Origin of the sequence: Halobacillus faecis (assembly GCF_007991335.1) — a bacterium.
Taxonomy (GTDB): Bacteria; Bacillota; Bacilli; order Bacillales; family Halobacillaceae; genus Halobacillus; species Halobacillus faecis.
This window is the reverse complement of the sequence record NZ_BJYD01000009.1, coordinates 1-56458: the sequence shown is the minus strand read 5'-3', so window position 1 is coordinate 56458 and position 56458 is coordinate 1. Positions and strand designations below refer to the sequence as shown.

The window sequence follows — 56458 nt, the reverse complement described above, 5'->3', positions numbered from 1 at the left end:
TTCCGAGAAAGGAATTGATCGTTATGCACCGACAATTTGGTTTTCCTTTCGGGCAGATTTTCGGATTTCCGACCCCAAATCAAGGGGGGCAATTCGGCCCGGGCCAACCACCTCCTGGACCTCCCCCAGGTGGACCACCTTTTGGAGGCGGGCAAGGACAGCCGCCATTTGGCGGAGGACCTGGAGGACCCGGAGGACCGGGTGGGCCCGGTGGTCCTGGCATCCAGCTTCCACCCCCACCGGATCAGCCGCCTAGTTCACAAGGGGCTTCCCTGTTTGCTGTAGACCCAGGCTCATTATATGGCTGCCTCTATCGATACACATGGATCACTCTCGTTAACGGTCGCTCGTTTTGGTTCTACCCGACATTCATCGGCCGCACTTCTGTAGCCGGATACCGTTGGCAGCGTCGCCGCCGACAGTGGGTTTATACTGGCTTCGATACACGACAAATTTCTAGTTTCCAATGTAGATAAACCGCAAATAAAAGGTGATGCCACCCTTGGCATCATCTTTTTGTTACAATAGAAAGTAATTAGAGGAAGAAGGGACGATCCATATGCCTGAAGTAAGAGCTGCCCGCTTTGAGGATGCTGAAACGATCGCTGAAATTCATGTGAAGAGTTGGAAATCAACCTATAAAGATCTAATCGATGAGAGGGATTTAAGCAATACAACGGTTGAACATCGGATTGCGCTTTGGGAAACGGTTCTCAGAACTCCTGTAAATGGTCAAATTGCCTATGTGATTGAAAATGATCATGGGGAAGTCGTCGGCTTTGTTTCTGGTGGAAAAGAAAGGACAAAGAACTATGGCTATGACGGGGAAATCTATGCGATCTACTTGCTGGATGAGTATCAGGGGAAGGGGTATGGCAAAGAAATGCTCCGGGTATTTTCAAATGGGATGCTTGAAGCTGGGTACCAGTCCCTTCTTGTATGGGTCCTGACCAATAACCCTTCCAGTCAATTTTACATAAAGTATGGAGCAGATCCTGTAGAGGCCGAAAGAGTCACAATCGGCCAGGGAACCTATGAAGAGACGGCTTATGGTTGGAGTGAGTTGAAAAGCTTGACCGACCGTCTAGCATAAACGGGATGATATCTGACAAAAAAGCCTGCCATCACCGGCAGGCTTTTTACGTCTCTTCTTCTTCATAGGGTTCGATATGGATGTGGGCGTAACCGATATTTTTTTCTTTTTCTAATCGTTCTTCTACTTCATCGGTGATTTCGTGACCTTCCTGGACAGTAATATCAGGGTTGACGTGAATTGTAGCTTCGACAAGTGTTTTATTTCCCTGCATCCGTGCTTTGACATCTTTAACGGCCCAAACGTCGGGATGATCGGATATGCTCTCCCGAATGTGTTCAATTCCTTCTTCATCATAACCATCCGTCAGGCTGTGGGTGGCGTCGACAAAAATGTCCCAAGCTGTTTTGCAAATAATGAGGCCAACAACCAAACCGGCAAGAGGATCCAACCAGAAAATGCCGAACTGAGAACCGAAGATCCCGATGCTTGCTCCGACACTTACTAAAGCATCTGACCGATTATCCTGAGCAGCCGCATATAACGCATTGCTATCCACTTTCTTCGATAGATTCAAGTTGTACCGATAAACACCATACATAATAAAGGCCGCCACTAAAGCCGTCCATGCCGTGAGCATCGAAGGCTCACTGGCTTTTTGTTGGATAATATCCTGAACCGTACCGATGATCACTTCTATTCCGACAGTCATCATAATAAAGGCTGCGATGAGAGAAGCAATCGTTTCCGCACGGAAATGTCCGTAATGATGGTCCTCATCCGGTGGCTTCCTAGAAATTTTAAGCCCGATCAAAACAGCCACGGATGCAATGACGTCAGTCGTATTGTTTAACCCATCTGCTCTGAGCGCTTCAGAGTTTCCTATGGAGGCGATGATCAATTTTGTTGTTGCAAGGACAAGATATGCAATAATACTTACCCAGGCCCCACGTTCCCCTTTTTTCAAATTTGCATAGTCATTCATGGACTTTTACCTCCAGATCGATCAATTAGGCTTGATATAGCTTACCAAATAGAAGTTCAGTGGGTCTAGAGAAAAAAAGCTTTCCATGTTCATGTTAATTGCCTATACGCAAAAAAGCTTAATATATGGAGACATTGTAAAGGTTTTATAAAATATCTCGAATTTAAGAGTCTTGAGTTTGAGTTTTAGTTAAGGCGGGTATATACTATCTGTGAATCCTGATCGTATCTTAGGAAACAATAAACAGGCATTCTTGGATTCCAATAGTATGCAAAAGGAGAGATTTTAGTGGCAAACGTAAAATTAGCGATCATTTACTACAGTTCTACAGGTACGAACTACAAAATGGCGCAATGGGCGGAAGATGCAGCTAAACAAGAAGGGGCAGAAGTAAAACTGGTACGTGTCCCAGAGTTAGCTCCTATGGAAGCAATTGAACAGAATCCTGCATGGAAAGAGCATTACTTAGCAACAAAAGATGTCGTTCCAGAAGCTAAAATTGACGACCTTGATTGGGCGGACGCTGTAATTTTCAGTGTACCTACCCGCTTTGGTAACGTTCCAGGACAAGTGAAACAATTTATGGATCAGGCGGGCGGACTATGGTTCCAAGGAAAACTTGTGAACAAGGTAGTCAGTGCGATGACATCTGCACAAAACGTACACGGTGGTCAAGAAGCGACGCTCTTGAACTTTTACACTACAATGTTCCATTGGGGTGCCATCATTGCTGCTCCAGGTTACACGGATGATGCCGTGTTCGCGTCTGGAGGAAACCCATACGGTACGAGTGTAAGCGTAGATGGAGAAGGGAATATGAAGGAAGAAGTAGAAGACGGCGTACGTCATCAAGTTAAACGTACTATAGATGTTGCAAGTAAATTCATTAACTAAATAAAGAGTGAAGAGTATGGAACCTTTTGAGTTTCATACTCTTTTTTTATAAAGAGCTTAGCAGTTGATCGGCGTATTATATAGGAAGTTTGTGGAATGGGAGGATTTGGGGGAGTATTATGGTGAAAAGCCTATCATGGCTATTCTTTCTTCTAAATGTGACATCGATAAGTGAGTGAATCTTATATTTTTCGAGAATATAGAAGTTCTCACAGAAATCTTTTAGGGATTTAGTAACTATTTTGCGAAAGTAAATCATGACGAATCCCTCTGGCAATAGGGCTGAGAGGTTTAAAATTTTTAAATATGGGAAACATAATACTAAATATTCAGAAAACTTGTTGCGAAATTCTATTATATCCTGCATAATGAAAAAAAGCATGAAGGGGGTAGTCTCATGAGAAAGCAAAAGATTGATTATGTTATCCGTCGCCACCCCGAGTACAAAGGGAAAGAGATTACGGCAAAGAGAGAGTTGTCCTTTGGAATACAGTTAGCCTCACGTCTGCTTTTAGACCAACTAAGTTATCAGTTTAATAAGGAACGGCTGGATAAGGAAATTAACCAGGCCATTGATAACGATGACCGCGATGAATTTGAACGTTTAAGTTTTCAATATCAACCCTTTACATGGGAATAAGATAGAACCGTTGCTGATGCAGCGGTTTTTTTTGCGAAGTTTTAGGTTATAAATGAAGGAGGGAAATGTGGATAAGGAAAGCTCTCCTATGCCCAGAAAGAACTCGTCAAGGAACTTTCTGCTACAAATTAAGAGTAAATGACTGAGTTTTAGGAAAACAGGTTTATGACAGGGATCAGATATACAACATCTTCCTGTGAATGTTATAGTAAGGGTACCATCATAGACTAGGAAGGTAATACAATTGAAAAAAGTATGGATTTTAACATTATTAAGTCTCAGCTTGACTGCTTGTTCTCTCGCATCATCGGGGGACGAACAAGAGGCGAAAGAAGATGCTCCCGCTTCTTCCCAAAAAGAAGCGGAACAAACCGCTTCTGATAAGGAAGATCAATCCTCTTCCGGTGAAGGAACAGAGCAGGCACCTGCGGACGAGAAGAAAGATTCATCCTCTGCTAAAACCGAAAAAGATAAAGTTTTGGCGGACGGAACAGTCGAAGTAGGAGACCCCGAGAGTTTACAAGTGGTCGTCAACAAAAATAGGAAGTTGCCGGGTGATTATGTACCCGAAGATTTGACTGTCCCAAATGTACCTTTTTATTTCCAAGAAGACCACCCGAAAAAACAGATGAGAGAAGAAGCAGCTCGTGCTTTAGAAGAACTTTTCGAAGCTGCTGAAGGGGATGGAATTGAGTTAGTAGCTGCTTCAGGCTACCGTTCCTATGAGCGTCAAAAAAGGATTTATGAAAGAAATGTAGAAGTTTATGGCAAAGAGGAAACAGATACATTTTCAGCACAGCCTGGTACGAGCGAACATCAAACAGGTCTTGCTATGGATGTTACTTCAGCTCAGGTAGCCTTTAAACTGGAGCAATCCTTCGGTGAAACAACGGAGGGAGAATGGCTTGCCGATCATGCCCATGAATACGGATTTATCATCCGTTATAGAGAAGGTGCCAAAGATATCACAGGTTACATGTATGAACCCTGGCATTTGAGGTACGTAGGGAAAGAGGTCTCTTCAGATGTCCATGAACAGGCCGTAACGTTAGAGGAGTTTTTTGGTCTTTACCCATCGGCTGAATGAAAAAAAAGCCATTTCTCCACGAAGAGAGAAATGGCTTTTTTTTTAATAACAGATTCCAACGCGGTGAGCTAAGAATTCTTTCTTTTTTAATTCTTCATAAGCAAAAAATGCTGTATCTGCCACGGTAATCTTCTTGCCGTCTTCTGGGAGTAAATCACGCTCAAATCGGATATTGCCGTGTCGTTCTCCATCAGGCAAATAAGTCGGACAGATGATGGTCCAGTCCAGCCGACTGTGCTGTAAAGCTTCATATACTTTAACATGTTCTTCTGCTGCAAATGTTTTCTTTCGTTTGGATTCATTGGTCTGGTAGCGATATTTCCCTTTTTCGAACCTGCTGTTTAGAATGCCTGCCGTTCCGATTGTGACGATACGCTTGATCCCTTCTTCTTTCATCGCTTTAACGATTAAGAGGGAACTCTTCGATAGTGTGTCTGTTTTATCTGTGTTCAAGGCACTGATCACCGCATCACAAGTGGCAATGGTCTTTTTGACGTCCTCTTCATTTTTCGCATCACCAATCACGAACTCCACTCCAGGAATAACTTCCATCGCCCGTTTTTCATCACGAACAAGGGCTTTTACTTCCAACCCATCACCTAATGCTAATCGTACAATTTCAGATCCGACTCTTCCTGTGCCACCGAATACTGCCAGTTTCATTAAACCACCTCAAAGAATTGTAAAGTTTGATTTTGATTACGTAAAATTTGAAAATCTTTTGCTATGCTTGTCTAAAAAAGAGTATTGATGGGGGTTATGACCATGAAAAGGAAACCCGTTTGGAGCTGGATGCTCTATGATTTTGCTAATTCAGCTTTTGCAACGACCATCATGGCTGCTGTGCTACCTGTATTCTATTATGATGTAGCAGCTAAAGGTGTTCAAGAATCTTTAGCAGCAAGCTATTGGGGATATTCCCAATCCATTGCTGTCTTAATCGTGGCAATCCTAGCTCCAATTCTAGGGGCGATCAGTGATTATTCCGCAGCGAAGAAAAGTTTTTTGATGTTCTTTGCCTATATGGGCATGATTGCCAGCGTCTTGCTTGCCTTTGTCGGAGAGGGGGATTACATTTTTGCCTCGATATTATTAATCGTGGGGACGATCGGTTTTTCAGGTGCGAATGTGTTTTATGATGCTTTTTTACCTGAAGTGGCTAAAGAGGAAGATATAGATCGTGTTTCTGCAGCTGGATTCACGTTAGGATATGTCGGCGGAGGGGTTCTGCTTGCCATCAACCTTCTCATGATTATGAAGTATGAGTGGTTCGGGCTTCCGAATACCTTGATTGGTACGAAGCTTGCTTTTGTATCCGTTGGTCTTTGGTGGTTTATTTTTTCCATTCCTCTCATGAAAAACGTTGTAGAGGAAAAGAAGACCCGGCAAGAAAGAGAACACTCTTATGTGTCCATCGGCTTTCAGCGGCTTGGTCGGACATGGAAAGAATTGAGACAGTTTAAGCAGCTTCTCATTTTTTTATTGGCGTTTTGGCTTTATAACGATGGGATTTCGACAATTATAAAAATGGCCACGATTTATGGAAGGGATATTGGAATTGACAGCACTTCTCTGATTACAGCGTTACTCATCACTCAATTCGTTGGGATCCCATGTACATTCTTCTTCGGTTGGCTGGCAGGAAAAATAACGCCTAAGCGTGCGCTCATGATATCGTTATCTATCTATTTGGTCATCGTAGCACTTGGGTATTTTATGACATCGGCCCTTCATTTTTACATCCTGGCTGTGTGCGTAGGTTTCGTGCAAGGGGGAGCTCAGGCTTTAAGCCGTTCCATTTTTGGAAGAATGGTTCCAGGAGACCGTCATGCGGAGTTTTTCGGTTTTTACGGAATCTCCTCAAAATTCGCTGCCATTTTTGGACCGTTTGCCTTCGCACTTGTCGGACAATTAACAGGATCGAGCCGTCTTGGAATTCTATCGCTCGTGTTCTTCTTTATCGTTGGTATGATCCTATTATATATGCTTGATGTAGATAAAGGGGTAGAGCAGGCAGAGTCCTACACCCGCTCTGAGGAAGAACCCGTCATTCGTTCATAGGTTACACAATCGGATGACTGTACTGGTTCACCATCCTTTTCTCAAGGGGCTCTCCCGTATCATACGAAATGTTTCCAATGATTTTTTTAATGTGATCCCAAACCTCCGGGGAACCTGTTTCCCAATACTCGAAAATATACTGAAATAGAGTGGTACCTTCGTTCTTCGCCTGTTCATATAAATCCAAAAAAGATTCGGTGCGCTTTTCTTTTGTTGCCGGATGGTACCACTCCATATGGCTCTCATTCAAAAAATCTTTCTTTTCACGGATGGGCTGATGGGAGAACGAGGAAACGAGTGTGCCAAACCATCGATTCTTCCATTTCCAAGGGTCATATAACACCCTTTGAGCCGCCTGAATATGGGAAAAAGATTCTTGAATTACTTTCTTCTTGTGATTTGTCGTTGTTTCAGGATAATGATCGGAAAGCAGAGAATGCATAAAGGAAGAAATGGGACGGATTTGCTTTCCGATTTTTATTTTCTTATGGACAGGGTTTTTCCACGTTTCTAGATTCCTCTCACGTGCGAGCATGACTGTATCTAAGAGTACTTCAAGTTCCTGGTGTTTATTTTCTTCATAGCCTGCGTGATAGTGAATGTAAGGATGAGTATGGCGGTCAAGGATATGATGGCTCACAAAGCCAAGGATAAAGGCTTGAAGTAAGTTTTTCTCTGACTTTCCTCTTTCAATCATATCGATCAAAAGGGGTCCGCATTTTTCCGTATGAAGCAGCATCCCGATTTCCGCTACCTCTTTGTCTGGTAAAAAAGGCAGGAAATTATGATAAAAAAACGGATCAGGACCCTGGGCTCCCATATGTAAAGGGGCTGAAGAAGTTTCTAAAAGGTCTTTCCTTTCAAGCTCCTCGCATAACTGGTCCACAAACAGTATATGTGTCCATATATTAGGCATCTTCATTCTCCATTCTTTATAAAAAATTTGTTCCGCTAACTGGCAGGTTTGTGTAAGACCCAGTTTCGAGACATTTATGGGAGCGCGGTAAACCGCGCTCCCGCGGAAAGCGAGCTATTCCCCGCAGCCCCATCCACTCAACAAAAGTCTCGAAACTGAGTCTCCAAGTAAAGGGACCATTAATGAAATTATGGATTCAAAAAAAAGAGCCTTTCTGCAAAGGCTCTTTTTTACCACTTTTTACCCACTTGAGAGATCAAGCAAGGAAGGACGATATGTACCTTTGCTTGATGGGTTCATTATACATAAATATCTGAAAAATGTAAATAATCAGACTTGTAACTTGAAGAAAATTGTCAAAAAGAGAGAGCTTCTGGTGATTGTTCAAAAGATTCTTGATACAATGAAAGGGCATGCAATGATTTGATCAAAGGGAGGATATTCATGGATTATCGCATTGAAAAAGATACCATAGGAGAAATCAAAGTACCGAGCGAAAAGTTTTGGGGAGCTCAAACACAGAGAAGTAAACAAAACTTCCCAATTGGCGATGAAAAAATGCCGAAAGAAGTTGTCGAGGGCTTTGCGATCCTTAAAAAAAGCGCGGCCAAAGCAAATGCAGCACTTGGGTTGCTTGAAGAGGAAAAAGCAGAAGCTATTGCTTATGCGGCCGATCTCATTATTGCCGGAGAACTTGACGAGCATTTCCCTCTTGTGGTTTGGCAGACGGGAAGCGGTACGCAGTCGAACATGAATGTGAATGAAGTTATCGCTTACGTTGGTTCGCAATGGCTGGAGGAGAAAGGTAGTGAAACACGTCTCCACCCGAATGATGATGTAAATAAATCTCAAAGTTCGAATGATACTTATCCGACAGCGATGCATATTGCATCTGTCAGAAAAATCGAGGATGTCGTTCTTCCAGCCTTGATCCAATTCAAACATACATTACAAGAAAAAATGGAAGCGTTTAACGATATCGTTAAAATTGGCCGTACCCACTTACAGGATGCCACTCCATTGACGCTAGGTCAGGAAATTAGTGGTTGGCACCGCATGCTTGAAAAAACAGAAAAAATGCTTATTGAAAGCACGGAATACGTAAAAGAGCTTGCCATCGGTGGGACCGCAGTGGGTACAGGGTTGAATGCCCATGAAGATTTTTCTGAGCAGGTAGTGGCTCAAATTAACGAGGCAACAGGAAAAGGCTTTATTTCTGCACCGAATAAATTCCATGCGCTCACTTCCCATGACGAACTCGTCCACACGCATGGCGCTTTGAAAGCCTTAGCCGCTGATCTTATGAAAATAGCTAATGATGTGAGGTGGCTTGCGAGTGGACCGCGTTGCGGCATTGGTGAAATTACGATTCCAGCCAATGAACCGGGGAGTTCCATTATGCCTGGTAAAGTGAACCCTACACAAAGCGAAGCCGTCACGATGGTTGTGGCTCAGGTTATGGGGAATGATGCTACGATTGGTTTTGCAGCGAGTCAGGGGAACTTTGAACTGAACGTATTTAAACCAGTGATCGCTTATAATTTCTTGCAGTCTGCCCAACTTCTTGCAGACAGTATCGTTTCTTTCGACGAACGTTGTGTGGGCGGACTGGAGCCGAATCATGAACAAATTGAAAAGAATCTTCGTGATTCCTTAATGCTAGTCACAGCTCTTAATCCTCATATCGGATATGAAAATGCAGCCGAAATCGCAAAAACAGCTTTTGAAAAAGATCAGACATTAAAGGAAACGGCCGTTGAGCTTGGTATTCTTACAGAAGATCAATTTGATGAATATGTGGATCCTAAAGCGATGACGAAGCCGAACGCGAAATAAATCTTTTGTTGTTAGCCATGTTTATTAGCCTAATATAATTTCTCCAGTAATTACCACCTGTTTTTTTAACATAAAAACAACCAGACCGACCCATACTACGATTACACAAGACAGGAGGTGAGACACATGGCTAACAACAACAGTTCAAATGAGTTGGTTGTACCTGGTGTACAACAAGCTCTAGACCAAATGAAATACGAAATCGCACAAGAATTTGGCGTACAACTTGGTGCTGACTCTACAGCTCGTGCTAACGGTTCTGTAGGTGGTGAGATCACTAAGCGTCTTGTCCAAATGGCTGAGCAACAATTCGGCGGACAACAATACAAATAAATACTTGTGACGAAGGAGGAAGGGTGCGCCCTTCCTCTTTATTTTTTGAATGTCTTTCATATTCATACGAAACATGTAGGTGGAGTTCCAGATCGTTTTGAAAGAAGTGGCGAGCAATGCAAGAGTGTGGTGTATGCAACGGGTGGGCAGCTTCTGAAAGACCCTGCCCTAAATGCGAAGGAACAATGCGAGATCAGGGACGCGTCACAGATTTCTTGGATGATTATAGTCCTTATCTTGATCAGAAGTATACAGATCTCGTTGATGGGGACATGGATTCATCCATCACTGAGGAATGCGTCCATCTATTTGTTTGTGAAGATTGTGGTTTGAATGATATTCAAGCCACATAAAAAACGCAGCCAACAAGGCTGCGTTTTTTATCTTTTTAGCGGATACGTAATTCAGAGTCTTTATCAAAGAAGTGAACTTTGTTCATATCGATCGCCAATGTAATCTGATCTCCACCATTAATATCAGAACGGGAATCGACACGAGCGATGAAGTCCTGGTCATTCAGTTTGGAATATAGGTAGGACTCAGATCCCATTAATTCTGCTACTTCAATGTCTGCTGTGATTTTCTTGTCCTGGTTTGCATCAATAAACACAGGTTCATCATGCATGTCTTCTGGTCTTACACCAAGAATGACTTCTTTTCCGATATAGTTTTGTTCGCGAAGAGGTTTCATTTTTCCTTCAGGAACTGCTATTTTGACCTCTCCCAGTTCGATGTGTCCATCCGCAAGTTTTCCATTTAGGAAGTTCATGGCTGGTGAACCGATAAAGCCGCCGACAAAAACATTTTCAGGTTTGTCATACACATCCTTTGGTGCCCCCACTTGTTGAATAACCCCGTCCTTCATAACAACAAGTCGTGTAGCCATCGTCATCGCCTCTGTCTGGTCGTGCGTGACGTAGATGGTTGTTGTTTGAAGACGTTGGTGCAGCTTCTGGATTTCAGCACGCATCTGTACACGAAGCTTAGCATCAAGGTTGGAAAGAGGCTCGTCCATCAAGAATACTTTCGCATCTCGGACAATCGCACGGCCAAGAGCAACACGCTGTCTTTGACCACCAGATAGCGCTTTGGGTTTACGGTCAAGTAAAGCTTCAAGGCCAAGGATCTGAGCCGCGTTATTTACACGTTTCTCAATTTCACTTTTATCCATCTTACGGAGTTTTAAACCGAAAGCCATGTTATCATATACGTTCATGTGTGGGTACAAAGCGTAGTTCTGGAAAACCATCGCGATGTCTCGGTCTTTCGGAGCTACATCGTTCATGCGTTTTTCATCAATCATGAAATCTCCGTTTGTAATTTCTTCAAGACCTGCAATCATACGAAGTGTCGTAGATTTACCGCAACCGGACGGACCAACGAATACGATAAACTCTTTATCCTTGATGTGTAAGTTGAAATCATCTACCGCTTTAACACTTTTATCATAAACTTTATCGATATTGTTCAGTTTTATTTCTGCCATTTTTATATCCCCCTAGTGAAATTGAAATCGCTTTCTTGATTGATTACAGTGTATCGAAGTTTCTGAAAACGGTAAATGGACAAAGTGCACAAACATGGGAGAGGGTTGTTTGTGCACTTTGTCGATTGTCAGTATTCCATGTGTAATAATGCGAGATACGTAATGACCGCGCCTTCAAATTGTTTAATGTCAAGGCCCGTTTTTTCAGTGAATTTGTCCACTCGATATTGCAAGCTGTTTCTGTGCATGTACAGTTTTTTAGCAGCTAGAGACGTATTCGAACCCGATTCCAGGAAAATCCGGATGGTCTGTAATAATTCCTTGTCCTTTTCGATGTCCTTAAAGATGGATCTGCGGATATGTTCCCATTCTTCATCTGGAAGTGCGTCTATATATAAGTAGGGGATAATATCCTTATAGGTAATCATGGATCCTAGTTTATGTTCTTTAGCAATTCCCGCCCCGTGCTGGGCCCATTTCAAAATTTTTGAGGCATCCTCCGGAGAAGAAGTGAATTCACTAATAAAGAAATGGATATCTGTGTAAAAATCACTGCTTAATACATCTGCCATGCCTTCGAATACCATAATTTCCTGATCTTTAGAAGAAACTTCTTCTATGATGATCCCCTCACGGTCCGATGTCCATAAGAGAGGCATTTCTTGAGGAAATAGGGATTGAAGTGCTTCCTTTACAATAGCTTTCTCTGCTTCCACATCTTCGATGGAAAAGAGGACAAAACGAAAGGATACCGGCCACACCATTTCCTGCGTCCCATCTTCTTTATAAAGGAATGATGACCATTGTTTCTCCCTTTCTGTCATGGTGGATTCTTCTGAGCTTAAAGGTTTGAGAAAGATCGAGAGCAATTCAGAAGATTGGTGGTCAAGTTCATTTTTTTTAATGCCTACAATTTCATCATCTTCGGTTTGGAACCATTTGTATTCCGTATGGTTGTCAAATCCTAGTTTATTTATAGTGATTGAAGGGTATAATCGTTTAAGTTGGTCTACAACTGACATGAATCTCTTCCTTTTTGGTTGGATATTTACTATTATAGTAATACAATGGACAAAATCCGCAAAGCGTTGAAGGTATATAATTTCGTACCTGAAGAGAGGAGGAGAAGGAATTGGATCAAGTGAAGGATAAAAGTATTTACGGTCCTGAAACGAAAAACCGTTTAAAAAGGATTGAAGGTCAAGTTCGTGGTGTCCTCAAGATGATGGATGAAGATAAAGATTGTAAAGATGTCATCACCCAGTTGTCAGCCGCACGTTCTGCGATGGACCGTGCGATTGGATATATCGTTGCCAAAAACTTAGAAGGCTGTATTCGTGATGCTCATGAGGAAGGCGAATCAGCGGAAGAGTTAATTAATGAAGCTGTGCAGATGATTGTAAAAAGCCGCTAATGAAGAAAGCTGTCTCCTGTTTCGTCAGATAAAAGGCAAACAGGAGACAGCTTTTTCTTTTCATTTTTCCTCTTTTTGCTCAGGAATTTCGTGAGCTTCTCCGATTTGCTCATGCCCGTAAACAGGTTTAATCGTGCCACCTGCCATCCCTTCGTTGATCATCCGATCGACGTCAAGTTCGAATTTATCCTTTCCTTCGGGTGCTGCTTGTTTATGGTGCTTATCCATATGTTCACCTCCTTCTTTCATTTTGCCCGGAATCTTAAATTCAATGATCCGGCAAGGAGAATAACCTTGTCCTTTTCCTTCATATTCTAATAGCAAGGGAGGGGTTCAAATGCAAAACCAACAGGAGTCCTTTATTCAACGGCTGCAAAGGTCAATTGAAGAAGAGTGGAAAGACCATGACTTTTACAACCGTTTGAAAGGTGATACGAGCAACCGGTTGTTCAGGGACTATATAAAGCATGCGGAAGATGATGAATGGAAACATTATCAAATGTTCCAGCACCTCCACCTCCAGTTGACGGGGAAATATCATCATTTTGAACCCGAAACAATCAGCTATCGATCCTTTGAAAGTGGTGTAGTCAGGGCCCAACAAGATGAATTTAAAGCGGGCGAAATGTATAGGGAAATGCTGTTTATGATTCCTACACCTCTCGCTTATCATGTGTTATTTACAGCCATGACTGATGAGATGGAGCATGCGACAAGGTTCGGTACTATATATGGGAGACTGAAATAATACCTGTTGAAGGCCATGTTTATACAAGGCCTTTTTTGCTTGGTGTTTTACCGTTGGCACTTGGCTTTTATTTGGATTATACTGGTTACACCATGTGTAGAAAGAGGTTGGAACATGAACTCTGCTTTATTAATTTTAATGATGATCGGAATCGGGGCCTTGATTGGAGGACTCACGAATTCATTAGCCATAAAAATGTTATTCCGTCCCTATCGACCCATTCATATCGGTAACTACCGACTTCCTTTTACCCCAGGACTCATTCCTAAACGACAAAAGGAATTAGCTCAGCAATTGGGTAAGATGGTTGTGAACCATTTATTAACGCCAGAAGGCATCCGTCGAAAGCTTACACATCCAAGTTTTAAGGCGCAGATGACTACATGGGCCAAAGATGAAGTTCAAACGATGTTAAAAAAAGAAGATACGTTAAAAGAAGTACTTGAGAAATTTCATATTGAAGTGACAACATCATCCATTCAACGTCATGTTTCTCAGTGGGTGGAACATCGCTACGAATCACTCATGGACGAATATCGTGAACAAACGATCGAGGAGTTGTTAACACCATCGTTGCGAGAAAGGACAAACCGTGGAGTAGACCAAGCGGCTGCTCATATTCAAGCGAGTATAGAAACTTATTTCCGAAGTTCCGAAGGGAAAGAGAAAGTGGCCGCCTTAATTGATAACTACTTGGATAATCAAGGGTTTCTCGGTAATATGATTTCATCTTTTATGGGACCAGACGGGCTTACAGAGCGTATTTATCCACTCATCCTTAAATATGTATCTGACCGGGAAATGAAGGATTGGCTGGAAACGATGTTGCATACAGAAAAAGATAAACTTTTAACCAATCGAGTCGCGTGGTTTGAAAACCAAATCGGTCGTGAAGCAGTTGGCACAAAGCTTGGAGAGCTCGTGGCAGAGGCATTACCTGTGGATGAGTGGATGGAAAAAACCGTGGAGGAATGGACAAGCCCTTATGAAGAAAAGATTCTTGAAACCTTCGTTCCAGCTGCTGTTGATCAAATCATTGATTTATTATCGGCGAAAGTAGAGAGCATGATGGCGCAGATGAGATTATCTGAAATTGTTCAGGAGGAAGTCGAAGCTTTCCAAGTCGAACGTCTTGAAGAAATGGTCCTCGGAATATCCAGAAGGGAATTTAAAATGATTACCTACCTCGGTGCTTTGCTAGGAGGAATGATTGGCTTACTCCAAGCCATTATTGTGCTATTTTTCGGATAATAGTGTATTCCTATACAGACGTATAGGAGTTTGTTATAGTGGGGGAGGAGTGTCAGAACGAAAACTTAGGAGGTTCTTATTTTTATGGCAAACCTATATGATTACGCGTATGATCTAGAAAAAGCAATCCGTAACAGTGAGGAATTCAACGGATTGAAAGAAGCATATGAAGCAGTAATGAACGACGAAGCTGCTAAAAAAATGTTCGACGATTTCCGTCAAACTCAAATTACGCTTCAACAAAAGCAGATGCAAGGAGAAGAAATTTCTGAGGAGGAAGTAGAACAGGCTCGTAAAGTTGTTGAGCTTGTACAACAACACCCTCAAATCTCCAAGCTTATGGAAGAAGAACAGCGCTTAAACACAGTCATCAACGACATCAGCCGTATCATTACGAAGCCTCTTGAAGAGCTTTACGGCAACCCTGAAGAACCACAACAATAAATAGTAACACAAAGGAGCTGGTGATCCAGCTCCTTTTTTTTAGGTTATTTCGGAAAGTCTGTATTCAGCGAGCAGTCTTTAAGCCTTCTATGTTTCATGTTTACGAAAGCTCTTTCATGGATTGGATTTTTTGTCGTCTCCTGCAGGAAAGTGGGTGATCCGTGACGAAAAACTAAACCAAGAAGAATTTTTCCATATATAGGAGGAAAATCATAATTATGAAGCACTTCATTGTAGAGGAAAAGGGAAATGTGGTTCATTTGAAGATTGCCCGAGGAGAGAAATACAATGCATTGAATGCAGAACTATTAGCAGAGTTCGCTGAAGCCGCTCGTGAAGTGAGGCGGTCAGAGGCACAAATTGTACTTTTATATGGGGATGGAGAAGGATTCTGCGCAGGTGGAGATTTGAGCATGATGAAAGAGGTGTCTGACAGGGATACCTATGATGAAGTCATGGATGATATCGAAACGATTGTGAAAACCTTCTACTCCATGCAGAAAATTGTTATATCCGCATTGCATGGGCCTGTCGTAGGACTAGGGTTGAGCATTGCATTGTCGGCTGATTATGTCATAGCAGAACCAGATGCCAACTTATCCATGAATTTCATAGGAATTGGATTAGCTCCGGATGGTGGAGGTCATTTTTGGCTGCAGGAACGTTTAGGAACACACCAGGCTAAACATTTTGCTTGGGAAGGACAGCAAATGAGAGCCAAAGAAGCCTATGATCATAAACTTGTGGATATCGTGGTCAATGGCCCTGTCCAAGAAGAAGCAGCACGGCTCGCTGAAGAATGGAGCGGCCGTCCATTGAAATCCATGATTGCCACAAAAGAATTGTATCACCAACATGGGATGGAACGTTTATCACACTACTTGGAAAAAGAACGTGAAAACCAATGGCGGTTACTTCAAACCGCTGATCATAGAGAAGGGGTTGAAGCCTTCTTGAATAAAAGAAAGCCGGAATTTCAAGGTAAATAATAAAAAGTCGCGCATAAAGCGCGACTTTTTATAGTTTAAAATTGTTTTTGGTGTTATCTGTGGAACAGAACTAAGTGCCCTTCAGGTGCAGCGCAGCGATGGGTATGATTGCTGTACCCTTTCTCTTCCAGTTTCTCCGCCCCTATTTTTTTTGCCTCGTCATCATTCTCTGCTTGAAAATTTTCATCGAGGACATTGGTGCCGTCTTTCTCGAATACGGTTAAGTAGTATGTCTTCATTGTTGTGCCTCCTTGAATGAATAGGTATTCATTATTTACTTTAGTCATACACCGTGGATATTCCTGCTTAATCAGCAAATTTCCCATAAAAAATTTCCCCATTACATTCTTTGGCATAAGCTAAAGAGTTGCGGAAGACTCAGCTTCGAGAAAACCTGGGTTCGTTTACCTTATTGGTGTCAGGGGTGGAGGGCAAGAATCCTGCCATATTCTTTAATAACAGTTTTTAATGACAGTTAAGGATTGTTGAAACCATTGAGTTAGAAGTTACGTATATAAGGTGAAAAGGGGGAGAAATGATGACGTTACGTTTGGAGAAAGTGACGAAAAAGTTTGGTTCGTTTACTGCCGTTGATGATTTATCGTTAGAAATTCCAGAAAAGCAGATCTTTGGTTTTCTTGGTGCCAACGGAGCGGGTAAAACCACAACCTTTCGTATGGTTCTCGGTTTGCTGGATCAAACGAAAGGTGAAATATCATGGAACGGTGGAGATGTCGGCTACGACCAGAGTCACTTAATCGGGTACTTACCGGAAGAAAGAGGACTCTATCCGAAGCTTAAGGTCCAGGAGCAGTTGGTCTATTTGGCAAAGTTAAGAGGAATGAAGAAAGCGGAGGCCGTCCAACAGATTGAACGCTGGCTTGAGCGGTTTAAAGTGCCAGAATATAAAAACAAAAAAGTTGAAGAATTATCGAAAGGAAATCAGCAAAAGATTCAGTTCATCTCGGCAGTATTACATAAACCGAAATTGTTGATATTGGATGAGCCTTTTTCAGGTCTTGATCCTGTTAATGTTGAGATGCTGAAAAAAGCAGTCATCGATTTGAAAGAAGCCGGCACATCGATTGTGTTTTCCTCCCACCGTATGGAGCATGTAGAGGAATTGTGTGAAAGTCTGTGTATTCTCCATCACGGTTCTCCTGTGGTGCATGGGAAATTGAACGAAATAAAAAAAACATTCGGGAAAAAGAATGTGAGAGTCATGGCAGATTTCGACCTTGCATTTTTGGGAAGTATTCCTGGGGTAAGAAAGTATAAGCCATTGGGAGATGGCTGTGAACTACAGATTGAGAGTGAGGATATAGCTCAGCGTATTTTTGAAGAACTGCAAGGGAAAGGGTTTGTACGCAAATTCGACCTGGAAGAACCGACTTTGAATGACATATTTATTGAGAAGGTGGGTGCTTCTTATGAATAAGTTCTTGATCATGGTTGCCCAGACTTATAAAAACCGTGTGAAATCAAAATCTTTCCTAATTACCACAATTGTTACTGTCGCACTCATTTTTGCTTTATCGAATTTGCAATCCATCATTGAGACTTTCAGCGATGTGGATGAAGAGAAGAAAGTAGCGGTTGTGACGGATAATGAGGGCTGGTTTCAATCGTTAGATCAGGTTGTGTCGATGAATGACAACCTTACACTCGAGAAATACGATGGAAGTCTTGAAGAAGCTCAAACTGCGGTAGAAGAAGGAGACTTTCAATCAGTCGTTGAAGTGGAGCAAGGAGAAGAAGGGCTCCCCGAAGCGACTTATTATGCGAACAAAATTGCCAATACAGGGGAAAGTGACCCTGTCAGGCAGGCGCTTCAACAAGTGAAGGTACAGTATGTAACTGAGCAGGCTAATGTGGACCCTGCGATTATACAACAAATGAATACTCCTGTTACCTTTGAGTTGGTAGCTCTTGAAGAGAGTGCAAAAACGGCAGAAGAACTCAACCAGACGCGGGGCCTTGTTTATGTGATGCTCTTTTTCTTGTACTTTTCTGTCATTATGTATGGGCAGATGATTTCTACGGAGGTAGCAACAGAGAAATCGAGTCGGGTCATGGAAATTTTAGTTTCCAGCGTATCCCCTGTTTCCCAAATGTTTGCGAAGATTTTTGGCATAGCTTTGTTAGGATTGACGCAATTCGCTATCCTTATTTTGGCTGGTTACTTGGGTATTCAACAAAGCAAGACCCTCGGAGATGGCTCGATGTTGGAGTTTTTTGGTTTTAATGACATCAACCCCGGCACAATCATCTATGCCGTTGTTTTCTTCATTCTTGGTTACTTGCTTTATGCTACCTTAGCGGCCACCTTGGGCTCGCTTGTGAGTCGTTTGGAGGATGCTCAGCAGCTTTTGGCACCTATGATTATGCTGATTGTAGCTGGTTTTCTCATTGCTATGTTCGGCCTTGGAGTACCTGATTCAACCTTTATTACGGTTAGTTCTTATTTCCCGTTCTTCACACCATTGATTATGTTTTTGCGAGTAGGAATGTTGGAAATACCAATCTGGGAAGTTGCTTTATCTATCGGTATTCTGATTGGGTCCATTCTTTTGCTTGCGCTGATTGGCGCCCGGGTCTATCGTGGCGGTGTACTGATGTATGGGAAATCTACTTCCTTAAAAGATTTGAAAACGGCCTTGCAACTATCTAAAAAAGAAAAATAAAGAAACAGTTAAAACCCCTATTTTAAGGGGTTTTTCTTTTTCTGGAAGTGATATAAATGACCTTGTAAAGTGTGCTGCTTTGTTTTTTATCCTGGTTCCATGAGAACGTGCATTCGGTTTTGGGCTCTGTTAAAATGAAGGAAATAGCAGAAAAGGAGGCTGATCATGGTGGCATCATCCATTCGATTCATACATAGCGCAGATTTACATATCGACAGCCTTTTTAAAACGAAGGGCAACTTTCCTGGGGAATTGTTAGAAAGGTTGCGAAAAAGCACGTTCGAAGCGTTCGATCGGTTAATCGACGCTTGTATAAACCACAAGGTGGATTTCCTTTTGATTACTGGTGATTTATATAATGAGGAAATTCGGAGTATAAAAGCACAAGTCCATCTGAGGCGTGGATTCGAACGCCTTCAAGAGCAAGGGATTCATGTTTACATCAGTTATGGTAACCACGATTATTTAGAGGGGAAAACACTCCCCATTGAAATGCCCGGCAATGTACATATTTTTGATAGTCAGAATGTTGAACATTTCCCTTTTGAAAAGGAAGGGGAGGTACAAGCTCATATTTATGGGTTCAGCTATGAAACAAGAGAAGTACGGGATCGCAAAGTCCAGGACTTTAACAAGGTAGAAGGGGCTGACTACCATATCGGAATGCTTCATGGCAGTCTCGATACAAATACAGATCATGATGTCTACGCACCTTTTTCTCTAGAGGAGTTAAAAGGGAAAGGAATGGACTATTGGGCATTAGGTCACATCCACAAACGTTCGGTTCTATCGACAGACCCGCCTGTCCTCTACCCAGGGAATATTCAGGGGAGATCACGAAAGGAAGCAGGGGAGAAAGGATGTTACCTTGTCGAGCACACGCGTGGAGAATGGAAGTATCACTTCGTTCCGTTGCAAAGCATCACCTACGTCTCAACAAGTGTAAGTGATCTTGAAACGACAACATTTGAAGAGCTGGAAAAGATTTTGGAGAATGCGAAAGACAAAGTAGCTGTTGGTTCTCCTGTCATGTTGACAATTACGATGGTGGGATATGCAGGATCTATAGAGGATATTCAAGAATGGGTGGAAGTCATTAATGAAAATGAAGATTTTCATTCCGATGATTGGATTTGGATTGAGGAAATCAAGGTCGAAAGACACACCACCTGGGATGAAGAGGAGTTAATGAGAGGGTCTCACTTCACAGGTGAACTATTACGGACGATTTCTGATGTACACGATGAAGAAGTAAACCAATGGCTTTCCCCTTTGTTTTCTCATCGAAAAGTTTCCAAGTATATTCAGCCGATAAAGGGGGAAGAAACGACAGATATCGTAGAGCAAGCAAAATACCTACTATTAGATAGGATGATCAACCATGAAAGGGGGAGGACATTGTGAAAATCATCCAAATATATATTTACGGATTTTGCAAATGGAAGGATTACTCTTTGGATTTAACTGATCCTTCTCCTCATCTTTTCATAGGAGAAAATGAAGCAGGAAAATCAACCATTTACGAATTTATCTTGTTTATGTTATTTGGGCTGCCTCCAAAACATAGGTTGTCTTTCATACCAAAAACTGGAGGGAGCATGGGCGGACGCCTTACTCTTCTAACGAGAGAGCATGGCAGAGTCACGATTGAAAGAACGCACGAACATGATAACGGAAAAGCGGTCTGCCGACTGGAGACAGGGGAGGAAAAGGATGAATCCTGGCTCCGTGATTTATTGGACGGAATGGAACGAAGGGTTTTTGAATCCTCCTATAGCTTTAATGCGGATGACTTGATGGAACTAAAGAATCTGTCAGGGCATGAGCTTGGTGAAGTTCTTTTGAATATCGGGTTAACGGGATCCGATCAAATTTATCAAACAGAAAAATGGCTCCAAAAACAAATGGACGAATTTTTCAAGCCAAAAGGAAAAAAGCCACTCATTAATGCACAGCTTCAATTGGTTGAAGAGTTGCAGCAGAAGAAAAAGACTCTGGAAGAAGAAGAGAAAGATTATATAAGACTTCAAGAAGCAAAAAGAACTTTGAACGGACGCATACACACCTTGGAAGAAGAATGGCAGAAGACCATTAACCAAATCTACATAACCGAACAAGTCTTGAAAGTGAGAGCTATTATCGTCGATTATCACTTAATAATGGCTGAAGTAGAAAATGAAAGTGACGTATCCTTTCCAGAAGCGGGGGTGGAGCGTTATCAGCAAGTGAAAGAAGTCCTTTTGCCTCTTCAATCGGAACAAAAGCTACTGAAAGCAAATAGAGAAGAACTTGAAGCTGCTGTGCGAGGCTGGAATGATGGATATCATCCATCTCAAAAAGAAACAGCAGAAAAGCTCATAGAAGCCGGATACCCCAAGTATGAGCAAGCCGCTTATGAGCTTGAACGCCTTTCACAACAGATCAGCCGGCTTGATGAACAGATGGAGGAAGAAAAAAATCATATTGATGTCCCCTTGGATATCGATGAGCTCGAGGAATATCCCCTGCCCTTTTACATTGAAGAAACATGGCGGGCTTTGAAGAAAGAAAAAGAAGAAGTGGAACGTGAGGAAGCGTTCGTAAAGGAACAATCAGGCGATATCGACCGTGAGTTTCAAAAGATAGAGGAACGGAAACATGCGATAGAAGCCGAGAGGATTAGTAAGGAAACAGCTAAAGAATATGAAGAAAAGCTGCAGCGGAGTTATCAAATGGCCGCAACATCTGAGAAAGACATAACGGGATTAAAGAATGGGCGTTTGCTAGGGGGCGCATTAGCCGTTCTAGCACTGACTGTTGGAGGCCTCCTTGAAGGAATGGTGCTATTTATTTCTTGTTTGGTCATAGCCGGGGGTCTTGCCCTGTACAGTTACAGATGTCACAAAAAAATTGTAAATTCATCCGGGAAAAATGTGACGTTATCCACTCCTGTTGAAGAAATAGAGCAAGCGAGGAAACAACTGCAAAAATATGATGCCCAAAACAATGAGTACCATTATCTGCGTGAGCAGTGGAAGCAGTTAAACCAGGAAGAGATTCGGCTGCAAGAGAAGAGCCACCATCTTGAACAACGAAAAAGAAGGTTGGAAAGCAGCCTTGATGAACAACGCAATCTCTATCCTTTCCTAGCATCCCTACATGTTGAACATTGGGAAAAGCTCTATCATCTTCTAACACAATTAAAAGAAAAAAAGCGTACACTTAAACGACTCCATCAGGAAAAAGAAAAGCAGTATTCCTCGATGAACCATATTAAAAGAAATCTGGAAGCGTTTTACAAGAAGGAAAAGTGGGAATTCTACGAAGAGAATATGGAGAATCACTGGAAGCGTTTGAAAGAATGGGTCCAAGAGCAGAGTTACAGAAAGCAGAAAATTACCCAAGCAGAAGAACAATTGAAATCCATGAATAAGCGTGCAAAAGAAAATGAAGTGAAGCTTTCCACCTATGTGGAGCAGCAACAAGAGCTTTTCAAAGAAGCCGGTGTGGAGAAGGAAGAAGACTTTTATGCAAAGGCGAAACAAAAGGGAAAACAAGGAGAGCAACAAAAAAAGCTCCAAGATTTAGAACGGCAATTGCAGCGAATGCTGTCAGAAAAAGAGCAGCAGGATTATCTTGTGTGGACGGAAGTTCCTGAAGAAGCTGCACTTTCGGCCCGCCTTGAACGACTCAGAAGTGAAAAGCAACGGATTGAAAACGAACAAAAAAAGAATCAGCAGGCCATGGCTGATCACGATAGCGTCATTCGACAGCTTGAGCATTCAGACGAACGTTCAAGCATTACTCACAAATTACACAAAGAAAAAGCCGAACTTCAAAAACAGTCGGAAGAATGGGCGGCTTATCAACTGGCATGGAAGGCTTTGGAGAAGACGAAGCATGCGTATAAAGAAAAATATTTGCCACGCATCCTACGGAAAGCTGCGGATTATTTTCACAGACTGACGAATGGAAATTATGTGGATGTGAAAATTTCTCCAGATGATGATTGCATTCAGGTCATTAGTAAACAGGGATTCACCTTTTTACCAATGGAACTTTCCCGGGGCACCAAGGATCAATTGTATGTTTCTTTCCGTCTCGCTCTAGGCGAAACGATGGCAGATGATTTATCATTGCCGTTTCTCGTTGATGATGCCTTTGTTCATTTTGACCAGGAAAGATTAAACTTGATGGTTGACCTTTTTGAGCACCTATCTGAAAACCATCAAGTTATTCTCTTTACGTGGCGGGAGGATTTGGAAGGAGCGTTTCAATCTCCTCAAGTTCTGCGATTGAGTTAAAATGGATAATAAGGTCGCAATGTAAGGACATTAATGATAAAATGTTTTAAGATTACTGAGGAATAAGCAAATGGAGGGTTTCCATTGCCAGAAACGAACAATAAAGAATGGAACAAATACGAAGAAACGATTGAACAATTTATTCAAGTCATAGCTAAGAATATGAGCCTTTATGGGGTAACCCCGTCCATTGGTCGCTTGTATGGAGTGCTGTACTTCTCACAGGAACCCATGACCCTGGATGACATGCGGGAAGCTTTGGAAATGAGTAAGACGAGTATGTCCACAGGCGTCCGTGCTTTATCAGATATGAAGATGGTAGAACCTTCGTTTAAAAAAGGAGTCCGTAAAGATTTATACAAGTCCGAAGAAGATTGGTATAAATCTTTCACTTCCTTGTTCGGAAGCCGTTGGAGGCATCATACGGAGACGAATATTGAAGAAGCAGATGAAGCTATTCAGGAACTTCTGGAGCTGAAGGAGAAGACCACGGACGAAGATCTTCAGGCAAAAATAACAGAAGACATTGATCGACTGGAATATGCCCAAAATTACTATCGGTGGCTGATGAGATTCATTCATGTGGTAGAATCCGGGGAGATCTTCCAATACGTCCCCAAAATTGATCAAAAAGATAAAAAGTAAAAAATCCGATGTGGATAGCTTGTTAGCTGTGCACATCGGATTTTTTTGTTGGCCTTTATGAACAACACGCGGGAGCTTGTATCATATTTGTTTGCGGTCTCTCATAGACTAGAGACAAAAGGAGCAGGGAGGATGAATTTATGTTATTCGGTCTTCCGATTTGGGTCTTTCTGTGCATTGTCTTTATTTTCATAAGCGGATATATGGCCATCCGCGCCATGAGAGCGGAGCACAATCTCGAACAAGAGTATATCGAAAGGGAAGGTCAAGTGTATTTGAAGCGGATTGAGAAAGAGAAAGAGCGGCGGGGTAAAAGAGATGCCATGATGTCAGAATAAAAGCCAGGTGAATGATTCACCTGGCTTTTGGTCTTTATTATTCTTCTTCAGAAGAACCTTCTTCTGAGTTATTTCCCTCTGGATTTGTACCTTCTTCTACTGGAGCTTCCTCTTTATCAAAGAGACCTTCAAACTCATCGATTTTTACGTCAATTTCAGAGTTCTGCATAAGCTCATCCATTTTCTTCTGAAGCTCAGCCTGATCGACTTTCTGGCTCGTCAACGTGCGCTTAATTTCATCTTTCATATCTTCATAAGATTCAACGTCTTCTTTATCACGCTTGTCTGTCACTTTGATGACGTGGTACCCAAATTGAGATTGAACAGGTTCACTTACTTCACCTGGCTCTAGTTCATAGGCTTTATCTTCAAATTCAGCAACCATTTCTCCAGGTCCAAACCAGCCAAGCTTACCGCCTTGCTGTGCAGAACCGTCAGAAGAATATTCAGCAGCCAGCTCTCCGAAATCTTCTCCATTATCGATTTTTTCTTTCACTTCTTTCGCTGTTTCTTCATCAGAGACTAGGATGTGGCTCGCTTGAACTTCTGTCTTCATGCGGTCATAATAATTTTTCATTTCTTCTTCTGATATTTCGATTCCTTCAGAAGCCGCTTTTTCCTGCAATAGGCTCATACGGATGGTTTCTTTGAAAGCTTCTTCATCAGCAAAGCCATTTTGCTGAAGAATGTTTTCAAAATTATCGCCGTATTGTTCTTTGATTGTTTCTAGTTCCTTGTTTACTTCTTCGTCAGAAACCTCATAATTGTTGGCAAGAACTTCTTTCATGACAAGAGTCTGAAGCACTTGCTCCCCATACTGAGACTTCAATTCCTGATAGAACTCTTCTTTCGTTACTTCTCCGCCGTTGGTTTCAACAACAACTTCTGATTCATCTGCATTGGATGAACAAGCTGACAAGGTGAATACGCTCGCTGCTAATGCAGCAGTGATGGCTATTTTTTTCATAATCCTGACACTCCTAAAACTTATTGTGAATTTCGTGACGTAGAGATTTGCTCACAGCCTATCAGTAAATATAACACATTATAGAGGCAATGTTCTATAATGTGTTGTGAAAATATAGCAATTCAAAAAAGACATAGAAAAAACAGGCCAACTTCGGCCTGTTTTAAAGTGTATTAAGCACTTCCACATAAGAAGAGATCAGTAATATTGTAATCAGTACGTTGATCGTGCGGAAAACACGTGTTTGTTTTTCGTTCGACATTTTCGTCTTTGTGCATAAGGAATGTGTGAGTGAGTTAAACACGAATAAAATGACGAGCGCGTACAAGCTGAATCCAAATGCCATGTTGGTACCTCCTTTATTCCCTATGAAACTACTCTATCAAAGTTTGGGTGGATTGAACAGAAAAAAGCAGGTCGGATTTCCCGGTTAGAACAAAAAAGTCTGATTCAGAAATAAAATGACAAATTCCGACTTAAACTAAAGCTTCCGTTTGTGGATGGTTCTTTGCTGATTTGCTTATAAAGCGAGTGTCTGGGAGATGGAGCTGGGGGAGTAGCTTCCCAACCACCCCTGACGTCTATTGCGGGAACGAACCCCGAAACATCGCGCAGTCAAGATTCCCACGATCCTTCCATGTATTTTGTGAGAAGGCATAAAAAAACAACGTTCAAGGGAGTGAACGTTGTTTTTATTAAGCTTTTGGCTGCTGAATTAAGATATCGTAGCCTTCTTTTGCATTCTCGATTAAGCACTTTTTCGGTGCTTTGGCGAAATAATTTAAATAGAGAAAATCAGAAAAAGATAATCCGATGTTCACAGATGCAAAGAGTACGAGATACGCAAAGTAATGAGGGAAGACATATCCCATGATGAGTGCGGGAACTGTAATCAAAAATGTTGGTGCAAGAGCCATCATGATTGACGTCTTCTTTGATAGTCGAGTTTTGCACTGATAGGTGAAAGTCGGTACATAGCGCTTTCTGAATTTGAACTTAACGCGCAACCGCTTATAACTGAGCATTAATGGCAGCATATGCATCAAGCGGTGCATCGATGGTAAGAAAAACAAAATAACCAACAACGGTAGAAAACCGTGATCATTCATCTCATGCGTACCGTGAATCATTGAATACGGCAGGTATAAAATCAGGAATGATAGTAGTCCTGTTAGAAATGACATCAGGTAAACACGGTTCAGACCGAATTCTTTATTGATGTTTACTGTTTTCCAGCAGTTCATCATAAGAATCCCTCCCTTACAACAAAAAATACTGTGAATTTATTATGAATATCGATATGATAGTAGTACGTTTTATGTTTCGTTTGTTTGGCACAAGACGAATAATAGTATGTTTGAAGAGAAAAAGCAATAGGTTTTTTGTAAAAAAAACACTTGCTTTTCATTCTTTTGTTGAAAGATCTAATAAACCTTGTCATGGCAAGGGTGACAGCAGGTTGTGGAGGGAGTATTTTGGAGAAGGGAAATCGATGTGAAACCTTTGCATTCCACTTGAATTTGTTACTAGAAGTCGAAGAGATGAAGAAATATCCATTTACGAAATTAGTCATTGAAAAAAGCTTAACAAGAAAAGAATATATGGAATCGTTACAATTGCTGGAAATTTTGAATGAGCGTTACGAAGAGGATGTAGCAAACGGCTTAATTAATCATGCGGATCTAATGATTCACTTTGCCGGGATGCTTTGTTATAAGTTACCTATAGAAGAGACCTTGGAAGCTCTTGAACAGCAAGGACTTTACCCGGAATTGACGAGCCTGCTCAATCGTCTCCATTATAAATAGAACCCTTTCCAATAAGAGTTTACTGGAAAGGGTTCTATTTGTTTAGGGTCCTATTTGTTATGAGGACTTTGATTTCTTCTTATAGTCCTCAATATCCGTTGGTTGTTGGACGAGTGGTTCCTCTTCAATGTTTTCTAGTGAACGTTCAAGGATTTCTATATATTCATCCCCATAGATCTCCTTGATCAAAGCAGATAAATCTAAGAACTCAGGAAGCTTTCCATACATTTCTGTCATTGGCATAACGCCTCTCAGTACAGAATTATCTTCTGGGTTATACTCATTCAGCGTTGCTTCTAGAAGTTCAATCCCTGCCTCAGTTAACTCTACATAAGTGTTTCTTTTGTCGTTTTCACGTTTAGAAAACTGAAGGAGGCCGCGCTCTTCCATCTTCTTTGAGAAATTGAAGGCGGTTGAAACATGCATGACACCATACTTGGAAATCTCAGAAATGCTCGCACCTTTCAAATGGTAAGCAATCCATAAAATGTGATGTTCATTGATGTTTAATTGGAATGGCTTAATCCATTCCTGCCAGTCCTTTTCAATGGCTTTCCAAAGCGCCTTGGAGAGTTGAGCCATCTTATGACTGTAGAAAATGGCTTCTCTTTTTGAGATTTTGTCTTTCATTTACCTCACCCTCTTAAGGTATTTTTTAAAACTATTCTATCCTCAATAGGCTATTAGTTTCTAAGAGTTTCCCACTTATTATAATATAAAATTTTAGTAAATTATCAAGATATAATGTGCTGAAAATAAAATTAACATGCAGAGACGGTAAAAGGTGGCCCTGCATGTTAAAAAAGAGGAGTTAATCAGAAGGGTGATCGTTATCACTAGGGTCTAACTCTTTGAATGCTTCGGCGATCCATTCATGAAAACGGACCATATCTTCCATACGTCTGTAAAGTTGGTCCGCCTGCTGCATTTCCTCTTGATTGTTATATTTCTGTATTCTGTCTTTCAGTTCACCTTCCATGCTTTCAATTGTGTTCTTTTGTCCATTTGCGGCTGACTGCCACTTCTTTATATAGGAAGACATGAAATTCCGATATAAGTTTTCGTTCGCTTGATAAAGGTCTTTACGGAATCCTTTTTTCCATACTCGTTCGACCAGCCCCTGGTCCAATAAGCCTCTTACACCTGTACTCATAGAAGTTTTACTTTTCCCCAAAGCCTGGCTCATTTCATCTAATGTCATTGGACCCTGATGCAGATAGAGAGTAACAAACAGCCGAGCATCAGCTGGGGTGAGTCCAAACATTTCCAGTGTTTTGGAAAATTCATGTGTGACTTTCGTATGCATGTCTTCAAGGAAATGGTGGTCTTTTACTACCATAAGATCCTCCTTCGCAAAAAATCTAAGTCTACATTACTATAATTTCCATCTGTTTAAAAATAACTGAAAGGGCTTAAATATAAAGGATTTAAAAGTAAAATGGCGTAAACTATGCTTTAAACTCTGTACAGTTTTAACTGTACGTAATTTTTGTTCTTGATTTAAAGTATTTATCGTTTGAACTTTCTATTACAAATAGGTTACATTATGTAAGGTGATTGAGTGAGTACGGAAATAAAAAAGATGAAACGTACCATAATAAACAAAAAAGAAGAGGTGAGAGACGTGCCGATCATTCAGGTAGAAAACTTATCGAAAATCTTCGGTAAGAATGCTAAAAAAGCTACCAAATACTTAGATGAGGGTTTATCAAAAGAAGATATTCTCGAAAAAACCGGAAATACTGTCGGTGTTAACCGCGCGTCCTTTGATGTAGAAGAAGGGGAAATCTTCGTCATCATGGGACTGTCCGGGAGTGGTAAATCGACACTCGTCCGATTAATTAACCGATTGATCGAACCAACAGAAGGTAGTGTATATATTGATGGTCAGGACTTGGCCAAGATGGACAGTAAAGATTTACGGGAAGTCCGTCGCCAAAAGTTGAGCATGGTATTCCAGCGCTTTGGTCTTTTCCCACATCGTACGGTATTGGAAAACGCAGAGTTTGGCCTTGAAGTACAAGGGATTGATAAAAATGAGCGGAAAGAAAAAGCGAAGAAATCTCTGGAGATGGTTGGTTTAGGAGGATACATCCACCAGTTCCCTGGTCAATTATCCGGGGGGATGCAGCAGCGTGTTGGTCTTGCAAGAGCTCTGGCAAACGACCCAGAAGTTCTATTGATGGATGAAGCCTTTTCTGCCTTAGATCCATTGATTCGTAAGGAAATGCAGGACGAACTATTAGAGCTTCAAGAATCCATGAAGAAAACCATTTTATTCATTACCCATGACCTCGACGAGGCGTTAAGAATCGGTGACCGTATTGCCCTCATGAAGGACGGGCGCATTGTTCAGATTGGTACACCAGAAGAAATCCTAGTGAATCCAGCAAACGATTACGTTGAGAAGTTCGTTGAGGATGTGGACCGTTCCAAAGTCTTGACGGCTGAAAATATTATGAAACGACCAGAAACGGTGGATATTCAAAAACATGGTCCGCGGACAGCTCTTGAACGGATGCGGAAAGAAGGTCTTTCAAGCATCTATGTAACAGATGCCAAAAGAAATCTGCATGGATATGTAACGGCTGATGACGTTTCTGCTGCTGTGAAGCAGGATTCAGACAATTTGAAAGGGATTCTTCGCACAGATGTGCCAAAGGTTGATCCTCAAACACCGATGCAGGAAATTTTCGATATTATCCATGATTCCCCGGTACCTGTAGCTGTCATTGAAGAAGGAAAACTGAAAGGGGTAATTGTGAGAGGAGCCGTACTAGCGGCGTTAGCTGGAAGTGAGGTGAATTTAAATGGGTTTGATTCCTAAACTGCCTGTAGCGGAGTGGATTGATTCGGCAACAGAATGGACAACAGATACATTTGAATTCTTATTTGATTTTATAAAAGAAGACTTTGGTGACTTTATTGAAATCGTAGCAGAAGATTGGTTGATGGGCATTCCCATTTGGCTATTCATTATTGTAGTAGGTGTTTTAGCCTTCTTTGCTTCTGGAAAAAAGTTGGGCTTAACAGCTTTTTCAGTCATCGGCCTATGGTTTATTGCCAACCAGGAGTTATGGGAAGAGTTGATGAATACATTTACGCTCGTTATATTTGCGAGTCTGATCTCCGTTATTATCGGTGTTCCATTTGGAATTTGGATGGCAAAAAGCAAAGTGGCAGAGAAAATCCTTACACCTGTCCTTGACTTCATGCAGACGATGCCAGCCTTCGTCTATCTGATTCCAGCCGTAGCTTTCTTTAGTATCGGGATGGTGCCAGGGGTGTTTGCTTCTGTCATTTTTGCAACACCGCCGACGGTACGTTTTACGAACCTGGGAATTCGTCAAGTATCCCATGAGTTGATTGAAGCATCCGATGCTTTCGGTACGACCGGAACTCAGAAATTATTTAAAGTGCAATTACCAATGGCTAAAAAGACGATCATGGCAGGAATTAACCAAACAGTCATGCTTGCCCTATCTATGGTAGTCATAGCATCTATGATTGGTGCGAAGGGACTTGGGCAAACGGTTATTACAGGGCTTCAGCGTGCTGAAGTCGGGACTGGATTTGTTGCAGGACTTGGTATCGTTATTCTGGCGATCATCATTGATCGTTTCACACAAAACTTGAACACCCAGCGTGGTGACTAGTAAATATCGTTAGAAAAGGGTCCTTGGATCTTTTATCTATATAAAATTTTTAAAAGGGGAGAGATTTACATGTTTAACTGGAAACGTTTCGGCATGGTTGCCGGACTATCTTTAACACTTGTAGCTGCAGGTTGTGGATCTTCAGAAGATGAAGGCGCAGAGTCAAATGGAGATGCTAACGGTGATGAAGCCGCTTCTGAAATGAATTATGGAGAAGAGATGGGCTATGAAATCACTGGCATCGAAGCAGGTGCAGGTGTCGTAAGTTCTGCAGAAGATGCTATTGAAGAATATGAAAATCTAAGTGGTTGGGAAGTTGCTACCTCTTCTTCCGGTGCCATGGCAACAGCTCTAGGAGAAGCTATTGAGAACGAAGAGCCGATTGTTGTTACGGGCTGGACGCCACACTGGAAATTCGCTAGATACGACTTGAAATACCTTGAAGATCCAAAAGAAGTTTTTGGTGGCGAAGAACAGATTAAAACAATGGTACGTTCAGGACTTGAAGATGATAAACCGAACGCTTACAAAATACTAGACCAGTTCAGCTGGGAAGCAGCGGACATGGAAGAAGTAATGCTTGAGATTGCTGATGGCGCGAGCCCTGAAGAAGCGGCTCAAAACTGGATTTCTAACAACCAGGATAAAGTAGAAGCTTGGACAGAAGGTACCGAGGAAGTGGACGGTACTGAGGTCGAACTTGTTCTTGTAAACTGGGACTCTGAGATTGCTTCAACAAACGTCGTGGCAGAAGTCATGAAGGAGCAAGGCTTTGATGTAACGATTACACCGCTTGACAATGGACCGATGTGGGAATCTGTTGCCGCTGGCGAAGCAGATGGAATGGTGGCTGCATGGTTGCCAGGTACCCACGGTGATCAATACGAGCAAAATAAAGACAATTTAGAAGACCTTGGAGCGAATCTTGAAGGTGCGAAGATTGGTCTAGTTGTTCCTGAATATATGGATGTCGATTCCATTGAAGATTTAGAAGCAGCTGAATAATAAGCTTAAAAAAGCGTGTAGAGGTTTGTGCCTCTACACGCTTTTATTTTGCGCATTGGTAAATTCCGCAGTTTATTATATAAGTTCCCTTTACTTGAAGACTCAGTTTCGAGATGTTTTCGGGGTTCGTTACCCAGGTTCAGCGTTAGGGGTGGTTGGGAAGCTACACGTCCAGCTCCATCGCACAGACACTCGCGTCATAAGCAGAACAGCAAAGGAATGAAAGAGCACATTCCGTTGCTGTTCTGCTTATGCCAGTCGTGTCTACCAGGGCGATTCCGCATTTGAACACTTTCCTGTGGGGGAGCGCCGAGCTTCCTCGGACTGCGTCCTGCGGGATCTCGCCTATCTCCTTCTCCCACGGGAGTCTCGCAGCTTCCCAACCACCCCATTCGATGTATGTGAGAAACGAACCCCTTTCCAAGTAGGATTGTCTTCCGCTATCCCGATTGTTAAAATTATAAAACGCTCTGTATCAAGCTTTCAGAGTTTAAGTACCTAGGCATGGAAGTTTTAATCTTATATTCCAATTAAACGGAATAGCTGTTTATTCTGGAAGTGGTTTCGAGATTCTGATATAGCCCCCATCCACTCAATAAAAGTCTCGAAACTGAGTCTTCAACAATCCTGCCATATACTTTAATAATGGATATTTAACAATAAGTGTCTAACTGCCCTTTTGTGGCATAGAGCAGGAGAGGATGGAATATAGATAGGGGGAGAAGGACAAACATAAAAAATCCCGCTCGAGGCGGGAGGTTTGAGATTATTGGTGGTTGATAACTTCATGACTCGGTTGTGTCGTGTGATTGGCTTGCTCAGCCTTTGCTTTCTCTTCCAGTTCTTTTAAGCTTGCTTCAATTTGTTCTAAATATTTTTGAATATTTTTTTGATGGGGTTCAACCGTACGCTTCCAGCTTTCAATGGAGGTTTTTACATCTTCGGAAAGCTCTTTGATCAGCTGTGCCCCTTCTTTAGACGTTTGAGTAATCTGGTCCTTCAATTGCATGCCTTCTTCTTTTAAGCTGAGAACCGTATTTTTTAAGTTTTCGCTTTTCAGTTTGGCATTCTCTCTCAAATCACGACCAGAGGAAGGGGTACTTAGTAACGTATAGGCAGCTCCAACGACTCCCCCGACTATGAATCCCAGCGCTAATGATTTTCCGTTTGGCATATCAGTCAGTCTCCTTTCAATCACTCTCTATTTTATATTTTCTCTTAATATGTATGAATGAAACCTTAAAAACATAAAAAAATATTCTTTATAGGGAAAGATAAAGCAAAGGCACTACATTTGATGTAGTGCCTTTGGTGTAAGTCAAGGTTCTTCTGTATACCCTCTTTAAGAGGCTGGTTGAGCTGCTTTAGCAAGGTTTGATCGTCTTAAGATCTTTCGAGCGATCGGGTACATGATGGCTACGAACAACACGTTAAACGCAGCTGCAGGTAGAACAACTGTGACAAACATGAGTCCAAAGCTGGCTTCCATAAGTCCGATGATGTACAGGACAACACCTAAGAAGATGGAGCCGCTAATCATGGTACCGATGGCTGCTAAAGCAGGCTGTACGAACTTTTGATGTGATATTTTTTTAGTCAATAGGACAAGCGCGAAAAATGCAAATGCGGTTAGCGGCTTGTCGATAATATTGGCCAGTTGACCGCCTGGAACGGTGGTAGTCATCGCTGAGATGAATCCTGTCGCTAAAGATAACAATAGGACATAAGATGGTTTAGGGAACAATAAGATTCCCAGGAACATCATAGCGAGCATCATGTCCGGTCGCATTCCGAAAAAGAACGGGGGTGCGACGGCATGCAGAACAGCACCAATTCCTACAAATAAAGACAACATGACTAAAACACGAATATTCATTTAAACATCTCTCCTCAACTATTCTAATCTCATCTGAATTTGCCATCCAAACGTGCCCTCATGACCGTTTGCGATTGCATGCTAGTATTATAGCAGTTTTATCTTGAGAAAATCAATCCATTTAACTAGGGATGTGGTGATTGATTTCACCAGCGATGGCTTGTAAATCTTCTGGCGAGTAATCATCGGAATGGACTTCCCATTTCGCGCCGAATCCATCCCCTTCACCATATCTCGGAATGAGGTGGATATGTAGGTGGAATACAGATTGGCCCGCTGCTTCCTCATTGTTGTTTAAGACGTTCAAGCCAATAGGAGCATAGGTTTGTTTAATTGCATTTGCGATCTTCGGCACTCTTGAGAACAACTTCTCTGCTGTTTCTGGATGCGTGGTGTAGATGTTCTGGCAATGCTGTTTCGGAATAACTAGCGTATGACCTTTTGTTACTTGACTGATATCAAGAAAAGCGTACACCTCATCGTCTTCGTACACTTTTGCTGAAGGGATTTCCCCATCAATGATTTTGCAGAAAATGCATTCATCTGCCATATGCAAACACTCCTTTCCGTTTGATAGCATTGTACCATATCAAAGAGTGAAAACTCGATGTAGACGGTAAGTGAAAAGTGTAAGAGACGTGAAAGTATGATAAAATTTGTGCAGGAAAATTAAAGAAGTGAGGGATAAGATGGAACCTTTATTACATATCAAAGACCTCCACGGAGGGTACACCCATAAAAATGTACTCCATGGCATATCTTTCGATGTCCATCCAAACGAAATCGTCGGCCTCATCGGTTTGAATGGCGCGGGTAAAAGTACGACCATCAAACATATCATCGGAATGATGCAGGCGAAAAAAGGGAAAGTCTCGATTAATGGAACATCATTTGAAGAGAATCCGGAAGAGTATCGACAGCAGCTCGGTTATATTCCGGAGATGCCTATTTTATATGATGAATTGACTTTGTATGAACATCTACACTTGACAGCTATGGCCTATAATGTACCGGAAGACGTATTCAAACAGAGGTTGCAGCCGCTTCTTAAAGAATTTCGTATGGAGAAGAAGCTCAAATGGTTTCCGGTGCACTTCTCTAAAGGGATGCGTCAAAAGGTAATGATTATGTGTGCATTCTTAATCGAACCGGACCTCTATATCGTGGATGAGCCTTTTGTAGGACTGGATCCCCTCGGTATCCAGTCTTACCTTCAGTTGATGGAGGATATGAAAGAAAAAGGAGCAGGGATTTTGATGTCGACCCATATCCTTGCTACAGCGGAGAGATATTGTGATCGTTTCGTTATCCTTCATGAAGGAGAAATTAGAGCTAAAGGAACGCTTGAAGAGCTGCGGACGTCATTTAATCAGCCGGGTGCATCTCTTGATGATATCTATGTGCAGCTGACAAAGGAAGAGCAATATGATTAATGCGAAGGAGTTTTGGAGGAAACGTTTCTCTGAACATACGAAAGAGACAAGCCGTTACTTAAAGTATATTTTCAATGAACACATTGGTGTTGCATTATTGTTCTTTATCTCGGCGCTCGCTTATTACTACCGACAGTGGCTGCAAGACTTGCCGGAGGATTTTCCGACCATATGGATTATAGCGCTCGCTTTTGGATTCATCACGGGGTATAGCCCTGTTCGTACGCTCCTCAAAGAGCCGGATTTGGTTTTCCTGCTTCCCGGTGAGTATCAATTGGGTGATTACTTCCGCCGCTGCTTATATTACAGCTACGTTGTCCAGCTTTATGTCATTCTCCTAATCTCGGCAGCCCTTGGTCCGTTGTATTTTGCCTCGTATCCAGAACTTGGTACCCGGCATTATTTAATGATGATCGGTGTTGTCCTCATCATTAAAATTTGGAACATGATGTCCAACTGGTGGATGTTGAAAGAGAGAAACCCCAGGATACGACTTATGGACCAAGTTATCAAAGCGGTATTGAACATTACCATTTTTTATTTTCTCGCTCAGGGAGAGTGGGTTTATGCAAGTGTTGTAACGGTACTGCTTGTAGGTGTCGTCCTTTACACCTATTCTCTCTCCAGACAAAAAGCCGGACTAGCTTGGGATTTACTAGTAGAAAAAGATCAGCAGAGAATGAGGACCTTTTACAGAATTGCCAATATGTTTGTGGATGTTCCTCATTTAAAAAATACAGTGAAAAAGCGTAACACGCTTGTACGAGCGATTGTGGATCGGGTTCCTTACCGGCAAAACCAGACCTTTTCCTATTTGTATAAAATAACTTTTATACGAAGCAGCGATTATTTAGGTATGTACATCCGCCTTATAGTAATTGGTGCCCTGGCCATTTGGTTTGTATCCAATCTATGGGTCAAGGTCGCGTTTGCCATTCTATTTCTCTATTTAAGTGCATTTCAAATGATGACATTGTGGAATCACCACCGCACTATTGCTTGGCTGGATCTATATCCGGTTAAGAAAGAATGGAAGGAAAAGGCAATCCTGCAATGGTTGCAGCAGATCATGTTGTTTCAGACCTTCCTCTTCGGCTTATTGTTTATATTCCAATGGAATCCTATAGGGCTTGTTCTTGTGTGGGTAGGCGGAAGTATCTTCAGTTATCTATTTATACAAAATTACGTGAAAAAGAAATTGACGTAACAGGGAAGACTACCTAAGCAGTCTTCCCTGTTTCATATTAAAACTCTTATCTAGAGCGGCTTCGTTCCATTTGTCTCGTGTGTTTTAATACCTAATTGTACAGACACAAAAATATTCGGAGGTGTTTTGTATGAGTTATGAAGAGCAGGCAAAGAAAGAAGCCTTGCGTTGGAGTAAATCATTGGACAAGCGCTCGTCCATTATAAAAAGAAGCTCGAAGCGGGTGCAGTCTAAAATAAATGAAAAAATCCCAGATCGTGTTCACGGGGTTGTGACGGACAGTGTTCGTTCCATGATTGAACTTGCATTAACAACCTCAGAATATATACAACCCATAAAGGTACATCCGGATTGGAGCTTTGAAGAGCGTGAGAGGCAAGTCCGGGAATTAGTGAGAAAATATAAGAGGACAGCAGCTGTGGAAGGCGCAGGTACGGGCTTCGGTGGTTTCTGGTTAGGGATAGCTGACTTCCCTCTGTTATTAAGCATAAAAATGAAGTTTTTGTTTGATGCGGCTCAGATTTACGGTTGGAATGTTCATTCATACGAAGAAAGGGTGTACTTACTTCACGTATTTATGCTCGCATTTTCAAGCGATCATGCCCGAGGGGATTTAAAACGTAAGGTAATGGAATGGAACGACTTAGAAATAACAGAGAAAAATGTAGATTGGAAGACGTTGCAGATCGAGTATAGAGATACTCTCGATTTAGTTAAGCTTCTTCAATTGGTCCCGGGTTTCGGGGCCGTTGTAGGATATGTTGCGAATGGGAGATTATTAGAACAATTAGGGGAGACGACCATTCAGTCAAGCCGCCTCCGTTTACTTTAACTGTCTTGATAACTAATAAAGGTTTGGAACAATGTTTTAGCTGCGTGCGGGAGTGCTTTTTCATCGAAATCGAATTTTGGATGGTGATGAGGGTAGTAATGGTCTGGAATCTGAGCACCTGTAAAATAAAAAGTGCCTGGCTTGTCCAATAAGTAGTAAGCAAAATCCTCTCCAGCCATGACCGGTTCGACTTCTTCTGTGCGTAAAGAAGCGTCAGCCTTGTGAGCATGTTGTAAAACTAAGTCCGCTTCTTCTGGGTGATTGACAACGGGGGGGTACCCTTTTTCGTAAATGAACTCGTAGTCTGCGCTGTTTGCTTCACATGTGCCTTTTATGATTTTTTCCATTTCTTCAATGATTAAAGTTTGCACTTCAGGATCAAATGTTCTAACCGTACCGGTTAAGGTTGCTGAATCCGCAATGACATTAAAGGTCGTTCCCGATTCAAATGTTCCCACTGTGAGAACAGCTGTCTTTAAAGGGTCTATCCGGCGGCTGACGATTTGTTGTAAGGACGATACCAATTGGGAAGCGATGACGATAGCATCTTTCGTTTGATGCGGCTGGGCCCCGTGTCCACCCTTTCCTTGAACTTTGATTTCGAATCGATCTGCTCCGGCCATAAAAGCTCCTTTAGAGGTTTGGATGACTCCTGTCGGGGCATTGACCCATAGATGAGTGCCGAATACAGCATCTACGTCATTGAGGGCTCCTGATTCGACAATCGGTTTTGCCCCTCCAGGTGCATACTCTTCGGCGTGCTGATGTAAGAACACGATCGTACCTGGGAGTTCTTCCTTATGAGGAACTAGTGCTTCCGCCAAACCTAGAAGAGCTGCGGTGTGGCCGTCGTGACCACATGCATGCATGGCCCCATCATTCTTAGATTTATAAGGGACTTCATTTTCTTCCTGAATAGGTAAGGCATCAAAATCTGCTCTTAGGGCAACCGTCTTCCCTGGTTTTCCACCTTCCATTCTGGCAATAACTCCATTTCCTCCGATATGACTTTCATATGGAATCCCCAGTTTCTCATATGTATCCGCAATGAACTGAGCCGTCTTCACTTCTTGAAATGAAACCTCTGGATATTGGTGCAAGTGACGGCGAGTCTCGACCATTTTCTCGTATTGTTCATCAATGGCTTGAAAGACGTTTTCCCACATATTTTTTCCTCCTTGTCATCTTGCTGAAGTTTGGCAACTATTTTCATAAATTGTAATATACATTCAGAATATTCTCAAACAGGTCCCCTTATCGAGTGAAAATAAAAAATCCCCTGTCTTGGACAGGGGGGAAGTAGTCAGTCTTGTAGGCGGGAATCTTGAAGTAGACGTCCGATTTCTTCCATATGACCGGTTTCGTCTGCAATCATATCATCGAGCTTTACAGATAATTCAGTTAATCCTAGCTCTTCCGCTTGTGTTTTGCGTTCTTCGTAACGCTTGATCGTCTGACGCTCGGCTTCTCGTGCTTCTTCTAACATTGGTCTCACTTCAGTCATTTGCTTGACTTCAGCAGGTGTTGTCGTCGGAGTTCCGCCCAGCGTGCTGATTTTCTCAGCTAGATAAAGCGCATGTCCTTGTTCATCGGTTACTTCGCTTTCGAAAAATGGCTTGAGAACAGAACGATAGAGCCCCGTAACGACAGCCGCATTATACGTGTACATAATAGAAGCTGCGTACTCATGAGCTAAATCTTCGTTAAGACCATCGATTAGATTTTGCATTTTTTGATCCATACAACAACATCCTTTCTTTTGTGCTCCTTTATAAATATTCCCATCACTATTTGGTTTAAACATACCTCCGACTAGAGGCGGAGATAACTCCGTTCTCTGGATTGTTTTACAAGTGTCCATTTCCAGATAAGATTAGGTTATACATTTGCCACGGAAGCATTTAAGACAGAAAGGAAATATAGATCTTCTGTCGAATGTAATTTACGGAAGGTTAAAAAAGGGTGAGCAATTATGCGTAATAAAATTTCACAAGTCGTCATCGCACTATTACTAGTTGTATTTGGATTTGTTCTTCTCTTGTCGAATTTGAACATTATTTCCCTGGAAATGAGATGGACCTGGGGGAATATTTATCCGATCATTTTGTTATTGATTGGTTTAAAGTTTTGGTTGGACGCGTTGTTGAAGAAAGGCGGAAGTTGGATCGTTGGTTCATTCCTCACGATTTTCAGTATGCTTTTGCTGTTGGATCGACTGGGTTTTTTTGAATTCTCCTTTGGGGATGTATGGCAGCTTTGGCCGCTTCTTTTCATATACTTTGGATTTAGCATTTTTTTAGGTGGCAAAGGCTCTAAAGTGAAAATTGAATATGATTCCAAAGGGTCCTCTTCAAACAAGCTAAAGTCCAAGCATATGATGATTGGAGACCATTCTTTTAATGATGAGAACTGGAAGGTGGAACCCATGGATTTATGGAACGGAGTTGGTGATTACCGGTTTGATTTTACACGTGCCTTCATTCCAGATGGAGATACGCCAATCATCGTGCGCGGCTGGGTTGGGGATGTCAAAATGTTAATTCCAAAACATGTTCCGTTCCGTGTAGAAGCAAAAGTAAAGACTGGGGATATCCGTGTCGGGGGACAGAAAGCGGATGGAATGCACAGAAGTGTAGAGTATGAAACCGATGATTATTCGATGGCCACTCGCCGTTTGACCATTGGTGTCGATCTTAAAGTGGGTTCGATTCGTATCGAACAGGTGTGAAAGGTGGGAAAACATGTTAAAGCAATTGAATAGTATACGTTACATGTATATCCGATCACATCTGTATGGGCTCATTTTAAATACGTTTATCCTGCTCAGTATCCTATTGTCTATTTACGTGTGGTTTCAGCCTGATTGGTTAAGTGCAGGAGCCATTTTGATGTTCATGCTGCTCTACATTGTCATTGGGTTTATCATGTCTCTGTACGCGGGCTTTCGGTCCAGTGGGGATGTCAAACATCGGTTGGATTACATATCGATGATGATTACTCAGCTTTCTCGGGGGAACTTCAGCAAACGGATTTATTTTAATGAGAATGATGAAATTGCTGCTGTGGGAGATGAATTGAATGTGCTTGGCGAAAAGTTGGAGCAGCAGAAAGATTCGCTCGTAAAGCTTGCTGATGAAAAAAGTGAATTGGCACGCACAGCTCACAAGGCGGCTACGATTGAAGAGCGTCAACGACTTGCCCGCGACTTGCATGATGCCGTGAGCCAACAATTATTTGCCTTAACGATGATGGCGCAGGCTACAGAAAAAATCTTTGATCGTCGTCCGGAAAAAGCGAAAGAACAGCTTCAGGAGATTACTCAAATGGCTCTTCAGGCCCAAACAGAAATGAGAGCGCTCCTTCTCCATTTACGGCCTGTTCACTTATCAGGAGAACCATTGACAGAGGGGATTAAAACTCTCATAGAAGAATTGCGTCAAAAGTGTCAAATTGACTTTGATGTGGATATGGAAGATTTGGGAGATCTGCCAACGTCAGTAGAAGAGCAGTTGTTCCGGGTTGTGCAAGAAGCACTTTCAAATATATTAAGACACGCCAATGCTTCTGAGGTGAAGGTAGAAGCCACTCATGACCAAAAGGAGATTTTCCTACATATTGCCGATAATGGGGTAGGGTTTGATACCGAGGATAAAAAAGCCAACAAGGCCTCTTATGGATTGAAAACGATGCGTGAACGGTGTGAAGAAATTGGCGGCTCATACTCTTTACGTTCAAGGAAAGGAGAAGGTACACATATCGATGTTCGTGTTCCTGTAAAAGTAAATGTTAAGGGGGAAGAGGAATGATTCGTGTTGTAGTCATTGATGATCACGATGTCGTCCGTAAAGGTGTCATTGCCTATCTAAGTACTGAAGAAGATTTAGACATTGTGGGAGAAGCGAGCAGTGGGTATGAGGGAGCAGCGCTGGTTAAAGAGAAAAAACCGGATGTTGTTCTCATGGATTTGATTATGGAAAATGGGACTGGAATTGAAGCGACAGAAGAAATTATGAAGACGGAATCTTGTAAGATCATCATTCTAACGAGTTACTATGATGATGAAAAGGTTTTTCCGGCGCTTGAAGCAGGTGCGTTTAGTTATATGCTGAAGACATCATCAGCCGATGAAATTGCCGAAGCCATCCGAAAAGCAGCTCTCGGTCAAAATGTGATTGAGCCGAAAGTCGCTACAAAAATGATGACCCGTTTCCGCCAGGACCGAAAACCACATGAGGAGCTCACAAAACGTGAACTGGAAGTGTTGAAATGTGTGGGGGAAGGTATGACCAACCAGGAGATCAGCGATGCCCTGTATATAGGAGTCAAGACAGTGAAGACCCATGTCAGCAACATCTTAAGTAAACTTGAGGTGCAGGACCGTACACAGGCTGCTGTTTATGCTCACCGGAATGGACTGCTTAAAAGGTAAAAGGGAAGAACCGCTTACAGGCGGTTTTTTCTTTGTCAAAAATCAACCGTCCATATGAAAATGTCAATGGTGTGGAGGACTATGAAACTACTTTGTTTTCGAGAGAATACCTAGTATAATGGCATGAGAGAGAGGTAGAAAGGATACAAAATAATGAAAAAAAGCATGGAAACAGCGCTGTTTCTCCTATGGGCAACATCACTTGTGGCTACTGTCGGGAGCTTGTTCTTCTCAGAGGTTCTCGGTTATGCACCTTGTGAGTTGTGCTGGTACCAGAGAATACTAATGTACCCGCTGGTGCTCATTTATGGGACAGCTTTATGGAAAAAGAAGTGGGATGTAGCTTTCCCTGGAATTATTATGAGCGGAATTGGCATCTTCGTTTCCATTTATCATTACATGCTGCAGAAGATCCCGTCGCTTTCAGCAGCAGACACATGCGGTCTAGTTCCTTGTAATGGTCAATACATCAATGTTTTTGGATTCGTGACGATTCCGTTTTTAGCAGGCACCGCCTTCATCATCATTTTTATCATTCATTTGTTTGTCGTTGTAAAGAAAGGAAGGAATGACGTATGAAAAAAGGTATGATTATCTTTGCAAGTGCTCTCGTGGTGCTTGTTGTAGTTCTTGTATTTGTCGTGAACTATCAAAACTCTGAAAAAACAGCAGATAACCCTTATGGGAAAGAAAACTTGGATCAGGCAACCATTGATCAGCTGGATGATCCGTACTATCAAAACCAAATCCAACCCGATGAACTCGAAGAAGAAATCCAGTCCGGGGAACCGACCACGGTTTATTTCTATAGCCCTACCTGTGTGTATTGTCAACGTACCACACCAAGAATGATGCCGATTGTGAATGAGTATGATCTCGATGTGAAAAAAATGAATGTATTGGAATTTGAAGATCAGTGGGACAAATATGGAATTGAAGGAACACCTACCCTCATTCATTTCGAAAACGGAGAAGAGCAGGCGAGAATTTCAGGTGAACAATCGGTTCGTGGATTGGATGATTTCTTCCAACAGGAAGTCATGGACAGTGAACCTGAACAAAAAGAGGAATAAAAAAAGTGAGCGGTTATCCGCTCACTTTTCCTATTCTACTCTTCAAGTTCAATCATTTGATATTTTGTAATGTAAGCATCGCCATCGATAAACGATGGTTTTTTCTGGTGCTGAGGGCCCGACTTTTTGTGAGCCTCATCAAAAGACTTGGAGTTCTTCCAGTCTTCAAAATCTTGTTCACTGCGCCATTGAGTAAGAACAACGTAAGTATTGCCTTTTAAAGGGCGGAGGATTCTTATGGCTTGAAAGCCTTCACGATTTTCTACATTCCCCGCTCTTTTTTTGAAACGGTCTTCAAAAACGGGACGTCCTTCGTCACTGACAGGGATGTTGTTCATGACAACATAACCCGTCGCCTGCATCGTACCGACATGATCGACGGTTTCATAGTTGCGTCCTTCTTCAAAAATGGACGTATCTTCCCCTTCATAATAGGCGACCGTTTTGTCTTGATCCTGCATGAAAAACAGAGGTGCTTCAGGGTGTTGTTGACTCAGTTTGGATAAGTAATTCAATGTACCATTGGTCATCGATACTTTCATAGCCGATGTCTCCTTTCCTGCGGTATCTTCAGTTTAGCAAGCAGTGTTCCATGGTGGCAAGTATGAAGGAAAGAAACAGAAAGGATGCACGTAACTTGAACATCAAAGATTTAAAGAGACGCTTACCTACCTGGTCAGGAAGATCGAAGTGGCCGGCCCTTATCGTCCTCACACTTTTGTTGCTCGCAGGAATAGGTTACCTCGTTATTTTATTCGGAGGCCGGTTTGTCGTAAATGAAGAAGATTTGATTCTTGATGAAATGACAACTGTGGAGACAGTCGAAGGTGAAGTCATTGAACGGATTTACACGAAAAATAGAAGAAACATACCCATTCAAGAGGTTCCGGAACACGTGAATGATGCTTTCATTAGTATAGAGGACAGCCGTTTCAGAGAGCATTCCGGTGTGGATTTCAAAGGGATCATGAGAGCGGTATATAAAGATATTATTGCCATGAAAAAGGTGGAAGGCGCAAGTACGATTACTCAGCAGCTCGCCAAAAACATCTTCCTATCGAATGAAAAGACATGGATGAGGAAAACGAAAGAAGTCATGGCTGCGCTTTACTTGGAACGAAATTATTCAAAAGATGAAATTCTGGAATTATATTTGAATCGAATTTACTTCGGGGAAGGCACGTACGGCATTGAAGCGGCTTCCCAGCATTATTTCCAAAAGTCTGCTTCTGAATTGACAGTTGCCCAGGGGGCTCTGCTTGCAGGCTTGCCGAAAGCTCCGAATACGTATTCTCCTTTTGATCACCCGGACAAAGCCAAGCAGAGAAGAAATGTGGTCTTATCAAGGATGTACGATACTGGAAAAATTGATGCAGCAGTCATGAAGCAAATGCAAGGTTCGACGCTTGCTGTTGAGCGTGCAGAGGAAACGAGTGAAACCTGGTCCAACAGTTATGTGGACCTCGTCATCCATGAAGCGGCGGATAAGTATCATATTTCTCGTGACGAATTGAAAAGGGGCGGCTATCGAATTGTGGTGGAAATAGACCCTGTCATCCAAAAAATTGCTGCCGATGAAATGAAAAACGGAGAATTCGTCCCAGGTACAGCGGAATCCATCGAAGGAGCCTTTACTTTGATGGACCACTCGACAGGTGCACTTGTGGCAGTCGTAGGTGGACGAGATTATAAACATGGAGATTTCAACCGTGTCCTGGCAAAGCAGGCTCCTGCCTCCATCATTAAACCATTTGCCGTCTATGGTCCAGCAATGATGACAGGAAACTATGACCCATACAGTCTTTTATCTGATGAAAAGCAGACTTTTGGGGGCAATGATTATTCTCCAAACAACTACGACGACAAATATGAAGGGGAAGTCTCGCTGTATCAAGCATTGATTGAGTCTAAGAATGTCTCAGCGGTATGGCTTCTTGATCAAATTGGTATCTCTTATGCCAAAGGATATCTGGAGAAAGCTGGGTTGAAGACAAAAGACAATGGTTTATCCATTGCTCTTGGTGGATTGTCTGACGGATATACTTCTCTTCAAATGACAGAAGCCTATGGTTCACTGGCTCAAAACGGTGAGAGAAAAGAAAGTTATACCATTACAAAAATTCTTAACCGCAATGACAAGGTCATCCATGAACATACACCTCAGAAAACAGAGGTATTCAATGCGCAGACGGCTTGGTATTTAACAGAAATCCTCCAGACCGCTGTCCAGGAAGGAACAGCGAAGGCTGGTGAGTATCCTAAAGCATTAGCAGGTAAAACAGGAACCCACCAGGACCAGCATGTGTGGTTTGCCGGCTACACGCCTGAATACGCGGGATCGCTTTGGATGGGCTACGATCAATCAGGAGAGATCGATGGAAGCAGTGCTTATCCCACCCTCCTCATGAAGGACATATTAACAAGGATCGATCAGGAAAAAAATCTGGTTGTAACATTTGAACAACCAGAAGGGGTAGAAAGCTTGCCTGAACCTGTGGACCTTCCCGTTTTAACTAACGTAACAGGAAGGTTGAATTTGTCTGGCCTCGCTACATTAAGAGGGACGATCCGGTGGTCTGCTTCTGACGATGAAAGGGTTGTCTACCGTATTTTCAAGAAAGAAAACGGAGAAGATGTTAAAGTCGGTGAAGTGACGGGAAAGAACGAGTTTAAGGTCAGTGCTTTTGGTATCTTTGATCAGACTAGCTATTACGTCGTACCCGTGGATCCATTGACAGGGAAGAAAGGGCAGCCTTCCAATACGGTTAGTCTGAGTTGGGACCTGTGAAAAAAAGCACAAAATCATGACAAATGTTTCATTCTTCTATACAGAAGAACAATAAATCGTTATAGTTGTAAGCGGATAAATGTTGAACGGGAAAAGGAGTTCTGAAGATGAACAAAATTGAAAATGACACGATATTAAAAGCTTTCCGAGGGGAAAAGACAGACCATACCCCTGTCTGGTTCATGCGTCAGGCTGGGCGTTCTCAGCCGGAATATCGCAAATTGAAAGAAAAGTACTCATTATTCGAAATCACCCACGACCCTGAACTTTGCGCTTATGTGACACGTCTACCCGTGGAGCAGTATGGGGTGGATGCAGCGATCCTTTACAAGGACATTATGTCTCCACTTCCGGCGATCGGCGTGGATGTGGAAATTAAAAAAGGAATCGGACCGGTTATTCACAATCCAATAAGATCGAAAGCGGATATTGAAAAACTTGGAACGATCGACCCTGAAGATGATGTACCTTATGTCATGGACACGATTCGACTATTGACGAAAGAACAACTCACCGTCCCATTGATTGGGTTCAGTGGTGCACCATTCACCCTTGCGAGCTATATGATTGAAGGTGGCCCATCAAAAAATTACAATAAAACCAAGTCACTTATGTATAGAGAGCCGATGACATGGTTCGCACTGATGGACAAACTGGCGGACATGGTCATTGCTTATGTAAAAGCACAAGTCGCAGCCGGGGCCAGTGCCATTCAGATTTTCGACTCTTGGGTTGGTTCTCTAAATGTCGAAGATTATCGTACATTTATTAAACCAGTGATGCAGCGGATTTTCTCTGAATTGAAAGAAGAGGGTGTGCCTCTGATCACTTTCGGTGTAGGAGCTAGACACCTCATTCATGAATGGGACGACCTTCCTGTTGATGTGCTTGGGCTGGATTGGCGCATGTCAATTACAGAAGCAAGAAATGAAGGGATTACAAAGCCACTTCAAGGAAACCTGGATCCTTCGCTGCTCTTAGCGGACTGGGATACTATTGAGGAAAGAGCTAAGAAAATCATTGATGAGGGAAGACAACACCCTGCTCACATTTTTAACCTCGGCCATGGTGTAACTCCGGATATCAAGCCGGAAACATTGAAACGGCTGACTCAACTTATTCATGATTATTCCAAGAAATCCTAATCGTGGTCTAAAAAAGATGAAGAGGTGAAGGAACATGGCAAAAAAACAAATGGGATTATTAGTAATGGCCTATGGGACGCCTTACAAGGAAGAAGATCTAGAAAGGTATTACACACATATCCGACGCGGACGTAAGCCTTCCGATGAAATGCTTCAGGATTTGCGTGATCGTTATGACGCCATCGGCGGCATTTCTCCGCTCGCCCGGATTACAGATGATCAGGCGGAAGCATTAAAGGATGCATTGAATGAAAAGCAAGACGAGGTTGAATTTAAAGTATATCTTGGCCTGAAGCATATTGAACCGTTTGTAGAGGATGCGGTTGCGCAGATGGCTGAAGATGGGATAGAAGAAGCCGTTTCCATCGTTCTTGCTCCTCATTACTCTACGTACAGCGTGAAATCATACAATGGTCGAGCCAAAGAAGAAGCTGATAAGCACGGGATTTCTATTCGTTCTGTGGAAAGCTGGTATGACGCGCCTGGATTTATCGACTATTGGAAAGATGTCATTGAAGCGGAATACTCCAAGATGACGGAAGACGAAAAGGAGAAAGCCTGCCTGATTGTCTCGGCTCACAGTTTGCCGATGAAGATTTTGGAAGGGGGAGACCCTTATCCGGATCAGTTGAAGAAAACCGCAGAACTGATTTCAGAAGCTACGGGAATTACACAATATGAAATCGGATGGCAAAGTGAAGGCAACACACCAGATCCATGGATCGGCCCAGACGTACAGGATTTAACGGAAGACCTTTATCATGAAAAAGGATACCGCAGTTTTGTATACGCTCCTGTTGGATTTGTTTCCGATCACTTGGAAGTCCTCTATGATAATGACTACGAGTGTAAAGTTGTGTGTGATAAAGTCGGAGCAGACTACTACCGCCCGGAGATGCCGAACACTCATCCAAAGTTTATCCAGACACTTGCTGATGTCGTCTTGGATAAAGTGAAAGAGTAGATTTTTTATGGTAGAAAAAAAGCGTGTCGTCGTCGTAGGTGGAGGAATCTCAGGGTTGACCTCTGCTTACTACTTGCAAAAAGAAGCCCGCGAGCAAGGCTATCCTTTGGATGTTCAGTTATTGGAATCCAGCGACCACCTGGGTGGAAAGATTGATACGGTCCAAAAAGATGGGTTCACGATTGAACGAGGGCCGGATTCTTTTCTCGCCCGTAAAGAGAGTGCCGGACGCCTTGCGAGAGAAGTAGGACTCGGGGATGAACTTGTTCCCAATGGGACAGGTCAGTCCTACATTTTGGTGAACGGTAAACTTCATAAAATGCCAAGCGGTTCTTTTATGGGGATCCCGACAAGGGTCCGTCCATTTCTTTTCTCTGGGCTATTCAGTCCTGTCGGAAAAACGAGAGCTGCGTTAGACTTGGTCAAGTCGAAAAAAACAGTAGAGGGAGATCAATCCCTTGGGTTGTTTTTCCGGAGAAGACTTGGAAATGAAGTCGTTGAAAACCTAATAGAGCCGCTTCTATCCGGTATTTATGCAGGAGATATCGATCGCTTGAGCCTGCAATCCACATTTCCTAACTTCTACGAACTGGAACAGGAATACGGAAGTCTCATTAAAGGGTTGCGTCAGACGTACCCGATGAAGAAGCCGAAAAAAGGTGAAAAGAAACCGAGCATGTTTCGTACACTAAGGAACGGTCTCGGGTCTCTTGTGGAAGCGATTGAAGAAAGATTGGAACCTGGAACTGTCCAAACAGGCGTGAAGGTGGACCATATCGAGAAAAAAGCCAATGGCTATCATCTTTTATTAAGTGATGGAACCGTAAAAGAAGCTGAGGCGGTTATATTAGCCGCTCCCCATTATGCCGTACAGCGCATGCTGTCTCAGTATGACTTTCTAGAACCATTCAAAGAAACCAATGCTACTTCTGTGGCAAACGTCGCCATGGCTTTCGATGCGTCAGCCATTAAAAAGGATATCGACGGAACCGGTTTTGTCGTCTCAAGAAACAGTGACTTCCGGATCACCGCTTGTACTTGGACCCATAAAAAGTGGCCCCATTCGACACCTGAAGGGAGAGTTCTTTTGAGGTGCTACGTAGGGAAGCCCTCCGATCAGGAAGTGGTTCAAAAAACGGATGAAGAGATTGAAGAAATCGTATTGAAGGACTTGAACAAAACGATGAACATCACAGCCAAACCTGAATTCTCGATCGTCACACGTTGGTATGATGCGATGCCTCAATATACGGTCGGCCACAAACAGAGGGTGAATGAGATTACAGAACAAATGGAGAAAGACCTTCCAGGCGTTTACCTTGCAGGTGGTTCCTACCGCGGCATCGGTCTGCCTGATTGCATCGATCAGGGAGAAGCGGCTGTCCAGAATGTTATAGACTATCTCTATCAATAAAAAGGAAGCATTCTCGGGAATGCTTCCTTTTTCTATCCATTCCTTTTTGGACTAGTTGGATGTCATGATTCTGACAAAGTCTTTGATAAAGGCCTCTCGGTTGAAGTCGATAATGATATTGTGCATGGGATAATCTTCAATAAAGTCAGGTGCAGGGCGGAAGTCAGCATAGGTGAGTCCTTTTGATGGCCCGATCGCATTCACGCTTACTTGCCGTTCTACGACCTTATAGTCTTTAGGATTCATTAAATAGGAGAATAACGTAACATCATGAAGAGGTGCGCCATCAATTCCAGGGATGATGGATTCGTATTGGTTACTGTAGTAATCCATGATAGGATAAATGATTTTTGAAAAGGGCGTATCGTTTTCAACAGCCACTTTCTTTATCGTATCCAGGGGAATGACTGCACGGTTGCTGATATTTAAAGGGACAAAGGTGACATTTTCTCCATGAGCAGCTACGATTTTAGCGGCTTGCGGGTCTCCGTAGATATTTGCTTCTGCTATTGGAGTACGATTACCAGGTACGAAGAAGGCACCGCCCATGACATAAACATCCCCTGCTTTATCGATGTTACTTTCAGATTGAATATACGTAAGAGCGAGTGAAGTTAAACGAGAGAGATTTATGATCGTTAAATCTTTCCCATATGTATGGATTAGTTCGTAAACTCTTTGAAAACGCTCATGGTCAGGTGTCTGAACGCCTGGGATGATTTCTCCGAGGCCGTGGGCTCCATGTATATCAAAGAAAAACTCTGGATTTGTGCCTGTCAGTGGTTTATCTGCACCTTTAATCATTGGAATATCGCTTTTATTAGCCAATTGCAGCAGGTAAGCTGTGTTTCTTAAGGCAATTTCCTGACTGACGTTCCCATATTCTGCGACGATTCCAACGACTTCAATCTCTGGATGAAGAAGGGCATACATAATCGCAAATGCATCATCAACACCAGGATCTGCGATGATCAATACTTTTCTCAGGTGGACCATCTCCCTATTTTTTCCTGTTTTCCATTTTATTAAAGGTGTAAGCTGAATATGTATTTTTAAGGTCATCACACTTTCTTGAGATGTTAGCAAAATGTATTTCAACTTATGAAAGGGCTTGCAAGAAAACCGAATGATTAGTATGATTGAAATTGGAAACGTTTTCAAGAAAGCATCAAGGGGGAGTAAGTATGGCTACGATTGAAGATGTAGCGAAACTGGCTGGATTATCGAGGACAACGGTCTCCCGAGTCATCAATGATCAGCCTTACGTGACAGATGAAAAAAGACAACGAATCATTCAAGCCATGAACGACCTTGGCTATGTCCCCAATTCTTCCGCCCGTCGTCTTCGTAGTCAAAAGACGGAGACAATTGCCGTTCTCTTACCACGCCTGACGAACCCTTTTTTCGGTAATTTAATAGAGGCGATGGAGGAAAGGGCGTCTGAGTGGGGATATCAAGTAATCGTCTGTCAAACACATGATTCCAAGAAAAAAGAAATGGACTACTTACAATTATTGAAGACAAAGCAAGTGGACGGTGTAATTATGGCATCACTCGTTAATGAATGGGAAGATGTCAAACCTTTTCTAGAATGTGGCCCCATTGTCTTTTGCAATGAATATATGGACGAGTCCAGCATTCCCATGATTCATATGGATCACAAGCAAGCGGCATACGAAGCAACGACTCACCTGTTGGAACAGGGATGCACACACATTTCCTATGTAAGTGGTGGTCCGGAAAGCCACTTATCAAAAAAACGGAAAGAAGGTTTTATCGAAGCTTTGTCTGAATATGGACTTTCTTTTCAAAACGATTTAGCGATTGACTGGGCCATAGATGTTAGTGATGGTCAAAAAGTCTTTCATTTGATTAAAGATGAGCTTCCGCATGTAGATGGTGTGTTTACTGGAAGCGACGAGGTTGCTGCCGGCTTGATTTATGAAGCTACTTCCTCATCCGATTGGGTAATTCCTGACGATTTAGCTGTCGTAGGATTTGACAATCAGATGATTTCTTTATTGATGGTTCCTTCCGTTACAACAGTGGAACAACCTGTGAAGCAAATGGCTGATAAGACGGTGGAAGTTTTAATCCAACAACTGTTACATCCTGGTTCTCTTCCCCCGAACAGATATGTTTATCCTCATCAGCTGCTTGTAAGAAATTCCACAAAACGAAAAAAACTATCCATCCAGTAGCACCGCCTGCCGGATGGATAGTTTTTTTGTTGAGTTATTTCGCTATATGGCAGGTTTATGGAAGGCTCAGTTTCGAGGTGTTTTTTGAGTGGATGTGGGCTGCGGGGCTCGCTTTTCGGTCCGAGGAAGCTCGGCGCTCCCGCGCAACTCGGTCAACGAACCCCCAGGTATCTCGAAACTGAATCTTCCACTATAGGGAGCTATTGTGGAAGAGGGAAAAAGTGAGCAAAAAAAATAGCAGCTTTTGACAGCTGCTCCCAATCTGATGTTCTTTGTTATGTTTTTTGTGGAATACTAGACTTAGCGGGCCGGGTGGTCACATTCGTCGCAAATGTTGCCGTAGCAGTCAGCTTTTTCCTGGATCACATTCCCACAGTTGGAGCAGTGCTTTTTCGGAAGGTTACGGAAGAACTCAAGAACACTCATCATCTGTAAATCGCCTCCAATTAATTTTTAATGTAAAACCATTGTATTATAACAATATTCAGAAATCAACCATCTGTTATAAAACAATGTGTAATTAGGCAAAAAGTTTTAGGAGTGATGAAAATGAAAGTGACAATCATCGGTTATTGGGGGGCTTACCCTGCAGCGGGCAGCGCTACTTCTGGCTATTTATTTGAAAAAGATGGTTTCTCGATGCTAATCGACTGTGGGAGTGGTGTGTTATCACGACTGCAACAATTTAAGAAGGTCGATGATTTGGATGCGGTCGTCCTTTCTCATTATCACCATGACCACATTGCGGATATTGGGCCTCTTCAATATGCCTGTCTTGTTCAGAATACCCTTGCAGAGACAAATGAAACGCTCCCAATTTATGGCCATAAAGAGGAGAAAAAGAAGTTTGAAACACTAACACATCAATATACCAAGGGCATAGCTTATGATCCCGATCAAACGTTGGAAGTAGGGCCTTTCTCCATCCAATTCCAAAAAACGAATCACCCAGTACCTTGTTATGGTATGCGGATTTCTGATGGTGACGACACGGCGGTTTACACAGCAGATACTAGCTATTTTAAAGAGTGGGCGACATTTGCAAGAAATGCAGATCTTCTTATTACAGATACAAACTTTTATAAAGGCATGGATGGTAGGAAAGCTGGTCATATGACGAGTACGGAAGCGGCCACGATTGCAGAAGAGGCTAATGTGAAAAACTTGTGGCTCAGTCATCTGCCGCATTTTGGACAGTTGACGAAGTTGCGTCAGGAAGCGGAGGATATCTTCGGTGGAACCATTCAACTGGCGGATGAAGGGCTTACATGGAGTAAATGAATTGTTTCCACGCCCTTAAACGATTACAATGGTACATGGACATTACGGACTGAAAGGATGAAACGCATGCTTTTTATCGATCATGAGGGGATCAATGATCCTCGCATTAACTTGGCCATAGAAGAATACGCATTAAAAAATCTTGATATCAACGACACTTACTTACTGTTCTATATCAACGAACCTTCCATCATCATTGGTAAAAACCAAAATACGGTGGAAGAAATCAATACAAGCTATGTAGAAGAGAACGGCATCCATGTCGTTCGTCGTCTATCTGGCGGAGGTGCGGTATATCATGATCTTGGAAACTTGAACTTCAGTTTCATTACGAAGGACGATGGGGACAGTTTTCATGATTTCGCTAAATTCACAAAACCTGTAACAGAAGCACTTAAGAAATTGGGTGTAAACGCAGAGCTGTCGGGACGTAATGATATTGTGGCAGAAGATGGACGGAAAATTTCAGGGAATGCTCAATTCTCTACCCGGGGCCGCATGTTCAGTCACGGTACATTAATGCTGGACTCAGAGATCGAAAACGTTGTTTCTGCGCTGAATGTGAAAACAGAGAAAATCAAGTCGAAAGGGATAAAATCCATTCGTAGTCGTGTGGCGAACATCTCTGAATTCCTAGATGAAAAGATATCTATGGAAGAGTTCAAGAACTTGATTCTCCGCTATATTTTCGATGTCGAAGATGTGAAGGATATTCCTCAATATAAGTTGACAAAAGAAGATTGGGATAACATTTACAATCTCGCTGAAGAACGCTACAAAAATTGGGATTGGAATTATGGCAAGTCTCCGAAGTTCAATATCCAGCATACGAAACGAATTGAAGGTGCGGGAAGCTATGACATCCGCCTGGATGTAGCCAAAGGACACATCCAGAACGCGAAGATCTTTGGGGATTTCTTTGGTGTTGGAGACATCAATGAAGTTGAAGAAATACTAATTGGTACGAAGTATGAACGCCAGGCGATATCTGAAGCTCTAGGAGATGTGGATATTTCTCATTATCTAGGTAAAATCAGCAAGGAAGACTTTCTTGATATGGTTTATTAACAAAAAGGAACGATCCTCATCTAAGGATCGTTCCTTTTTTAATCCCTTCGAAATGCCTTAGTGCGACAAATGTTGCTAAAAAGTTGTCAGTATTTTATAATAATAATGAAAATTATTAAAATGAATGACTATTCATTCATAATCAAGGGGGAGCATACATGAATCTAAGCGAACAACTGTCGCTTACGGCTCAGCGTCATCCCGCTAAAGATGCCTACATATTCCAAGGCCAGCGGGTGAGTTATCAAGAGTTTGATGCAACAGTCACTAAATTCGCTTCTAAGTTGTCTGAACTAGGTTATGGAAAAGGGGATCATTTGGCGCTTGTGAGCGGAAACAGTCCTTTGTTCATGATTGGACTTTACGGAGCACTCCGAGCAGGAGCAACCGTCATACCGATTAATCCTACGTACACCGTTGATGAAATGAGCTACATTTTAAAAAATGGAGACGTCAAGGCCGTCATGACGATGGATGTATTGATCGAGAAATTTGAAGTAATGGATCGTGACCTCAATATCGGCCACTATTTTGTAGCAGATACCGGAATAGGGGTAGATTTGGACACATCTTCTCTAAACGGAAAAATGAAATCGTTTACAAGCGTTGTGGCTGAAGGTTGTTTAGACTATGAAACCCCTTCGCTCGATGATCAAGATGTGGGAGTTATTCTGTACACCTCCGGAACGACAGGAAAGCCGAAAGGAGCTATGCTCACACATCAAAACCTATATTCGAACGCAACGGATGTAGCCGATTACCTGCAATTCAACTCTGAGGATCGTGTAATTGCTACGCTACCTATGTTTCATGTTTTCTGCTTAACGGTCTGCTTAAACGCTCCGGTCATGAATGGCGGAACCGTTCTCATTGTACCTAAATTCTCTCCACAAGAAGTATTTGCAACGGCAGAAGAACACCAGGCCACGGTGTTTGCAGGCGTCCCAACCATGTACAACTATTTATTACAGACAGGAAAAGAACAGGCACCGACGTTCCGCCATATGCGTCTATGTATTTCAGGAGGTTCCTCATTGCCGGTCGCATTGTTGGAATCATTTGAAAACCAGTTTAACGTGCGTGTTTCAGAAGGCTATGGACTCTCCGAAGCCTCGCCTGTTACAGCTTTCAACCCCTTGGATCGACCAAGAAAAGCAGGGTCCATCGGGCAGAATATTAAAAATGTCGAAAATAAAGTTGTGGATGAACTTGGCGAAGAGCTCCCTGCCGGTGAAGTAGGTGAATTGATCGTCAAAGGTCCAAACGTCATGAAGGGATACTATAAACTTCCTGAAGAGACGGCGGTCACGATTCGGGATGGATGGTTATACACTGGTGACATGGCTCGTCAGGATGAAGAGGGGTATTTTTACATCGTCGATCGTAAAAAAGATATGATTCTTGTGGGAGGATATAATGTCTATCCAAGAGAGGTAGAAGAAGTATTGTATCAACACGAAGATGTAACTGAAGTCGCAGTTGTAGGAGCACCTGATCCTGAACTTGGTGAAACGGTCATCAGCTTTGTCGTATCCAAAAATCCAACGTTGACAGAAGCACAACTAAACGAATATTGCCGCAACCATTTAGCGAAGTATAAGGTTCCTTCGCGCATCGAGTTTATGTCAGAGCTACCTAAGAACACGACAGGAAAGATTCTGCGCAAAAACTTGCGTGAACAACTTACAAATTCTAAATAATATAAAGATGCAATCAAAGCTCAAAGTCACCGAGACTTTGAGCTTTTTATGGTCCTCTTTTTTTTACTACAGCACCATATTTTGAAGGGTGAAATTTGAGCCTTTTGATGAGCGCGGCAATGCTTCGGGGGGACTTTATCTCCGCAATCCCTGTAATCACACAAACATCTCGAAATCAGATCTTTGGGAATCCTGCCAATGATTATTTGGGAGGGCTGGAACCTTTTCTATTTTGAGACGTAGTAAATAGAAAGGAGGAAGAATGATGGAAGAACTGCATGAATCATTAATGGAAGCCAGAAAAAGGTATCTTGAGAAAGAACGTTTACATAGAGAAAAGGAACAATTAAAACAAAAACTTAAGGAATTGCGCGGGAAAGAACAGTGCTACTCAGAAAAGTTCAAAGAAGAACAAGAAGATGTCGAAAAGTTGGAACGTATGAGCCTTACGAATTTATTCGTAACGATTACGGGGAATAAGCTGGAAAAAATGGAACAAGAAAAGCGGGAAGCGATTGAAGCACGATTGAAATGGAAAGAAGCTCATCAATCCGCCCTTGAGGTAGAGAAAGAAACAGTAGAGCTTTCTGAAAGAATTGTTGCTTGTGGAAATCCAAAAGAGGAATATGAGCGGCTGTATAAACGAAAAAAGCAATTCCTTATTTCCAAGGGTGAGGAAAGAGGGGAGCGTTTGCTTGAACTTAGTGAAAAGCGGTCCATGTTACAGGCGGAGTTGATTGAAATCAAGGAAGCCATTGATGCAGGACTAAGAGCAATCCAGGAATTAGAAGAAGCTTCGGTTTCGTTGACATCTGCAGAAAACTGGGGGGCCCTGGATATGCTTGGTGGTGGCCTGCTGACTACAGCTGTTAAGCATTCACGAGTGGATGATGCAGATACAGCTATCCATACCGCGCAAAGACACTTGCGGAAGTTCGCAAATGAGATTGAGGATCTCGGCAATCATTACGATATTAATATTCACATATCCAGCGGTTTGACGATTGCTGACTATTTTTTTGATGGCTTACTCGTAGATTGGTTTGTCCAAAATAAAATTCAATCTTCTCATGAAGAAGTGAAGGAAATTAGAAAAAAGACTCATGCTATGCTTCTTGATCTTGAAACACTCCAGCGTCAATTTAAAAAACAAGAAGGAACTCTAACAAAGGAGATGGACCAAATGATCCGTCATAAGTAATTGAAATTTCTGTTGTCCTATGTCATTTACTTGAAAATTCGCACCAGTTTGCGGACCTCCGCAACTTTTTTTCGGTGAACCTGGACCTAGGATATATTACAATAGAAACAGATAAGCGGTGATGCTTATTTATCTCATAACTATTTATGATTTGGTTGTCATAAATAGGTCAGTAACGTTGTTTACTGATGAGTGTCACGGAAAAGTCTTTCCTCTCAAAAGAACTTTTCCAACAATTTATTCCCTCACTCAAAAGTTAACCAGTCGTCTCTTTTGGCCCATGCTCACGCGAGCATGGGCACTTTTTTTTGTATCCAGCCTCTTAAAGATAAGCTCCCTATTC

At 42.3% G+C, this 56458-nt stretch carries 60 protein-coding genes; 40 read left to right on the top strand and 20 right to left on the bottom strand.

From position 1 onward, the window contains the following. The first annotated feature begins 23 nt into the window (after window positions 1-23). A complete protein-coding gene (locus HFA01_RS18860; RefSeq protein ID WP_167506185.1) occupies window positions 24-476 on the top strand; it encodes a hypothetical protein in 453 nt (150 codons plus the stop codon). A gap of 83 nt (window positions 477-559) precedes the next feature. Beyond that, a complete protein-coding gene (locus HFA01_RS06250; RefSeq protein ID WP_146814333.1) occupies window positions 560-1093 on the top strand; it encodes a GNAT family N-acetyltransferase in 534 nt (177 codons plus the stop codon). Between the two features lie 46 nt (window positions 1094-1139). Here the strand turns inward: HFA01_RS06250 and HFA01_RS06245 are convergent, their stop codons facing one another. Further along, entirely contained in the window at window positions 1140-2018 is an 879-nt protein-coding gene (locus HFA01_RS06245; RefSeq protein ID WP_146814331.1) for a cation diffusion facilitator family transporter, read from the bottom strand. 288 nt (window positions 2019-2306) lie between these two features. Between HFA01_RS06245 and wrbA the strand changes: the two genes are divergently transcribed. The 3 genes from wrbA (at window position 2307) to HFA01_RS06230 (ending at window position 4639) form a co-directional block, all read left to right on the top strand. Then, on the top strand, window positions 2307-2912 hold the full coding sequence (gene wrbA / locus HFA01_RS06240) for an NAD(P)H:quinone oxidoreductase (RefSeq protein ID WP_146814329.1): 606 nt from the start codon (window positions 2307-2309) through the stop codon (window positions 2910-2912). Window positions 2913-3309: 397 nt separating this feature from the next. Continuing rightward, on the top strand, window positions 3310-3552 hold the full coding sequence (locus HFA01_RS06235) for an IDEAL domain-containing protein (RefSeq protein ID WP_089653208.1): 243 nt from the start codon (window positions 3310-3312) through the stop codon (window positions 3550-3552). Between the two features lie 244 nt (window positions 3553-3796). After that, window positions 3797-4639, top strand: a complete 843-nt coding sequence (locus HFA01_RS06230; protein WP_146814327.1) for a M15 family metallopeptidase — start codon at window positions 3797-3799, stop codon at window positions 4637-4639. A 42-nt stretch (window positions 4640-4681) separates the two neighbouring features. On the opposite strand, the gene HFA01_RS06225 is transcribed toward HFA01_RS06230, so the two are convergent. Continuing rightward, a complete protein-coding gene (locus HFA01_RS06225; RefSeq protein ID WP_146814325.1) occupies window positions 4682-5302 on the bottom strand; it encodes an NAD(P)-dependent oxidoreductase in 621 nt (206 codons plus the stop codon). Window positions 5303-5404: 102 nt separating this feature from the next. Between HFA01_RS06225 and HFA01_RS06220 the strand changes: the two genes are divergently transcribed. Next, on the top strand, window positions 5405-6700 hold the full coding sequence (locus HFA01_RS06220) for an MFS transporter (RefSeq protein ID WP_146814323.1): 1296 nt from the start codon (window positions 5405-5407) through the stop codon (window positions 6698-6700). A gap of 1 nt (window position 6701) precedes the next feature. On the opposite strand, the gene HFA01_RS06215 is transcribed toward HFA01_RS06220, so the two are convergent. Then, a complete protein-coding gene (locus HFA01_RS06215) occupies window positions 6702-7616 on the bottom strand; it encodes a zinc dependent phospholipase C family protein (protein ID WP_167506184.1) in 915 nt (304 codons plus the stop codon). 444 nt (window positions 7617-8060) lie between these two features. Here HFA01_RS06215 and fumC point away from each other — a divergent pair, with 444 nt between their 5' ends. Next, window positions 8061-9452, top strand: a complete 1392-nt coding sequence (gene fumC / locus HFA01_RS06210) for a class II fumarate hydratase (RefSeq protein ID WP_146814319.1) — start codon at window positions 8061-8063, stop codon at window positions 9450-9452. A 126-nt stretch (window positions 9453-9578) separates the two neighbouring features. Beyond that, window positions 9579-9785, top strand: coding sequence for an alpha/beta-type small acid-soluble spore protein (locus tag HFA01_RS06205; RefSeq protein ID WP_146814316.1), 207 nt, complete (start codon window positions 9579-9581; stop codon window positions 9783-9785). 388 nt (window positions 9786-10173) lie between these two features. Here the strand turns inward: HFA01_RS06205 and HFA01_RS06195 are convergent, their stop codons facing one another. Together HFA01_RS06195 and HFA01_RS06190 are read right to left on the bottom strand one after the other, a co-directional pair. Beyond that, window positions 10174-11271 carry an ABC transporter ATP-binding protein gene (locus tag HFA01_RS06195; protein WP_089653223.1) on the bottom strand — a complete coding sequence of 366 codons (1098 nt, stop codon included), beginning with the start codon at window positions 11269-11271 and terminating at the stop codon, window positions 10174-10176. 128 nt (window positions 11272-11399) lie between these two features. Beyond that, a complete protein-coding gene (locus HFA01_RS06190; protein WP_146814312.1) occupies window positions 11400-12293 on the bottom strand; it encodes a PucR family transcriptional regulator in 894 nt (297 codons plus the stop codon). A 110-nt stretch (window positions 12294-12403) separates the two neighbouring features. On the opposite strand from HFA01_RS06190, the gene HFA01_RS06185 reads away from it, so the two are divergent. Next, on the top strand, window positions 12404-12685 hold the full coding sequence (locus HFA01_RS06185; RefSeq protein WP_174787809.1) for a metal-sensitive transcriptional regulator: 282 nt from the start codon (window positions 12404-12406) through the stop codon (window positions 12683-12685). 60 nt (window positions 12686-12745) lie between these two features. Here the strand turns inward: HFA01_RS06185 and HFA01_RS18855 are convergent, their stop codons facing one another. Then, the gene (locus HFA01_RS18855; protein WP_167506183.1) at window positions 12746-12913 is read right to left on the bottom strand and encodes a hypothetical protein; all 168 of its coding nucleotides are present in this window, start codon (window positions 12911-12913) and stop codon (window positions 12746-12748) included. 109 nt (window positions 12914-13022) lie between these two features. Here HFA01_RS18855 and HFA01_RS06180 point away from each other — a divergent pair, with 109 nt between their 5' ends. The 4 genes from HFA01_RS06180 (at window position 13023) to HFA01_RS06165 (ending at window position 16117) form a co-directional block, all read left to right on the top strand. After that, window positions 13023-13433, top strand: a complete 411-nt coding sequence (locus HFA01_RS06180; RefSeq protein WP_146814310.1) for a ferritin-like domain-containing protein — start codon at window positions 13023-13025, stop codon at window positions 13431-13433. Window positions 13434-13547: 114 nt separating this feature from the next. Further along, entirely contained in the window at window positions 13548-14684 is a 1137-nt protein-coding gene (locus HFA01_RS06175) for a DUF445 domain-containing protein (protein ID WP_146814308.1), read from the top strand. An 84-nt stretch (window positions 14685-14768) separates the two neighbouring features. Further along, the gene (locus HFA01_RS06170; protein ID WP_089653229.1) at window positions 14769-15128 is read left to right on the top strand and encodes a YlbF/YmcA family competence regulator; all 360 of its coding nucleotides are present in this window, start codon (window positions 14769-14771) and stop codon (window positions 15126-15128) included. 218 nt (window positions 15129-15346) lie between these two features. After that, on the top strand, window positions 15347-16117 hold the full coding sequence (locus HFA01_RS06165) for an enoyl-CoA hydratase (protein ID WP_146814306.1): 771 nt from the start codon (window positions 15347-15349) through the stop codon (window positions 16115-16117). A gap of 53 nt (window positions 16118-16170) precedes the next feature. Here HFA01_RS06165 and HFA01_RS06160 read toward each other — a convergent pair whose 3' ends face one another. Further along, window positions 16171-16356 carry a YhzD family protein gene (locus tag HFA01_RS06160; protein WP_146814304.1) on the bottom strand — a complete coding sequence of 62 codons (186 nt, stop codon included), beginning with the start codon at window positions 16354-16356 and terminating at the stop codon, window positions 16171-16173. A gap of 299 nt (window positions 16357-16655) precedes the next feature. On the opposite strand from HFA01_RS06160, the gene HFA01_RS06155 reads away from it, so the two are divergent. The 6 genes from HFA01_RS06155 (at window position 16656) to HFA01_RS06130 (ending at window position 24067) form a co-directional block, all read left to right on the top strand. Continuing rightward, complete coding sequence (locus tag HFA01_RS06155) at window positions 16656-17555, top strand: ABC transporter ATP-binding protein (protein ID WP_146814302.1); 900 nt, start codon at window positions 16656-16658, stop codon at window positions 17553-17555. Further along, on the top strand, window positions 17548-18801 hold the full coding sequence (locus HFA01_RS06150; protein WP_146814300.1) for an ABC transporter permease: 1254 nt from the start codon (window positions 17548-17550) through the stop codon (window positions 18799-18801). Before HFA01_RS06155 ends, HFA01_RS06150 begins: the two co-directional genes overlap by 8 nt. Window positions 18802-18966: 165 nt before the next feature. Continuing rightward, a complete protein-coding gene (locus HFA01_RS06145; protein ID WP_146814298.1) occupies window positions 18967-20205 on the top strand; it encodes a metallophosphoesterase family protein in 1239 nt (412 codons plus the stop codon). Continuing rightward, on the top strand, window positions 20202-23084 hold the full coding sequence (locus HFA01_RS06140; RefSeq protein WP_167506182.1) for an ATP-binding protein: 2883 nt from the start codon (window positions 20202-20204) through the stop codon (window positions 23082-23084). The genes HFA01_RS06145 and HFA01_RS06140 overlap by 4 nt, the downstream gene beginning before the upstream one ends. A gap of 84 nt (window positions 23085-23168) precedes the next feature. Further along, window positions 23169-23729 carry a GbsR/MarR family transcriptional regulator gene (locus tag HFA01_RS06135; protein ID WP_146814294.1) on the top strand — a complete coding sequence of 187 codons (561 nt, stop codon included), beginning with the start codon at window positions 23169-23171 and terminating at the stop codon, window positions 23727-23729. A gap of 140 nt (window positions 23730-23869) precedes the next feature. Beyond that, window positions 23870-24067 carry a sporulation YhaL family protein gene (locus HFA01_RS06130; RefSeq protein WP_146814291.1) on the top strand — a complete coding sequence of 66 codons (198 nt, stop codon included), beginning with the start codon at window positions 23870-23872 and terminating at the stop codon, window positions 24065-24067. A gap of 37 nt (window positions 24068-24104) precedes the next feature. Here the strand turns inward: HFA01_RS06130 and HFA01_RS06125 are convergent, their stop codons facing one another. The 3 genes from HFA01_RS06125 to HFA01_RS06115 form a co-directional block, all read right to left on the bottom strand. After that, entirely contained in the window at window positions 24105-25034 is a 930-nt protein-coding gene (locus tag HFA01_RS06125) for a peptidylprolyl isomerase (protein ID WP_146814289.1), read from the bottom strand. Between the two features lie 163 nt (window positions 25035-25197). Next, window positions 25198-25380, bottom strand: a complete 183-nt coding sequence (locus HFA01_RS06120) for a hypothetical protein (protein WP_035510066.1) — start codon at window positions 25378-25380, stop codon at window positions 25198-25200. Window positions 25381-25729: 349 nt separating this feature from the next. Beyond that, window positions 25730-26281 carry a DUF3267 domain-containing protein gene (locus HFA01_RS06115; RefSeq protein WP_146814287.1) on the bottom strand — a complete coding sequence of 184 codons (552 nt, stop codon included), beginning with the start codon at window positions 26279-26281 and terminating at the stop codon, window positions 25730-25732. A 228-nt stretch (window positions 26282-26509) separates the two neighbouring features. On the opposite strand from HFA01_RS06115, the gene HFA01_RS06110 reads away from it, so the two are divergent. Next, entirely contained in the window at window positions 26510-26842 is a 333-nt protein-coding gene (locus HFA01_RS06110; RefSeq protein WP_167506181.1) for a DUF1878 family protein, read from the top strand. 57 nt (window positions 26843-26899) lie between these two features. Here the strand turns inward: HFA01_RS06110 and HFA01_RS06105 are convergent, their stop codons facing one another. Both HFA01_RS06105 and HFA01_RS06100 read right to left on the bottom strand, forming a co-directional pair. Then, on the bottom strand, window positions 26900-27472 hold the full coding sequence (locus HFA01_RS06105; RefSeq protein WP_146814283.1) for an HTH-type transcriptional regulator Hpr: 573 nt from the start codon (window positions 27470-27472) through the stop codon (window positions 26900-26902). Between the two features lie 181 nt (window positions 27473-27653). Further along, window positions 27654-28181: a GbsR/MarR family transcriptional regulator gene (locus HFA01_RS06100; RefSeq protein WP_146814281.1), complete on the bottom strand. Its 528-nt coding sequence runs from the start codon at window positions 28179-28181 to the stop codon at window positions 27654-27656. 285 nt (window positions 28182-28466) lie between these two features. Here HFA01_RS06100 and proV point away from each other — a divergent pair, with 285 nt between their 5' ends. The 3 genes from proV to HFA01_RS06085 all read left to right on the top strand — a co-directional run bounded on the left by proV (window position 28467) and on the right by HFA01_RS06085 (window position 31503). Continuing rightward, window positions 28467-29669, top strand: a complete 1203-nt coding sequence (gene proV / locus HFA01_RS06095; protein WP_146814359.1) for a glycine betaine/L-proline ABC transporter ATP-binding protein ProV — start codon at window positions 28467-28469, stop codon at window positions 29667-29669. Further along, a complete protein-coding gene (locus HFA01_RS06090) occupies window positions 29653-30498 on the top strand; it encodes an ABC transporter permease (RefSeq protein WP_146814279.1) in 846 nt (281 codons plus the stop codon). Before proV ends, HFA01_RS06090 begins: the two co-directional genes overlap by 17 nt. Window positions 30499-30567: 69 nt before the next feature. Next, on the top strand, window positions 30568-31503 hold the full coding sequence (locus tag HFA01_RS06085) for a glycine betaine ABC transporter substrate-binding protein (protein ID WP_167506180.1): 936 nt from the start codon (window positions 30568-30570) through the stop codon (window positions 31501-31503). Between the two features lie 766 nt (window positions 31504-32269). Here HFA01_RS06085 and HFA01_RS06080 read toward each other — a convergent pair. The 3 genes from HFA01_RS06080 to HFA01_RS06070 form a co-directional block, all read right to left on the bottom strand. Next, a complete protein-coding gene (locus HFA01_RS06080) occupies window positions 32270-32677 on the bottom strand; it encodes a YtxH domain-containing protein (protein WP_146814275.1) in 408 nt (135 codons plus the stop codon). A 168-nt stretch (window positions 32678-32845) separates the two neighbouring features. After that, the gene (locus tag HFA01_RS06075; RefSeq protein ID WP_146814273.1) at window positions 32846-33379 is read right to left on the bottom strand and encodes a tryptophan transporter; all 534 of its coding nucleotides are present in this window, start codon (window positions 33377-33379) and stop codon (window positions 32846-32848) included. A 121-nt stretch (window positions 33380-33500) separates the two neighbouring features. After that, window positions 33501-33959, bottom strand: coding sequence for an HIT family protein (locus HFA01_RS06070; protein WP_146814270.1), 459 nt, complete (start codon window positions 33957-33959; stop codon window positions 33501-33503). Between the two features lie 109 nt (window positions 33960-34068). Between HFA01_RS06070 and HFA01_RS06065 the strand changes: the two genes are divergently transcribed. The 3 genes from HFA01_RS06065 (at window position 34069) to HFA01_RS06055 (ending at window position 36851) form a co-directional block, all read left to right on the top strand. After that, window positions 34069-34812 (top strand): ABC transporter ATP-binding protein, encoded by a 744-nt coding sequence (locus tag HFA01_RS06065; RefSeq protein ID WP_146814268.1) that lies wholly within the window; start codon window positions 34069-34071, stop codon window positions 34810-34812. Continuing rightward, the gene (locus HFA01_RS06060; protein ID WP_146814266.1) at window positions 34805-36019 is read left to right on the top strand and encodes an ABC transporter permease; all 1215 of its coding nucleotides are present in this window, start codon (window positions 34805-34807) and stop codon (window positions 36017-36019) included. Before HFA01_RS06065 ends, HFA01_RS06060 begins: the two co-directional genes overlap by 8 nt. A 130-nt stretch (window positions 36020-36149) precedes the next feature. Then, the gene (locus tag HFA01_RS06055) at window positions 36150-36851 is read left to right on the top strand and encodes an EcsC family protein (protein ID WP_146814264.1); all 702 of its coding nucleotides are present in this window, start codon (window positions 36150-36152) and stop codon (window positions 36849-36851) included. On the opposite strand, the gene HFA01_RS06050 is transcribed toward HFA01_RS06055, so the two are convergent. Both HFA01_RS06050 and HFA01_RS06045 read right to left on the bottom strand, forming a co-directional pair. Then, the gene (locus HFA01_RS06050) at window positions 36848-38017 is read right to left on the bottom strand and encodes a M20 metallopeptidase family protein (RefSeq protein ID WP_146814262.1); all 1170 of its coding nucleotides are present in this window, start codon (window positions 38015-38017) and stop codon (window positions 36848-36850) included. The two genes, HFA01_RS06055 and HFA01_RS06050, sit on opposite strands and share 4 nt — an antisense overlap. Before the next feature lie 137 nt (window positions 38018-38154). Further along, complete coding sequence (locus tag HFA01_RS06045; protein ID WP_089654213.1) at window positions 38155-38592, bottom strand: ferritin-like domain-containing protein; 438 nt, start codon at window positions 38590-38592, stop codon at window positions 38155-38157. Between the two features lie 231 nt (window positions 38593-38823). Here HFA01_RS06045 and liaF point away from each other — a divergent pair, with 231 nt between their 5' ends. The 5 genes from liaF to HFA01_RS06020 all read left to right on the top strand — a co-directional run bounded on the left by liaF (window position 38824) and on the right by HFA01_RS06020 (window position 42353). Next, window positions 38824-39579, top strand: coding sequence for a cell wall-active antibiotics response protein LiaF (gene liaF / locus HFA01_RS06040; protein ID WP_146814260.1), 756 nt, complete (start codon window positions 38824-38826; stop codon window positions 39577-39579). A gap of 13 nt (window positions 39580-39592) precedes the next feature. Then, on the top strand, window positions 39593-40657 hold the full coding sequence (locus HFA01_RS06035; protein ID WP_146814258.1) for a sensor histidine kinase: 1065 nt from the start codon (window positions 39593-39595) through the stop codon (window positions 40655-40657). Next, window positions 40654-41280, top strand: a complete 627-nt coding sequence (locus HFA01_RS06030; RefSeq protein ID WP_146814256.1) for a response regulator — start codon at window positions 40654-40656, stop codon at window positions 41278-41280. The genes HFA01_RS06035 and HFA01_RS06030 overlap by 4 nt, the downstream gene beginning before the upstream one ends. A gap of 153 nt (window positions 41281-41433) precedes the next feature. Beyond that, on the top strand, window positions 41434-41859 hold the full coding sequence (locus HFA01_RS06025) for a disulfide oxidoreductase (protein WP_146814254.1): 426 nt from the start codon (window positions 41434-41436) through the stop codon (window positions 41857-41859). Next, window positions 41856-42353, top strand: coding sequence for a thioredoxin family protein (locus HFA01_RS06020; protein WP_146814252.1), 498 nt, complete (start codon window positions 41856-41858; stop codon window positions 42351-42353). The genes HFA01_RS06025 and HFA01_RS06020 overlap by 4 nt, the downstream gene beginning before the upstream one ends. A 35-nt stretch (window positions 42354-42388) precedes the next feature. On the opposite strand, the gene HFA01_RS06015 is transcribed toward HFA01_RS06020, so the two are convergent. Continuing rightward, window positions 42389-42895 (bottom strand): antibiotic biosynthesis monooxygenase family protein, encoded by a 507-nt coding sequence (locus HFA01_RS06015; protein ID WP_146814250.1) that lies wholly within the window; start codon window positions 42893-42895, stop codon window positions 42389-42391. Between the two features lie 62 nt (window positions 42896-42957). On the opposite strand from HFA01_RS06015, the gene HFA01_RS06010 reads away from it, so the two are divergent. From HFA01_RS06010 to hemY, 4 genes are all read left to right on the top strand, one after another. Further along, window positions 42958-45141, top strand: coding sequence for a transglycosylase domain-containing protein (locus HFA01_RS06010; protein WP_146814247.1), 2184 nt, complete (start codon window positions 42958-42960; stop codon window positions 45139-45141). Window positions 45142-45248: 107 nt separating this feature from the next. Further along, a complete protein-coding gene (gene hemE / locus HFA01_RS06005; protein ID WP_146814245.1) occupies window positions 45249-46286 on the top strand; it encodes a uroporphyrinogen decarboxylase in 1038 nt (345 codons plus the stop codon). Window positions 46287-46320: 34 nt separating this feature from the next. After that, window positions 46321-47250, top strand: a complete 930-nt coding sequence (gene hemH, locus HFA01_RS06000; protein ID WP_146814243.1) for a ferrochelatase — start codon at window positions 46321-46323, stop codon at window positions 47248-47250. Window positions 47251-47257: 7 nt separating this feature from the next. Further along, window positions 47258-48664 (top strand): protoporphyrinogen oxidase, encoded by a 1407-nt coding sequence (gene hemY, locus HFA01_RS05995; protein ID WP_146814241.1) that lies wholly within the window; start codon window positions 47258-47260, stop codon window positions 48662-48664. Window positions 48665-48715: 51 nt separating this feature from the next. Here the strand turns inward: hemY and HFA01_RS05990 are convergent, their stop codons facing one another. After that, window positions 48716-49660, bottom strand: coding sequence for a nucleoside hydrolase (locus HFA01_RS05990; protein ID WP_167506179.1), 945 nt, complete (start codon window positions 49658-49660; stop codon window positions 48716-48718). A gap of 188 nt (window positions 49661-49848) precedes the next feature. On the opposite strand from HFA01_RS05990, the gene HFA01_RS05985 reads away from it, so the two are divergent. Continuing rightward, complete coding sequence (locus HFA01_RS05985) at window positions 49849-50865, top strand: LacI family DNA-binding transcriptional regulator (RefSeq protein WP_146814237.1); 1017 nt, start codon at window positions 49849-49851, stop codon at window positions 50863-50865. A gap of 300 nt (window positions 50866-51165) precedes the next feature. On the opposite strand, the gene yhfH is transcribed toward HFA01_RS05985, so the two are convergent. Then, a complete protein-coding gene (gene yhfH, locus HFA01_RS05980; protein WP_074735206.1) occupies window positions 51166-51294 on the bottom strand; it encodes a protein YhfH in 129 nt (42 codons plus the stop codon). A 120-nt stretch (window positions 51295-51414) separates the two neighbouring features. Between yhfH and HFA01_RS05975 the strand changes: the two genes are divergently transcribed. The 4 genes from HFA01_RS05975 to HFA01_RS05960 all read left to right on the top strand — a co-directional run bounded on the left by HFA01_RS05975 (window position 51415) and on the right by HFA01_RS05960 (window position 56115). After that, window positions 51415-52146, top strand: a complete 732-nt coding sequence (locus HFA01_RS05975) for an MBL fold metallo-hydrolase (RefSeq protein ID WP_146814235.1) — start codon at window positions 51415-51417, stop codon at window positions 52144-52146. A gap of 66 nt (window positions 52147-52212) precedes the next feature. Next, window positions 52213-53214, top strand: a complete 1002-nt coding sequence (gene lplA, locus HFA01_RS05970) for a lipoate--protein ligase (RefSeq protein WP_146814233.1) — start codon at window positions 52213-52215, stop codon at window positions 53212-53214. A gap of 158 nt (window positions 53215-53372) precedes the next feature. Further along, window positions 53373-54914, top strand: a complete 1542-nt coding sequence (locus HFA01_RS05965; protein ID WP_146814231.1) for a fatty acid--CoA ligase family protein — start codon at window positions 53373-53375, stop codon at window positions 54912-54914. A 265-nt stretch (window positions 54915-55179) separates the two neighbouring features. Beyond that, window positions 55180-56115, top strand: coding sequence for a hypothetical protein (locus HFA01_RS05960; RefSeq protein ID WP_146814229.1), 936 nt, complete (start codon window positions 55180-55182; stop codon window positions 56113-56115). The last annotated feature ends 343 nt before the right edge of the window (window positions 56116-56458 follow it).

Coding starts and splice junctions, on each gene's coding strand:
- HFA01_RS06075 (WP_146814273.1), bottom strand. CDS start 33,379: ATGAATATTCGTGTTTTAGTCATGTTGTCTTTATTTGTAGGAATTGGT.
- HFA01_RS06160 (WP_146814304.1), bottom strand. CDS start 16,356: ATGAAGACATACTACTTAACCGTATTCGAGAAAGACGGCACCAATGTC.
- HFA01_RS06010 (WP_146814247.1), top strand. CDS start 42,958: ATGAAGGAAAGAAACAGAAAGGATGCACGTAACTTGAACATCAAAGAT.
- HFA01_RS06035 (WP_146814258.1), top strand. CDS start 39,593: ATGTTAAAGCAATTGAATAGTATACGTTACATGTATATCCGATCACAT.
- HFA01_RS06030 (WP_146814256.1), top strand. CDS start 40,654: ATGATTCGTGTTGTAGTCATTGATGATCACGATGTCGTCCGTAAAGGT.
- HFA01_RS06115 (WP_146814287.1), bottom strand. CDS start 26,281: ATGATGAACTGCTGGAAAACAGTAAACATCAATAAAGAATTCGGTCTG.
- HFA01_RS18855 (WP_167506183.1), bottom strand. CDS start 12,913: ATGGATAAGCACCATAAACAAGCAGCACCCGAAGGAAAGGATAAATTC.
- HFA01_RS06015 (WP_146814250.1), bottom strand. CDS start 42,895: ATGAAAGTATCGATGACCAATGGTACATTGAATTACTTATCCAAACTG.
- HFA01_RS06165 (WP_146814306.1), top strand. CDS start 15,347: ATGAAGCACTTCATTGTAGAGGAAAAGGGAAATGTGGTTCATTTGAAG.
- HFA01_RS05985 (WP_146814237.1), top strand. CDS start 49,849: ATGGCTACGATTGAAGATGTAGCGAAACTGGCTGGATTATCGAGGACA.
- HFA01_RS06250 (WP_146814333.1), top strand. CDS start 560: ATGCCTGAAGTAAGAGCTGCCCGCTTTGAGGATGCTGAAACGATCGCT.
- HFA01_RS06070 (WP_146814270.1), bottom strand. CDS start 33,959: ATGCTATCAAACGGAAAGGAGTGTTTGCATATGGCAGATGAATGCATT.
- HFA01_RS06155 (WP_146814302.1), top strand. CDS start 16,656: ATGACGTTACGTTTGGAGAAAGTGACGAAAAAGTTTGGTTCGTTTACT.
- HFA01_RS05975 (WP_146814235.1), top strand. CDS start 51,415: ATGAAAGTGACAATCATCGGTTATTGGGGGGCTTACCCTGCAGCGGGC.
- HFA01_RS06220 (WP_146814323.1), top strand. CDS start 5,405: ATGAAAAGGAAACCCGTTTGGAGCTGGATGCTCTATGATTTTGCTAAT.
- HFA01_RS06215 (WP_167506184.1), bottom strand. CDS start 7,616: ATGCCTAATATATGGACACATATACTGTTTGTGGACCAGTTATGCGAG.
- hemH (WP_146814243.1), top strand. CDS start 46,321: ATGGCAAAAAAACAAATGGGATTATTAGTAATGGCCTATGGGACGCCT.
- HFA01_RS06050 (WP_146814262.1), bottom strand. CDS start 38,017: ATGTGGGAAAACGTCTTTCAAGCCATTGATGAACAATACGAGAAAATG.
- HFA01_RS05990 (WP_167506179.1), bottom strand. CDS start 49,660: ATGGTCCACCTGAGAAAAGTATTGATCATCGCAGATCCTGGTGTTGAT.
- HFA01_RS06020 (WP_146814252.1), top strand. CDS start 41,856: ATGAAAAAAGGTATGATTATCTTTGCAAGTGCTCTCGTGGTGCTTGTT.
- HFA01_RS06065 (WP_146814268.1), top strand. CDS start 34,069: ATGGAACCTTTATTACATATCAAAGACCTCCACGGAGGGTACACCCAT.
- HFA01_RS06150 (WP_146814300.1), top strand. CDS start 17,548: ATGAATAAGTTCTTGATCATGGTTGCCCAGACTTATAAAAACCGTGTG.
- HFA01_RS06190 (WP_146814312.1), bottom strand. CDS start 12,293: ATGTCAGTTGTAGACCAACTTAAACGATTATACCCTTCAATCACTATA.
- HFA01_RS06235 (WP_089653208.1), top strand. CDS start 3,310: ATGAGAAAGCAAAAGATTGATTATGTTATCCGTCGCCACCCCGAGTAC.
- HFA01_RS06130 (WP_146814291.1), top strand. CDS start 23,870: ATGTTATTCGGTCTTCCGATTTGGGTCTTTCTGTGCATTGTCTTTATT.
- HFA01_RS18860 (WP_167506185.1), top strand. CDS start 24: ATGCACCGACAATTTGGTTTTCCTTTCGGGCAGATTTTCGGATTTCCG.
- HFA01_RS06170 (WP_089653229.1), top strand. CDS start 14,769: ATGGCAAACCTATATGATTACGCGTATGATCTAGAAAAAGCAATCCGT.
- yhfH (WP_074735206.1), bottom strand. CDS start 51,294: ATGATGAGTGTTCTTGAGTTCTTCCGTAACCTTCCGAAAAAGCACTGC.
- fumC (WP_146814319.1), top strand. CDS start 8,061: ATGGATTATCGCATTGAAAAAGATACCATAGGAGAAATCAAAGTACCG.
- HFA01_RS06180 (WP_146814310.1), top strand. CDS start 13,023: ATGCAAAACCAACAGGAGTCCTTTATTCAACGGCTGCAAAGGTCAATT.
- HFA01_RS06225 (WP_146814325.1), bottom strand. CDS start 5,302: ATGAAACTGGCAGTATTCGGTGGCACAGGAAGAGTCGGATCTGAAATT.
- liaF (WP_146814260.1), top strand. CDS start 38,824: ATGCGTAATAAAATTTCACAAGTCGTCATCGCACTATTACTAGTTGTA.
- HFA01_RS05965 (WP_146814231.1), top strand. CDS start 53,373: ATGAATCTAAGCGAACAACTGTCGCTTACGGCTCAGCGTCATCCCGCT.
- HFA01_RS06100 (WP_146814281.1), bottom strand. CDS start 28,181: ATGGTAGTAAAAGACCACCATTTCCTTGAAGACATGCATACGAAAGTC.
- HFA01_RS06080 (WP_146814275.1), bottom strand. CDS start 32,677: ATGCCAAACGGAAAATCATTAGCGCTGGGATTCATAGTCGGGGGAGTC.
- HFA01_RS06025 (WP_146814254.1), top strand. CDS start 41,434: ATGAAAAAAAGCATGGAAACAGCGCTGTTTCTCCTATGGGCAACATCA.
- HFA01_RS06120 (WP_035510066.1), bottom strand. CDS start 25,380: ATGGCATTTGGATTCAGCTTGTACGCGCTCGTCATTTTATTCGTGTTT.
- hemY (WP_146814241.1), top strand. CDS start 47,258: ATGGTAGAAAAAAAGCGTGTCGTCGTCGTAGGTGGAGGAATCTCAGGG.
- HFA01_RS06175 (WP_146814308.1), top strand. CDS start 13,548: ATGAACTCTGCTTTATTAATTTTAATGATGATCGGAATCGGGGCCTTG.
- HFA01_RS06205 (WP_146814316.1), top strand. CDS start 9,579: ATGGCTAACAACAACAGTTCAAATGAGTTGGTTGTACCTGGTGTACAA.
- HFA01_RS06085 (WP_167506180.1), top strand. CDS start 30,568: ATGTTTAACTGGAAACGTTTCGGCATGGTTGCCGGACTATCTTTAACA.
- HFA01_RS06125 (WP_146814289.1), bottom strand. CDS start 25,034: ATGAAAAAAATAGCCATCACTGCTGCATTAGCAGCGAGCGTATTCACC.
- HFA01_RS06105 (WP_146814283.1), bottom strand. CDS start 27,472: ATGAAAGACAAAATCTCAAAAAGAGAAGCCATTTTCTACAGTCATAAG.
- HFA01_RS06245 (WP_146814331.1), bottom strand. CDS start 2,018: ATGAATGACTATGCAAATTTGAAAAAAGGGGAACGTGGGGCCTGGGTA.
- HFA01_RS05960 (WP_146814229.1), top strand. CDS start 55,180: ATGGAAGAACTGCATGAATCATTAATGGAAGCCAGAAAAAGGTATCTT.
- HFA01_RS06195 (WP_089653223.1), bottom strand. CDS start 11,271: ATGGCAGAAATAAAACTGAACAATATCGATAAAGTTTATGATAAAAGT.
- HFA01_RS06055 (WP_146814264.1), top strand. CDS start 36,150: ATGAGTTATGAAGAGCAGGCAAAGAAAGAAGCCTTGCGTTGGAGTAAA.
- lplA (WP_146814233.1), top strand. CDS start 52,213: ATGCTTTTTATCGATCATGAGGGGATCAATGATCCTCGCATTAACTTG.
- HFA01_RS06060 (WP_146814266.1), top strand. CDS start 34,805: ATGATTAATGCGAAGGAGTTTTGGAGGAAACGTTTCTCTGAACATACG.
- HFA01_RS06090 (WP_146814279.1), top strand. CDS start 29,653: ATGGGTTTGATTCCTAAACTGCCTGTAGCGGAGTGGATTGATTCGGCA.
- HFA01_RS06045 (WP_089654213.1), bottom strand. CDS start 38,592: ATGGATCAAAAAATGCAAAATCTAATCGATGGTCTTAACGAAGATTTA.
- hemE (WP_146814245.1), top strand. CDS start 45,249: ATGAACAAAATTGAAAATGACACGATATTAAAAGCTTTCCGAGGGGAA.
- HFA01_RS06145 (WP_146814298.1), top strand. CDS start 18,967: ATGGTGGCATCATCCATTCGATTCATACATAGCGCAGATTTACATATC.